We start from the raw sequence: 57,671 nt of genomic DNA, 5'->3' as shown, positions 1-57,671 counted from the left end.
GTCCAGATAGGCAAAATTAACGGTTTTACTTCAGATTTAATTTTAAAACAATTAATGAACTCAGATGGATTTACTGCTGCGAAGGCCACATCAATAGACGGAGAAGTTTTGTCTTCATAATCTACTTCGGCTTCAGCCAAAGCAGAACCACAATCTATACACCAATGAACTGGCTTAAATCCTTGTTGCAGATGACCGTTTTTAATCATCAAGCCCAAAGCTCTGATTATGTTTGCTTCATACTGATAATCCATAGTTACATAAGGGTTATACCAATCCCCTAAAACTCCCAGGCGTTGAAATTCATCTCTTTGGATATCAATTTGACTTGCAGCATACTCGCGGCACCTGGCACGAAATTCTCTGGGAGTAATTTTCATCCCAGCCTTACCTACTTTTTTTTCAACATTTAATTCGATAGGCAATCCATGGCAATCCCAGCCAGGAACAAATGGCGCATCAAAACCACTCAGAGTCTTGGATTTGATAATAATATCTTTAAGAATTTTATTGAGTGCATGCCCACAATGGAGATGTCCATTGGCATAAGGAGGACCATCGTGCAAAATAAAACGTTTACTTCCAGATCGAGCTTTACGAATCTTATGATAAATCTCTTTCGTTTGCCAATCTGCCAGCATTTCTGGTTCTCGAACTGACAAACTTGCTTTCATTGGAAATGAAGTGTTTGGGAGGTTTAAAGTATCTTTATATTCTGCCATAGGTGCCTACTCTGCCAAATCATTAAGTTCTTGAAATTTTAACGTCCTTATTCTGTGACATTCATCATGCACAGTTATCATGAGCCTTAAATCAAAATAACTCGATTAAAGGAAAATTAAACAGTATCACTGACTACTTTGATGACATTGTTCGATAAATCTATTTCAACATCATGCCAATTCTGTTTTAAATATGCCTTCGCCTGCGTGATGTCATTATTAATCTGCACAATTAACGCATCCACAGTTGAGAATTTAACTTCATCCCGAAGTTTGTGCAAGAAGATTACTTGCAATAACTCACCATAAATAGACTCATTAAAATCAAATAAATGTACTTCCAGAATATTTTTTGTCCCGGCAACAGTCGGACGTTTTCCAATATTGGCGACACCAGAAACGGTTTTTGAATTCACATGGACTTGTACAACATACACACCTTGCAAAGGTATTGATAAACGATGCATAGCCAGATTAGCAGTCGGGATTCCCCACTGACGACCACGGCCATCACCTTTTATTACACGTCCGCACATACTATACGGTCTCCCCAGCAAATTCGCCGCCATTGACAAATCCCCTCTTTGCAGTGCTTCCCTGATTTTAGTAGAACTCACTTTTTCTTTTTCAATAAGAAAATCAGAGTATGCTTCTACTTCACAGGAATATCGGGTGCCTAAATTTTTAAGTAAATTCACATCTCCTTCCCTGTTCTTTCCAAAACGAAAATCCTGTCCGACTAGAAGATAACGTATTTTCAATGCTTCAAATAAATAAGATCGAGCAAAATTCAATGGAGTAGTTTGAGCTAACTTCGCATCAAATTTGATGCAATATATGTAATCCACCTGACACTGATGTAAAACATTCATTTTTTCCCTCAAACTGGAAAGTCGGGCGGGGGCATTATTTTTATGAAAATACTCTCTGGGCTGTGGCTCAAACAATATAATGACCAAAGGCAATTTCATTTTATCTGCTTTCGTTCTTAATTCTTTAATCAGATGCTGGTGTCCCAAATGAACGCCATCAAAATTACCAACAGTGGCAACTGCACCTTTATTAAACAACGCCAAATGATTAAAACCACGTAACAATTTCATTAATCGATTCGATCAGAAGAATAAAATTACATAGTATACTGGTTTTCCGAGTTATTGAGAAATATCTAAAGTGTTGCCCGTACTAATGGAAATAATACGGGACTTTTGAATAAAGGTTGCTATCAATGATTTACTTTGGGTCTTACAATTAAAACATCACATTCTGCGCCATGTAGAATAGCATTAGCTGTTGAACCTAATAATAAAGAAAGTCCATGCTTTCCATGACTTCCGGTAACAATCAAATCAATTTTATGCTCTTTTGCCACTCTTAAGATTTCATTTTTGGTTGAACCAAACTCTATAAAACGATGCTTCTCATCCACACCTAGTTTATCTGCCAACATACCTAATTCTTTTTCAGCTTGTTCGCGTATAGACATTTCTACTTCAGCAAATCCTGCAAACCCAGGGTAAGCATAAGCTGGAATTGGCTCAACAACATGAACTAAAATTAAATCAGCACCGTTTTCGTCTGCAATTTTTTTGGCCTTCTCAGCTGCCCGCACCCCAACCTCGTCAAAGTCAGTAGCAAACAATACCCTTTTATACATCATTTTCTCCTTAAAATTCTGATAGCTAAGTTAAGATTAGCAGATTTAAGCCTATTTTCCCAGAATCACTAAACAATCAATCAGAGCAAAATCATATTTTGAAGATTATTATTGACCAAAATGATGAGCTTACCCTGAACGATTATTTTGCTCTAGCCAATATTTGAAAGACCCTCCACAGAACGTATCCATGGATTTAATTTAGCCAGGTCGCTGGGTAGCTTTTTTATATTCAACTGAGCTTGTGATCTGTTATCGAATTCACCGAAAGTCAAGATGTACCAAACACCCTTTGCATTTGTGAAATGTCTTACCTTCGCCTTAGCCAGCAATTTATTTTTTTTCTTAAAGCTATTTATATCTTCGATCCTGTGACTTGCAACCAATTGGATAGTGAATATCTTAACGTTGGTTTTTTTACTCGCTGGTTTCTCGGTTACTAATTTTTCATGTACTGGATGAGGAATGGCGGGCAATTTTGATTCGTTAACTTGTGTTTGCAAAACTTGTTCGCTGAAGTTTTTACTCTTCACCTTCGGTATGACAACAACTTTATCCAGAACAGCAACAGTATCAATATTTTCTTCTTCATCCATAAAATCATCTAAAATCTGCTTCTTAGGTAATCCAAAATGCACTAATTGCCTTGTGGAAGAATCTTCCCAAGAAGCAATATAGCTTGCATTATTTTCCTTGATAAGTTCTTTAATTGGAGGAGGAGTAGTTATAGCCGTTAGGTCTGGTAATTTAGGGACTTTATGCAGGGTATCAAAATAAAAATAGGAGAATCCTGCAACAATCGCAACACTAACAGCCAAACTAGCACTTTTTAAAATGGTTGACTTATTACTTCGTCTTTCATTTAAACATTTTAATATGAATGACTCCAAATCTGCATTAATTTTTGCTAAATTTCCTTTGGTTAATTGATAAAACTGTTTAAATTGGGCATCCGTTAGAGGCCTGGTGATTAAGTGAGAACTCATAGCGCGTTGCAGAACATAAGTTCTGGTTTCACTCTCATTCAATATTCCCAGCTCTATTGTATGTATTAAATTATTAAATTGATCGACAACCAAATTATTTAAGGCTGCAACAATAGAATAATCAGAAATAAGGCACAGATGAAAAAAACCAAAATTCCCCTGATTTTTTATAATATGCATTACTTCTTTAATAAAATTTTCGGGTAAATGTTGAGCGTCATCAATAACTAGTAAAACATGAGCTTTTCGTTCATTGATTTGCGCCGCAAGAGAGCTAATATTTGTTTCCTTACTATTATGAAGGTGTAACTGCCTGGCCAGTTCATCTATAATATTCTGACTATCAATCGGTGGTTTTGCCTTAATCGATACTGATTTAATTTGTTGATTCAGATTATTTTCCAATAGAGCGCTGAAACAAGTTTTCCCACCCTCTTTTTCTGACAAAACGGTTATTAATACATTATTGAAAAGAATTAAATGATTAATGAAATCAATTTTTGCAAGCCAAGATCCTGGTTTAAACAAAGTCCTGGGTTGATATACAGCTCCTTCATCAAGATGAACTTTTCCATCTATCATTTTTATTCTCCTTCTACCGCATTTATCAGGGTGCTATGTAAACAATCTTCAGTAACCGAATCATCAAGATAACAAACGCCTGGTTTTTTAATCACTACAAAACGTAAACAATTATTTTTAATTTTCTTATCCAGACTCATTAAATCCCTTAATTTACTTAAATCTATAGTACCTGGAATTTTATGAGGCAAACCTGCATCAATGAGCATTTGCTCAACTTGGCCCACCACTGATTTATCAAGCAAACCCATTTTTTCCGATAATACAGACACACAATATAAGCCTATGGCAACAGCTTCTCCATGCAGCCATCTTTGATAATTGGTATAAGTTTCCAATGCATGGGCAAAGGTATGTCCAAGATTAAGTAAAGCACGTTGGCCTGATTCCTTTTCATCTTGTTCGACAATTTTTGCTTTAATTCGACAACATTCTGCTATCAATAGTGGTAATTGAGGATTATCAACTGTTAATCCCTGCCGAAGCGCCTCTTGAATCAGTTTTAAAAAGTTGCCTCCAACCAATAATGCATATTTTATCATCTCCGCAACACCAGAACGAAACTCTCGTTCAGGTAATGTTCGCAAGGTATTTAAATCCATTATAACAGCCTGAGGTTGGTAAAAACTGCCAATCATATTTTTACCTGCAGGGTGATTTATCGCTGTTTTACCTCCTACTGAAGCATCAACCTGAGCCAGTAACGTAGTAGGAATTTGAATAAATGGCACTCCTCGCTGGTAAGTAGAGGCAGCAAAGCCAGTTATATCACCAATCACACCTCCACCTAAAGCAATTATGGAAGTGTCTCTATGATGCTTGTTCTGAATTAAAGAATCATAAATAGCAAATAAACTGCTTTGATTTTTATGTTCTTCTCCATCTTCCAATAAGATTACATCACATTGCCTTGATGATAAAGTGGATTGCAAAAAGCTTAAATACAAAGGTGCTATCGTCCGATTGCTAACAATAAGTACCTGCTTTGAAGTTATAAAACGGTTGATTACATCAGCATTAATTAACCCATTACGGCAAATAATTATTGGATATTGATGTCCTGATATAGAAACATCAACCTCAGCATAAAGTTCAAACTTCGCCATATAAATATTTTATTATATTGTTTGCTACCGCTTTTACAGTTAATTTATCTGTTTCAAAACTCACATCTGCCAATTCATCATAAAAAGGCTCTCGTTCATCTCTTAACAGCTCCAATCTCCCCTCAAGATCCTCAGTCTGTAATAAAGGGCGTTTGGTATCACGTTTTGTTCTTTCAAATTGCTGTTGTAGAGATGTTTTCAGATATATTACTGTTCCACGTCCCGCCAGGGCATTCCTGTTTTCAGGGGTAATAACTACTCCACCACCAGTTGCCAACACTATATTAGTCTTTTGGGTCAATTCATCGATTACCTTTTGCTCTCGTCGTCTAAACCCTTCCTCACCCTCTATATCAAAAATCCATGAGATATCGGCGCCAGCCCGCTCTTCAATTACTTCATCTGAATCATAGAATTCCAATTTGAGCTCCTTTGCCAAAGCACGTCCTATAGTACTTTTTCCAGCACCCATGGGACCAATGAGAAAAATATTTCGTACTTTAACTATGCTCATTTTTTCTTACATACCTCTTCTACTGAATTGTCATAATTAGCCGTGCCATTATAACAACAAATTAGATACACGTCTTAGTTGGTTTCAGGATATTTACTATTCTCACTACATAGATATAGTCATACTCTACCCAGTCATTCAAGAATTTAGAGTAAATAACATAAATTTAGGAATACATCCAATTACAACTTAAAAAAATTTCTGACATTCTACAACGGATAATGATTAATTACTCATAAAATAATTATTTTTTGCTCATTCCGAGAGTATTGAATTTTTATTCTTCATTGTTCTCTAACTTATCCCTGAAAATTATTTTTTAAAATAATTTCATTTCATAACCTGTCACAGTGTAATTATAACATGTTCAACATGCCAGAGGCACTGCCATCAAGTTAATGGTTTTTGTATTATTCTGATTATAAACAATAAATAAATTTAAATTATTTATAAACTTCTTTTTCACGACCTTCTATCGTTGTAATGGATAAAGCATTCGTTATTATTCTTGGCGTAATAAAAATAAGCAATTCTTCATTTTTTAATGTGATTTGTTTATTCCTAAATAAAACACCAACTACAGGCAATTCACCAAAGAAAGGAATTCTATTTATTGCTTTGTTCTTATCTTGTTTATAAATACCTCCAAGAACAATGGTTTGCCCATTATTAACTAAAACATTCGTCTGGATTTCTTTAGTTATAATCGCTGGAACCCCAAGGAAGGTCTGGGGAGAAGGTGTGTCCTGATTTATCTGTAAATCCATCAATATCTTACCATCCGGTGTAATTTGCGGAGTTACTTTCAAACTCAGAACTGCTTTTTTAAATGCCACTGCGGTAGCCCCACTTGATGTCGCCTCCTGGTACGGAATTTCCTCACCAGACTCAATAACTGCTGCCTGTTGATTGGTGGTAATCAATCTAGGACTGGATATTAATTCCGCTCGCCCTTCGCTTTCCAAAGCAGATAACTCTAAATCAAGCAGAATATTATCGTTAAGCCTGGCTAATGCAATCCCTAATGAAGCAGGTGTGGCTCCAGTTAAAGGGGCAGCTGCCAAATCAAGATTTAACCGCCTTTCTAATGGAATCACATTAGCCGGTGCTGTTCCTCTTGCCAGCTCGTTTGCACCTTCCAAGGTACCACTTAAGTGAGTTGGTCTTGATACACCCCAGCGTATCCCAATATCCTGACTAAAATCTTTAGTGACTTCAACAATTCTCGCCTCAATTAGTACTTGTTTAACAGGTATATCCAGTTGCTTTATCAACTCCCTTACTTCTTCAATTTTAGTTCCGGTATCTTGAATCCATATCGTATTAGTTCTGGCATCAACACTTACTTTTCCTCTCTCCGATAATAAGGAATTTTGTTTATCCTTAATCAGAATGGCAATATCCGCTGCCTTTGCGTAATTAATCTGTATTAAATCGGAGCGTATAGGTTCCAGTTTCTCGATTGTCTGTTGACTTTTAAGCTGCTCTTCCTCCATTTTATCCATAGAAGACTTGGTATCAATCAACATAACATTACCTTTTCTACGCTTATCTAATCCTTGTGTTGTTAAAATAATATCCAGAGCTTGATCCCAGGGAATATCATTTAATCGGAGTGTAATATCACCCTGTACCTTGTCGCTGACAACCATATTGATCCCAGTAAAATCCGCAAGCAGTTGAAGCACAGCTCTAATACTAATATTCTGGAAATTCAAAGAAATTCTCTTACCAGTAAATACTTGCTTCTTCAGTTTTGCTTGTCGAATTTCTTCAGCAGTTAAAGGAAATACATCAACCATAAATTGTTTATTGACCTGATAAACAAAATGCCCGTAATCCCCTTTATTAAGAATGGTCATACGTACATTTTTACCTTCCTGTTGCATGGTGATTATTTGTACAGGACTGTGGAAATCAGAAACATCATATCGTTTCATTAAATTTAATGGGATTCTTGTATTTAGGAAATTAACCGTTATTTCTTTACCAACCTGTGTCACATCAATAGGAATACCCGTGTCAGACACATCAATTAAAACTCTACCACCTTGTTTTTCTATGCCACGAAAATCAATTCTTTTAATTTCGTGTTTTGCATTCACGACCTGGTTAGTTATAAATACTTCTTTGGTATTTTCAAACAGATCATTGCTTTTACCATTCAGTACTAGACTATAAACAGAACCAGCAGTACTGCCCGAATAGGATACTGAACGATCCAAGTCCAATATAGCTCTTACTCTATCCCCAACAGAAACAATGTTATAACTATGCAATGAACCTAATTGAATGGTTTTCATTTTCTGATCAGAAGGAATTTGCATGTCTGTACTAATAAAGTCTAAAACCAAGCGCGGAGGTTTCTGGGTAATAAAACTGGCGGGAAGCTGCTTTAAAGGTTTAGCAAATTGAAAATCAATACGTACTCTGTTCTCAGGCAATGGTAATACTTTCACTGAAATCAGAGAATTATCCTTAGAATAGGCCATACTAAAACTGGCACTAATTAATACCAAAATAGCGATAATTTTTCGCACGCCTCACTCCTGCTTGCCAGTATCCAAATTAATTGTGGTAACCTGTTTTTCCCAAGTCCCTGAGTTTTGAACAGTTTCTTCCAATTTAATTAGTTCATTTTTAATTAAAATGATACGTCCATAATGTTGCCCCATATAATCTCCAACCTTCACACGAGTCACCTGACCGTCAGGCTGTTTAATAAGAGCCCAAATTTCATTGTCCTTTTTTAAAGTACCTACGAATTTTAAAGCATCTAATGGAAATGCTTCCAAAGGCTGCTTTGGTCTCTTTTTATCTGGAGCATAAATATCATTTCTCTTTTTTTGATCAATAGGCTTGAATGGATTGCGCCTATTATCATTTTCTGGAAATCTAAAAACAGGCAAAGGAGCAAACTTGGGTATGGGCTCAATCGGTTTGCCAGGCCTTGCTTTCACGTCATTGATGTACCTAACCAGATCACTGTTATCACCAGAGCATGAACTAAGCAATAAAGCCAGTAGTCCAGTCAATAGACCTCTTCGGAAACTCGCCGTGGTGAGTGAAGTGCGGGAAGAAGCGGAGCGCAGAACCGGAATGTACACCCCGGTACATCGGGATTCGAGCTCCGCATCGACAAAGCAATTCGTCACCGCAGTAGAGTTTCCGAAAAAATCTAATATAGGAATCTGCTTGTTTTTAATTATCATTGTGCCCGATATCTATATATTTTAGCGGTGATGCCCATCACCAATTCATCCTGGGAGATCGTTTTACCATCTCCAGAGGATACCCCCTCAACGCCAAACTCATGCAATGTCACTATTCTGTTCATTTCTGCCACGCGACTTAAAAACATTGCTAACTGCATATAGGATCCCACTACTGTAATTTTAATAGGTAACTCAATATAAAAATCATGCACTACTTCAGGTTGCGGAGCAAATAATTCAAATTTCAAACCTGATGCAACTCCTGTTTTGGATATTTCTTCCAAAAGTCCAGGCATTTCATTTTTTGCGGGTAGCTGTTTTAGCATAGCGCCAAAACGTTCGTTCATTAACTGCAATTGATTACGATAGGCCTGGAGATTTGCTGCTTGATGTTGCTTGGTTTCAAATTCAGTTTTCAAAGCCACTTCTTGAGCTTGTAGTGTATCAAATTGCTCAAAATTGGGTTTAATAATAAGCCAATAACCTAGTCCAATCACCAACAGACTAATGCCTACAATCACCCCAATCTTTACTGGTATTGGCCATTGTCCTACATTCTCCAGTGTTAATTCATTTAAATTGACTGTATCCATAATTTTTATCAGCCTAATATTTTGGTTTAAGTACAAAACTTAATTTAAATTCATTGTCCGGAGCCTGTTTCTTTTCATCATTTTTTTTAATTTCAGTAAGAACTGGATTCTGAATCCATGCATTCGCTTCTATATTTCTCATTAAAGTTGAAATACTTGTATTAGACTCGGAATATCCCCAAAGTGTTACTACATCATGCTCTCTTTTTAACTTGGTAATATAAATCCCTGGCGGAGTAACCTTTATAAGTTCATCAAACAAATGGACCATTAAAGTTCTTGTTGACTGCAGATTTTGTACAATAGACATTCTCGAAATCAAACCTTCTCTGATTTGTTTTAATGCCCTTATCTCCTTAATCTGATCATCTAAAGCGGTAATTTCTTTCTGCAAAGTTTGGTTCCGTTCGATCTGATTACTTACTAAATGAGAAGCATAAGAATTAATTAGAAATACGATAACTGCTGCAACGACAATTCCAATCAATAACATAGTCGTAAATAATTTCTTTTCTTGTTCCCGTTTTTGTTCACGCCACGGTAATAAATTAATTTCAGTCATTTTCTTACTCTATATGTCGCAAAGCCAACCCACAAGCCACCATTAGAGTAGGAGCATCTTTGTTGATCGTATCCAAATTAACTTGCTTATTAAAAGACATATAAGATAGTGGGTTTGCCACTGTAGTTGTCACTCCTAGTTGTTCCTGAATAAGTGCTGCCAATCCAGATTGTCTTGCCATACCACCAGCCAATAAGATGTGATCCACAAATCCATGTTGACTGGTAGAATAAAAAAACTGCAAAGTACGTTTGATCTGCAAAAGAATCATATCTTTAAAAGGCTCTAATACTGCTGTTTCATAGTCTTCAGGTAATTTATCCTCATTTTTCGCAGCAATAGCTTGTTCAATATTCATTTTATAGTGTTCTGCTATAGCTTCTATAAGTTGCATACATCCAAATTTTTCTTCCCTTGAAAATATTAACCTCATCCCATGTAAAACAAATAAATGAGTATAATTTGCTCCAATATCTACTATTGCTACAATTTTATCTTGCCCGCTTGCTGGTAGCTCTTGTGCGATTTGTTGTACTGATCGCTCTACCGCATAAGATTCTACATCAACAATCTTGGGCTCTAGCCCTGCTCTATGTGCTGCTTCAACTCGACTATTCACATTCTCTGCTCTTGAAGCAACAATTAGCACATCAAGAAGGGCTGAATTTTTGGCGGAATGTCCCAACACTTCAAAATCAAGATTAATTTCATCAATTGGGTAAGGAATATATTTATCTGCCTCAATAACAACCAGCTCCTCCATTTCCTGGTCAGTCAAACCCTCATTAATTTGAACTACTTTACTGATAACTGAGGAATCCGGCACAGCTAATGCTACATTTTTAGAGGTGAATCTCAACCTGTCTACCAATTTTTTGATGCAATTTCCTACCACATCAACATCTTTGATCACATTCCCTTCCAGAGCAGCAGAAGGTATTTCTTCGCGACCATATCCTTCAACACATAGTTGCTCTCCGGAACCTGAAATTTCCAATATTTTCACAGCCGAAGAGCTAATGTCGATTCCAAGAATTGAACGATGCTTAGGTTTAAGCAGTTTGAGCACGTATATTATCTCCCTGTATTTCCCTGCAGCCCAACAGCGCCCCTATATTAAAACTTATCCTAACTTATTAGTAATGTTAACGTAAGCTACTGTAAATTGGAATCATTTTGCTGGCGTTAAAAAAGCTTATATTAAATAATCATAATTTCAAAATATTAACTAAAAATTTTTCAATCCTAATAACATTGATTTAAGAATTTTTTTATTTCAGGTTGTTACTGGGAGAAAATGGGCGTCCTTCGTGAAATAGTTCTCAGAAACTCTGAGAGTTATACTCTATGCGTTACAATATTTTTCCACTATAACTGTTAAACAAGCTTTCTACTTGTATGATTTTTCCAAATAATGTTCTAGTTAACAGGCACTTGCACTTCAGCAAAACATTCAATATAGTGAAATACCAAGTTGTAAGGGATTTTCACATCTAGATTTCAGAATTTATGCTTTAAAAGGAGCCTTATAATATGACCAGGTTAGAAGAGTTACTCTATGCACTAACGTCTGTGATAATACGATATCATGACAGTCAACCTAAAGTATTAAACAAATTGGTAGTTGAAAAAAATCCGATTCTCTTAGGAAAAAAAGTGCTTGCTTATGCTAAAGAGATTATTCATGATGAAAACGAGGGATTTAAAGCAAGACTTGAAGAAATAATACAAGATTGTACCAGCAAAGGATATACTGAAAGAAATCCATTTCTACGTTTTATATTAAATGAAATTGTTTTTCTAAAATCCATGCAGGATAGGAAAAAATCATTTGATCCATCTCAACTCGAAGAATATAAAAAACAAACAGCACAGATTTTACTCGATCTTAAACAATTAATGATTACCCCAAAAAGTAAAACTTGTAGAGTAACGTACACTACAACGAGTGAAGATTCTGAGCCCAACATTTCCCTTTCAGGATTAAAAAATGATGGGTATTACGGTGGTGAGTTTTGCAACTCCGGTAATCTTATCAACGAAGAAGTTTTACTGACTTTTAATATTCATATTAATTCTAATGATGTCTCTGAATGTTCTTCCGATGAAGAACTTAAAGAGATCGCTTCCGACTTGTGCCTGGAACATCAAAACCGTCTTCTGGTTCCCGAACTTTCTGAACTCGTTCATGAACTAACTGATCACAATAAGGAACTTAGAAAAACAATTAAAACTCAAGCAGAAGAATCTGAAAGAGATAAGAAAAAAATACTAGAACAAGAAACTGCAATACAAGGGAAGGACAAAGAAATAGAAAAACTGAAAGCTGGTAGTATAACCCACCCGGTTTTCAATCCAGTCCTGACTTTGCCATATGGAACTTTATTTGGCAAAACTGCATTAGGTCAACAAAAAAAATCATTCGGTGTTACTAATTCACCGACGGAATCATCCGAACCTCCATCCACTGGATTTAATCCCTCACCCTCTATGGGCAATAATGAAGTTGTTGATTAAAATCCAATCGCGCTTCGTTGATTGGCCATGAATTAAAAATAATGAAGCGCACAATTTTTTTTAATACAGCTTTTTTCCTGTCAAATCTCGCAATATTATATGGATTCACTGTATAATATTGCACTATTCACATTTAACGAAAACAGAATTCTATGAAAAAAATGGCATACTTCTGGCGTAAGGGTCTTTGGGCGCTGATGAGCCTGTTTTTTCTTTTATTAGTCGTGGGCAGCCTTCTCTATCTTTATCTTGAGAGTCAACTTCCCAATGTCGATTCATTGAAAACAGTCCAATTACAAGTACCACTGCAGATTTTCAGTAAAGAAGGTTTACTGATTCAGGAGTACGGCGAAAAAAAACGTATTCCCGTGACCTATGATGAAATCCCGCCTACTCTGGTTCATGCGTTAATCGCTACAGAAGATCAACGTTTTTTTGAACATCCTGGCGTAGACGTTATGGGATTAGGTCGTGCTGCTGTAAGTATGCTTAAAACCGGAACAAAATCCCAAGGCGGTAGTACTATCACTATGCAAGTAGCTCGTAATTTCTTCTTAAGCCGTAAAAAAACATTTTTACGGAAATTCAATGAAATTATGCTCGCCATCAAAATTGACAGAGAATTAAGCAAAGAAAAAATCCTGGAGCTCTATTTAAACAGAGTCTATCTGGGTAACAGGGCTTACGGTGTCGGCGCTGCAGCCATGGTTTATTTTGGAAAACCACTTAAAGACTTAAATCTGGCGGAATTGGCCATGATAGCAGGGCTTCCGCAAGCCCCATCAACCCAAAATCCTATCGCTAACCCGCTTGCCGCAAAAAAACGTCGTGACCATGTATTAGAGCGATTACTGGAAGAACATTACATTAGTGAAGAACAATATCAAAATGCAGTAAACCAGCCAATTACTGCAAAATATCATGGAACCAACATCGAGGTGAAAGCTCCTTACGTTGCTGAAATGATTCGCCAGTCTTTATATGATAATTTCGGACCAGAAGCTTATACTAAAGGCTATAAAGTATACACTACTATCGATGGCAAATTACAAAATACAGCCAACGAAGTAGTAGAAAAGAATTTGATTGCCTACGATCACCGACATGGCTATCGAGGCCCAATAGCAAACATAGGTGAAAAGGACAGCCAGTCTGTAAAGATAAGACAAAAATATTTACGTCAATATCCAGAGCTTAATAATTTAGTTCCCGCGGTAGTTACTGAAGTAGGAGAAAAAGAAGCTACTGCTTCGTTACAAAATGGACAAATAATTATTATTCCTTGGGAGGGCTTATCCTGGGCCAGACCAGCACTTAAAAAAGGCTGGGTTGGAAAATCGCCAACCAAAGCACAACAAGTAGTCGCTGTAGGTGATGTGATTTACGTACACTCAACAGAAACCTATTGGCAACTCGCCCAGATTCCTGAAGCAGAATCCGCCATGGTTGCAATGAACCCTAAAAATGGAGCGATTGAAGTTTTGGTCGGGGGATTCAACTTCTCGAAAAGTAAATTCAACCGAGCCACTCAATCAAGCAGACAACCAGGATCCAGTTTCAAACCATTTGTTTATGCTGCCGCTTTAAATAATGGATACAATCTGGCTACCCTGATTAATGATGCACCGATCGTTGTGGACGACCCTAGCCAACCCAATTTATGGCGACCACATAATGTGAATCTAAAATTCAATGGCCCTACACGCTTGAAACAAGCATTAGTTCAATCCAAAAACTTGGTATCTATAAGAATTCTTGATGATATAGGCATTGACTATACGATAGATTTCTTAACTCGTTTTGGTTTTAATAAAAAATCATTACCTAAAGCTTTATCACTGGCTCTAGGAAGCTTGTCCATTAGCCCTATGGATCTGACCACAGCTTATGCAGTCTTTGCCAATGGCGGCTATAAAGTAGAACCTTATCTTATTGACCACATAACAGATGCTGATGGTAAAATTCTGCTGCAAGCCAAGCCGACTGTTGTATGTGACTCTTGTGATAATACCAAAATTGATGTTTCAACTCTTGCGCCGCGGGTTATTCCTGCAGATATTGCCTTTTTAATGAATACTGTATTACGAGATGTAATTCAGCATGGTACAGGACGTGCTGCTCGCGTATTAAATCGCCAGGATATAGCTGGTAAAACAGGAACTACCAACGACCAGGTAGATGCATGGTTTTCAGGCTTTAATTCTGATTTGGTAGTAACTGCATGGATTGGCTTTGATAACCCTAAATCATTACATGAATATGCTGCAAGTCTTGCTCTTCCGTTATGGATAGATTTTATGAAAGTGGCATTAAAAGACAAACCTGAAATTGAATTAAAACAACCCGAAAATGTCGTAGCAGTTCGAATAGATCCTGCTAGTGGCCTGCTGGCTAAACCCAATCAGGAAAATGGTATTATTGAATATTTTAGAGAAAATGAAGTTCCAGCAGAAGAAGATCATAATCCAGTGTATAACGCACAAAATAATCAACAGGAAGAGCAACTAGCGCCAGTAGAGGAAAACCTGTTTTAGGTTCTTGAGAAATTACCGTTCAGGGTGTGTATCTTGAACCCTGGCGGAATGCCAGAGTTATATACAAGTTGAACGATTCACTGGATTCTGGAAGTTATTATACATCCGCTCCCTTACGGTCGCGGCTCGGTATTGCGTCAGTATAATCATTCTAATCCGAAACCGTAAGGGAGCAGATATAGTTGACACGTAGAATAACCAGTTATTCTGCACAATATATGAACTCTATTTTTAAGCACGGTCTGTCAACGATTGCCAAGAGTGATACAACCTGCCAGTGACCTTTTGAGAGCTATGATTGATAGGATTGTTGAGGCTACCCACATTAACTTGTGCTAATATGGGTAAATGCATGTAAAATTATTTACCTGCTAAAGCAGCAGCTGCAGGGGTATATTCATATCCCAAATCACGGGCTACTGCTTCATAAGTAATCTTACCTTGATGAACGTTTAACCCATTAAGTAAATGATGATCATTTAATAAAGCTAATTTAACCCCTTTGGTTACAATGCTTAATATAAAAGGTAATGTAGCATTATTTAAAGCAAATGTAGATGTTCTAGGTACAGCACCAGGCATGTTTGCCACACAATAATGCACCACATTATCAACTACATAAGTAGGTTCTTGGTGAGTTGTAGCACGGCTAGTTTCAAAGCAACCTCCTTGATCGATGGCAACATCCACCAAAACAGAACCAGGACGCATAGAACTCAGCATAGAACGGGTAACTAATCTTGGTGCTGCAGCCCCTGGCACTAATACTGCACCAATAACTAAATCAGCACTGGATACATACTTTTCTATGGAATCTGCTGTGGAATAGACTGTATTCAGCTTGGAACCAAACTGAAAATCCAGCTCATTTAAGCGTTGTAAAGAGCGATCAAGTACTATGACTCGAGCTTCCATCCCCATAGCCATACGAACAGCGTTCGTGCCTACAACTCCACCTCCAATGACTACAACATTTGCAGCAGCGACACCTGGAACGCCACCTAGCAATATGCCACTGCCCCCTTGAGCCATCTCTAAACAATGAGCTCCTGCTTGAATCGACATACGACCTGCAACCTGGGACATAGGAGTAAGTAAAGGCAACCCACCCCCATCTTGAGTCACTGTCTCATAAGCTATGGCTGTGACACCAGATTCTTTTAGCAAACGGGTTTGTTGAGGATCTGGTGCCAAGTGTAAATAAGTAAACAAAGTTTGACCTTCACGCAATCGTTTACACTCAATCGGTTGAGGCTCTTTTACTTTGACTATCAATTCGGATTTGGCAAATACTTCATCAGCAGTATCAACAACTTCAGCCCCTGCATTTCTATAATCATCATCGGAGATACCAATACCCAGTCCAGCTCCCCTTTCAACTAAAACATCGCTTCCTGCTCTAATAATTTCTCTGACACTTGAAGGAACAAGCCCTACTCGATTTTCTTGCGATTTTATTTCTTTTGGTACACCGACTAACATATTGTTACCTCTTATCTATTCTTTAATTGTTCTATTAATTGCGGAACTAATTCAAACAGATCACCTACTAACCCATAATTCGCAATTTGAAAAATAGGTGCATCTTCGTCTTTATTAATTGCAACAATAACCTTAGAATCTTTCATCCCTGCTAAATGCTGAACTGCTCCTGAAATACCTACCGCAATATAAAGCATAGGAGCAACTACTTTACCAGTTTGGCCAACTTGATAATCATTAGGAACAAATCCCGCATCTACCGCCGCTCTGGATGCACCTACTGCAGCGCCCAATACATCAGCCAACTCTTCAATTAACTTGAATTTTTCTGCACTTTGTAAACCTCTGCCCCCAGAAACAATTATTTTAGCGCTACTTAAATCTGGTCTCTCGGATTTACTCAATTCATGCCGGACGAATTGACTCCCTTTGGTTTGAAATTCCTTACTAATACTTTCAATACAACACGATTCTTGACCGGACATTATAGGATTAAATGCTGTTGTCCTAATAGTCATTACTTTTAATGAATCTAAAACACGTACTGTTTCTATTGCATTACCAGCATAAATAGGATGCTCAAATGTATCTACATCAATTATCTTACTAACGTCAGAAAGCTGGGTTACGTCCAGCTGCGCAGCAACACGCGGTAGTATATTTTTTCCAAAGGTACTGGAAGGAGCTAAAATAGCGCCGAATGAATTTGCTAAAGACACGACTAAGTCACTGATCGATTCCGCCAATTGATATTCATAACCAGGGCTATCCACATGCAAAACAGCATGCACCCCTTCGATTTTAGCTGCTTCTTCAGCTACTGCACGACATTGATAACCAGCAACAAGTAAAGTAATTTTATTACCGAGTTCCAAAGCAGCTGACAGAGTATTACGAGTTGCAGAGTGTAACTGCCGATTATTATGTTCAACCAAAACTAAAGTGCCCATCTCTTCTCCTTTTAAAGCACTTTGGCTTCATGTTGTAATTTACCCAACAATGCAGCCACAGAATCAAGTATTTCACCACCACTTCGAGTCGCGGGCGCATTAACCTTTAATATTTCAACATGCTGTTTAAGTGATAAGTTAAGCGATTCCAACTCAAGAATATCAAGAGGCTTGCGTTTTGCTTTCATAATATTCGGCAAACTGGCATATCTGGGTTCATTTAAACGAAGATCGGTACTGATTACTGCTGGCAACTGCACCCTGATCGTTTCCAAACCACCATCAATTTCTCTCACGACTTCAAGTTGATTATGATTGGCAATGATCTTTGACGCATAAGTCGCTTGCGGCCAATTCAACAATGCCGCTAACATTTGAGGAGTTTGATTATTATCGCCATCTATTGATTGTTTACCCATCAACACCAAATCAGGTTTTTCATTGTCCACTATTTTATTTAAAATTTTAGCTATATTAAGACTCTCGAATGTTTTTTCTGTCCGAACCAAAATAGCCCTATCAGCACCCAAAGCCAATGCATGTCTTAACGTTTCTTGAGAACTGTCAGCACCAATGCTCACAGCAATTACTTCTGTTGCCCAATTTTTTTCTCTCAAACGTAATGCTTCTTCAATGGCTATTTCATCAAAAGGATTCATTGCCATTTTGATATTTTGGGTTTCAACACCTGAATTGTCCGATTTAACCCGAATTTTAACATAAGGGTCTATCACACGCTTTACAGCCACGAGTATTTTCATGGTTCCTCACTGGAGTATCAAATTAGTCAGCATCTTGCCAGAGATAGAGGTATAAATTCAAGAGGTTGTTTTTAATTAGAACACAAAGATAAAGTATTAAAATTAAAAGAACGTTAAGCGAATGGTTTTTATTTTCTTATATCCATCCTTTAAGCATAAATGAGCTCTGCTCACGAAAGCCAACTTAGGCCTGAAACAAATAAGCAGGAAAATAGAAATTTATAAAAGACTAGTTAGGTCCTTTATAAACTACTAATTGCATAGAATCTGATTCTTGTAACATGGAGATGACCTGTTCAGCTTCCTGCACTGCTTTTGCTGTATTGCTCGTAAAAACCTTAGTATCCTTTTTTATTTTATCCAGTTCTTTTTGAGCTTCTGTCAACTTGTCTTCTAAAGGACCAGGAAGTGAATCTAACACTCTCATTCTGAATAAAAATTCTTCTACTCTCAACCGTTTTTCTCGACCTATTCGCCAATCGCCAAAAAATTGCTGTGCATTCAAACCAAGGTAAGATTCAAGAGGAGCAGAAATGACTTTTAATTCCGGCGTCTTAAATTGCATTCCTTCACTATTATTTTGGCTAGCCAAGATTAAATCTCTACATAAATTGGCTGCTACATCAGATTCTGATTTTTCCTTAGTTTCAGGTGGGGGTAGCATTGGTTTAAAAATCGCAGAACCGATCTGCAAACTCACATCAAGAAATTGGCGGGATGCCCAAAAGGTCATTTCAAGCAAACGAACCAGCAGTGTCGTTGAAGCAGTGGCAGTAATAATACTGATTTCTTGCAACGTTTGACCTATTTTTTTTAATTGATTGGACTCAGTACGCTCCAGATATTGCCCTCCTTTTAATAAGATAAAATACAGTGCGTAGATAGCAAATAACTCTTCTGCAAAAATAAAAGTTCCATAACTGGCAAATACCATTGGAATAAACCTAAGTAATACTCTGAGTCCTTTAGGTTTTAGTTGCCCAGTGTCATTAAAGAAACCACTGGATTGTTCTAATAAATCAATCAAACTGTCACAAAAACTCTGGCCAGAATAGGTAGTTGCCTTAGCCCGTAAACCTTCCAACCACTTTTTAAAATCTTCTTTGGTCTTGATATCTCCTAAACCTGTATCTTTAAATTTTTCAGGTGAAGTTAATTTTTCATAACATAATCCCAATATTTTAAAACAGGCTCCATTATTCTTGCCTAGAGATAAATTGTACTCTAGCCAAGTCACTTCCGGTAAAAATCCGGAAACATGATCTGGGTGAAAGCAGAGGGACAATCTTTTGTAGTTTTTAGCAATTTTTTCTTTCTCAGGCCCATCTATCAATAATTGCTGATTAATAAATCTTGTAAAATCTCTTTCCAATCTTAATAAAGTTGTATTATCCAATTGGGATTTATAACAATTATTAGTTGTATCCCAGTCGGCATACAATCTTACAAAGTTTTTTAATTCCTTTTCTATAGCCATAATTACTCCCTTAATAAGCTTGCCTATTTTTTATAGAGTCTAATTTACCTTATCCAGATAATGATTCCTTTTCAAATACTGAGTAAATAAACCAACCAACAACATACTAATATAAAATCCAGTCATCACATCACTTAAATAATGATGATATAAAATAACTCTGGTAGCGGCGACAAGCAATGCCAACCCAATAAATATGAAAAAATACCTGGGAAAAATATATCCTAATCCTGCAGCCAAAGCAGTGCTGGTAATAGAGTGGCCTGAAGGAAATGACCAATAGGCATCCTTTAATTGGAACCAATAAAACCCATAAGAATTATTATCAAACAATAAATCAGGCCGAGCTCGGCTAACACCTATTTTTAATACAAAAGTAAATAAATTAGGAATAAGAACACAGCCAAACAAATACCAAAATCTTACTTCACACCGTTCATTTTGCTGAATATAACGAAAATACAATGCGGCGATAAAAAATAATACAACATAAATTTTCCATTGGCCTAAAGCCGTTAAGTAATTTAGCACATGAAAATTTGTTCTAAGATTCAAACTATGAAAATAAACAGCCAATGTTCTATCTATAAAATAATACGATAGGACAGCGAGGATAATATAAGCAATTATTACCCAATATTTTTTCATTACATTAAAAGTTTTTTCAAATTGCGTCATCCAACAAACCCCTTAAAATCCTTGCGCTAGCTTGAATCATATAAGATGCTTTCGATTTAGCCAATACCAAATAGTTAAAGTACGTGCACAACCCCCCAAGCCCGAGGCAAAAAATGTTTTAATGAGGGAGTTTAGATAAACTAAACGACTGAATTAAAAACATTTTTTAACCAAGAGATTGGAGTTTTGTATATGTCCTGATTTATTAAACATGAAAAAAGTAATTCAATACGTATAAGTTTTGAACTTCTTTTACCAGGTTAAAATTGCTATCCATACTATTTATCCATCAAGCCTTGTTATTACTGAGTAGAATTCGTTAAAATCAGGAACAATTTTAAATACTGCAAAATTATTAATGCCAGAATTCACTTTAATCCAACAAATATGTATTTGGGCTTTACCAGTACTATTGGCAATTACCTTCCATGAATTAGCGCATGGTTATGTTGCTTATTATTGTGGTGATAATACGGCTAAAATGTTCGGAAGATTAACTGTAAATCCGATTAAACATATTGATCCAATTGGGACAATTCTGTTACCTCTGTTGATAGGTGCAATAACAAACTTTAATTTCGTAATTGGCTACGCAAAACCAGTTCCAGTGAATCAAAGCCAACTTCGAAAGCCACGCCGCGATATGATTTTAGTTACTCTTGCAGGTCCACTAGCTAATCTTTTAATGGCATTCCTATGGGCAGGATGTTTTAAAATAGCCACTGTTTTACACCCTGAAAGTTCAATGGCCGCCTTATTCCTACTTGTCACCGCTCGAGCTGGAATGATGATTAATTTGATTCTTGCTTTTTTAAACCTGGTTCCTATTCCACCACTCGACGGCAGCAAAGTCGTGATGAACTTATTGCCGGCAAGACAAGCGATTGCCTACGCAAGATTAGAACCATTTGGATTTTTAATACTGATTGTATTAATTTTTACTAATGTATTGGGATATGTCCTTACTCCTCTTATCTATGGTTCATTATATATTTTAAGCGCGATTTATAATTTATGAACATTCTTGCCGATGCATTATTGCCAGGATTAAACAGTGCTTTTCCTCCGCCATTTATCTTAACCTTATATCACAATCCTGATGAAGTTCCTGGTTTGCTTGACAATATGGATATTCTGCTATGTCGTTCAACACTAAAGATAAACCGTGCTTTATTAAAAGGGCATCAAATCAAATTTGTCGCAACAGCAACGAGTGGAACCGATCATATCGATTTTGATTTTCTAAAATCACAAAACATAACAATGATTGATGCCAAGGGATGTAATGCCATTTCTGTTGCAGACTATGTGGTTGCTTGTCTAGCCTATTTAGACCAGAGGCAACTTATCAAGAATAAAACTGCTGGAATTATTGGTTTAGGGCAAGTGGGCACCAAAGTTTATGAACGATTAAAAGCCGCTAATTTTCAATTATTTCTATATGATCCTCCTAAGGTAACCAGAGATGCTTCTTTCCAAAGTTGTTCTCTTGAAGATCTTTATGAATGTGATCTTTTATGTATCCATGCGGAATTACATAACAATTATCCTTATCCCAGTATTAATTTAATTAATCAGGATTTTCTTGAAAAATTAAAACCTGGTTGTATTATCATCAATGCCTCCAGGGGTGGTATTGTTAATGAAGAGGCCCTTTTGCAAATTGGTTCTTCTTTATTGTATTGCACTGATGTGTACAGCAATGAGCCCAATGTAGATAAACAGATTGTTTCAAAAGCAACACTTTGTACACCACATATTGCGGGACATAGTCTGGAAGCTAAATTCGCCGCAATAGCTATAGTAAGTCATAAATTGCATCAAATGATTGGACTCCCATCCCCTCAATTTGCAACTCCAGCGAAACCTCATAGATTAAATGAAAGCGAAGATTGGAGGGAGCTGGCTTTATCAATTTATAATCCAATCAATGAAACATTAGCGTTAAAACAAGCTGAGAACATCCCATCAACTTTCTTGAGCCTCCGCAAAAGTCATCATCATCGCCATGATTTTGCAACTTATTTTGATGCGGATTTAATAAAAAAACACCCCTTGTTGGGAAAATAGAAGAATACCAGTTTGTAACTATTCTGGAATTTTAATTATTTATTAAACGCCTAACTACTTCCTGATCGGAAAAAGCATGCTTTATATTCCCTATCTGCTGGTAGGATTCATGTCCTTTACCTGCAATTAATATAATATCATTACTATCCGCCTGACTTAAAGCGTAAGCAATTGCTTCTTCTCTATTCACCAGTTTAGAAACAAGAGTTGAGGAAGGAATACCATAAGCAATTTCATCTACAATAATTTCAGGATCTTCACTGCGTGGATTATCACTGGTAATTACAATATTATCGGCATACAAACTGGCTGCTTTCCCCATAATTGGTCGTTTGGTTTTATCTCTATCCCCACCACAACCAAATACTACCCATAAACGCCCTTTTTTCAGTTGATTTAATGTGATAAGTACATTTTCCAAAGCATCAGGAGTATGGGCATAATCAACAAGAACATAAGGAGAATAAGCAACAATTTCCATCCGACCCGGGGCTGCTTTTAATTCAGCCATAATTTGCACTACTTTTTCTGGCAAGTATCCGCTGGCCAGTAAACTACTATATACCGCCAAACTATTATAAATATTGAATTCCCCTAAAGCCTTAATCTTCAAGTGGTGTTGTCCCCAAGGAGATTGCACTTCGATTTCTGTTCCTGTGATATCCATATTCCATTTGACTGCCTTAACATCACAGCTCTGATGCATACCATAAGTGATTTTTTTCACATGAGCCTTTAATACACTGCTCATAAGATTTTGAAAATCATCATCTTGATTAATAATAGCCCATTGCAATTCTTCTCGTTCAAATAACTTGGATTTTGCGGCTCCATAAGCTTGCATAGTTCGATGATAATCCAAATGATCCAGAGTTAAATTGGTAAAGATAGCCTGGTCAAACTCTAGAGAATCAACTCTGTGCTGATTTAATGCGTGAGAAGACACTTCCATACAAATGTGTTTAATGCCATGTTCTTTATATTGATGCATCAGTCTCTGCAAGCATAGCGCATCTGGTGTGGTATTTTCCAAAGGCATTAAAGAATCAACCTCACCCTGCCCTATAGTACCTATATAAGCTGAACGTTGGCCAAGCAAATAATGGGCTTGTGCCAACTGATAAGCAATAGTCGTCTTACCATTGGTACCAGTTACCCCGGTTAGACCGAGTGACTCAGATGGATTATTAAAAAAGCGTTTGGCTAGTTCTCCTAATTTTTCTCCCAGATTGGGAATAGGGATACAGGGTATTACTGATGGCAAAATACAAGACGATGGGAAGTTATCTGGCTCATAAACCACAGCAATCGCTCCTGAGGCAACTGCTTTTTCTATGTATAACCGACCATCAGAGGCAGCTCCAGGATAGGCAATGAACAAATCATCCGCTTTTACCTGGCGACTGTCATTTTTTATATCACTAATAACACAGTCTACAAGATCTTGTTTTATCCATGGTTTTAATAATTGAGTTAATTTCACAGAGTTAGCTCCTATTATCTTTAACCAACTGGCTCATCAGTAGGTATATTGAATAATCGTAAAGCACCTGACATAACTTTTGAAAATAAGGGTGCTGCTACAGAAGCAGCATAATACCCTTTTCGTGTAGGTTCATGAATAATAACAACAACAACAAATTTTGGCTTGGAAACCGGTGCTATACCAATAAAACTAGAAGTGTATTTTCTATCTTTGTATCCATTTTTCCCAGCGACTCGTGCAGTTCCAGTTTTACCGGCTACTCTATAACCAGGAATCTTTGCACTTCTGCCGGTACCCTTACTCATAACCGCTTCCATCATTAATAATACTTGTTCAGCCGTTTTTGATTGCATGACCTGAATGCCAGAACTCGGAGTATCATTATGAATCAAAGTGATAGGTATCAATCGTCCTTTATTTGCAAAAATCAAATTGGCTTTAGCTAATTGTAATGCAGTAACAGACAAACCATAGCCAAACCCCAAGGTAGCCAAAACAAAAGGATTGGCATCCTTAGCTTTTACAATCCCTCCTTCACTTTCACCGGGATATGCTAATTCAGACCGCTGTCCAAAACCACATTTTTGCAGAAATCCTATTAATTGTTCTGCAGGGCTTGATAACACCATTTTAGTAACGCCTACATTACTTGAATGTTGCAAAATTCCAGTAACATCTAAAACACCATAATTATGGATATCCCTTACTGTCCGACTATGAACAGTCATCCACCCCGGGTTGGTATCGATAATAGTGTCTGGAGTAAATAAGCCGGTTTCTAAAGCACTGGCAATACTGAATGATTTAATGACAGATCCTGGTTCGAAAGTGTCCGTTAGTGCCCTGTTTCGATAAGTTTGTTTATCATAATGGCCTCGTGAATTAGGATTATAAGAGGGTACATTGGCTACAGCCAGAACCTCACCGTTCTCGGCATCGACTACAATGACTGAACCTGACTTAGCAGAAAACTCTTCAACCGTTTTACTTAATTCGCTATAGGCCAAATACTGTAATCGTCTATCAATACTTAAAGTTAATTCATGTCCTGGGCGCGGCTCCTTCAAAACACCTAAATCTTCAACCACTCTGCCGAGTCTATCTTTAATTACTCTCTTTTTGCCAACAATACCCATGAGCCAGTCTTGATATGCAAGCTCAATTCCTTCAATACCTTGATCGTCGACATTAGTAAACCCTATTAATGTGGAAATGCTGTCTGAATCTGGGTAATAGCGCTTAAATTCTTTTTGAAAATTAATACCCGGAATTTTTAAAGCTTCTATCTTCTTAGAGAGTGTAGGCGGTATTTGTCTCTGTAAATAGACGAATTCTCGATTTTCAGCATACACAATTTTTTTACTTAATTCCTTAGGAGTCAAATTCAGGTATTTAGCAAGTTGCATAAACTGTTCTTCGTCTGGGGAAAATTCTTTAGGGTGCACCCAGACTGATTCAACTGGTGTGCTCACAGCCAGTGGTGTGCCATTTCTATCTGTTATCATACCTCGATAAGCAGGAATATCGATCACACGAATGCTCCGTGCGTTGCCCTGGCCTTGTAAAAATTGCCTGTGCAGAACGGTAAGATCGACCATTCTCCAAATTAAAATGGCCAAAATTAGGGAGAAAAAAACAGCAACGGTTACTAATCTAGCATAATGGTGTGTTTTTTTCATAAATAACTACTCATAAATAGTATTTCTAAGTACTAAACAATAGAGTTGAATGAATATTCATTCGGATCTTTTCCAAACGACCTCTTAAGGAACAAAGAAAAATACTTAAAAATGCCTTTTAAACTTTAAAAACATTAAAAACTGTGGTTTGCCCTTGAATGTTCTTCATCAGGCTTTTCGTCATCTCTAACTCACGCCAGGAACATCCCAATGTTTAGTCTCAGGCAAAACTCTTTTAAAATACTCAGGATAACCTTTCCACAAAAAAATCTTGATGAACTTTCTCAGGGTTTGTCAGTGATCAATTAATACTTTAGCAAGCCCCAAAACTGAATGATGAACTAACCCTGGCTAATGAGTTAACAGTGTACATGAAGCTTTATAATTTTTCGAGGTGTCCATCTCCTAAATATAAATTCTCATACCTATCCTTCGCACTTCAATAAGATTTTCTATTGAGGATGCAATAAATAAGTATTTTTAGCCGTTGGCAAAGTCATTCCCAGTTTTTCTGTTGCCAACTCCTCAACTCGGGCTGGTGTAGCCAAACTTGCTTGTTCTAATAATAATTGTCCCCATTGAAGTTGCAAGAAATGGGTTTGTTGTTCTTCCTGTTGTACTTGACTAAGGGTTAATCGGTAAGAATTCGTGCTATAAATTACTGCAAAAGCACTCACTAATACGGCAGCTAACAATACAATTATCATATAGAGTGATTTTGACATTTGCATATCTGCCAATTGACCATTAAATAAATTACCTTGATTAATGACTTTCGCTGCAGCGTTCATGTTAATTTCTCCCCTATCCTAAGCACCGCACTTCGAGATCTAACATTTTCTTTTATTTCGTCACTCTGTGGCTTCACTGCTTTACCTACTTTCCTAAAATTGGTTTTGATTGCATCATGTTTGATTGGTACTTCAGCAGGTGGTCTATTTCCCTGCTCTTTATCTCTCATGAATTGCTTGACTATCCGATCTTCCAGAGAATGGAAACTAATAACTGCTAAACGCCCTTTAGGGCCTAACACATCCAAACATTGCTCTAAACAATTACTAAGGTCTGCTAATTCCTGGTTTACGTGTATACGAATCGCTTGAAATACTCGTGTTGCAGGATGTTTATGTTTTTCCCATTTAGGATTTGCTTCTTTAACAATTTCTGCTAACTGCAGAGTAGTTGTTATTGGTTTTGCCCTTCTAGCTTCAACAATTGCTTTTGCTATCCTGGCTGCGAACCGTTCTTCACCATAGGTTCTGAAGACATGTGCCAATTCATGGACTTCAGCTTCATTTACAAAATTGGCTGCGTTTATTGATTGAGATAAATCCATTCTCATATCAAGAGGGCCTTGCAACATAAAACTAAATCCTCTTTCAGGATTATCCAGTTGAGGCGAGGACACTCCAAGATCAAGTAAAATACCGTCAACAGCACCAAGTACCCCCGCTTGTGATGCAAATTCCTTGATGTTTGCGAATGAACCATGAAAAATTTGAAATCGTTTATCCAAACCAAAATGATCCTTCGCATATTGCACAGCATCGAGATCCTTATCTATTGCAAACAATCTTCCCTTATCACTTAAATGATTTAAAATTTCCCGACTATGACCACCACGGCCAAAAGTTCCATCAAAATAGGTACCTTCAGCCTTTATGGCCAGACCTTTTATTGATTCATGTAATAAAACAGATTGATGCTTTGCCATTTATTTTTCCGTTATAAAGAAAACGTTTTCATTTCCTCAGGTAGCCCATCCGCCCTAGATGCTTCTTCAGCCAACCATTGCTCACGTTTGGACTCCCATAATTCTTTATTCCAAACCTCAAATTTATTTCCTTGGCCTATCATCACGACATCTTTTTCTAACTTTGCATAATTTCTTAAGACTGTTGGTAAAAGCACTCGTCCATTAGCATCAACCTCTACATCAGTGGCATGGCCGATTAACAGACGCTGAATTCTTCGTGCTGCGGCATTGAAACTAGGTAGTTTTTGTAAATTGTCTTCAATAATTTGCCATTGTGCTGCAGTGTAAAGGAGCAAACAGGTTTCTTCGGTATCAATAGTTACCACCAAAGGAATTTTTTCCTCTGCTCCCAAAGCACTTCTGTAACGCGTCGGAATAGCTAAGCGTCCTTTAGTGTCTATGGTGATGGCATTAATCCCACGAAACATAGTTTTTCCTAAGTTAAGGAGAATTTATCTCCCACAATTCTCCACTTTTTTATTATTTTACCCCACTTTTCTACACTATAGGAACACATTTCTACATACGTCAAGCTGGAAAGGCACTTTTTTGGTAATTTTTCTATAAATGGAATGAGAAAACCCAGGATATGTCATTAATTTAATCTTATAGACAAATTAATAACCACAAAGGTACGATGCTTAGATTTTACCAAAGACACGAAAATTACTGGGAGTTTTAGAATTGAACTAAATAGAAGAAAGAGGAAGACTTACACTAGTACCTATTTTTATTAATATTTGTGCCTTGTCATTGTTTCTATTGTTTGACTTGCCTCTTGAACGCTTGTTGAAAACACTTTCAATAAGTTCATTCTGTGGGAGCTGTTGGAAAAATGATCATAGGGAATTCATTAAAGCAGCTAAACGTATGCCTTGGAGAACCAAATCTGGCACGAGATGATCATACAGCTCTTGTTTATCAAATAAAGAAGCAAATCCCCCTGTTGCTAAAATTAATGCTTTTTCACCATCAAAAACTTCACTATGTATTCTATGAATTATTTCTCTACACGCACCAAGGACACCATAGTAAACCCCGGATTGAATACTTTCTATAGTAGAACGCCCGACTGCATTTTCGATTTTGACAATTTCAACTGACGGTAGTTTCGCAGTATTTCTTGATAGAGCATCTGCCGACAATCTCACGCCAGGTAAAATGGCACCACCTAAATAAGCTTTCTTATGCGAAATAGCACAAAAAGTAGTCGCAGTTCCAAAATCGATCACAATAATGTTTTGATTAGGGTAACTATGAGTTGCAGCTATGGCATTAGCAATTCTGTCAGCTCCAACCTCAACTGGATTTCTATATTTAATATTCAATCCGGTTTTAACCCCTGCCTGTAATAAAAATGGTTCTGTTGAAAAATATTTCACACATGCTGACCGTAAGGAATAATCTAATTGAGGGACTACCGAACAAATAGCAATTTTTCTTATTGTTTCAGGAGAGCAATTATTTTCACGTAAAACGCTTTTAAGAAAAATACCTAACTCATCCGAAGTACTTACCATAGAAGTATGCCGAAACCTGAGTTTAATATCATCTCCATCAAACACTCCACCATAGATATGAGAGTTCCCTACATCAATACAAAGAATCATTATTCGGATCCGCTATAGAAAGAAAGGTATGTTAGTGATTTGCGATTATAGGTCTTAGCCATCATTTCGGCAATCCCGAAGCGCTATAGCGTTATATTAAGATTTCTCTTAGTCCTAACCTTTGTTATTGAATATCAGGCAATAAAAAAACCCCCGCTATAAGCAGGGGGAGTGGTGGAGAATCTTTGCTTATTTATTAATAAGGTTTAACGATTACCGAAGTCCCTACATCAATAAAGTTTTGATTCAACCATTTCGCAGCACTTGGTAAAACCCGGATACAACCATGGCTTGCGTTATAATTTGGAACCTCATAGGCAGCATGTATCGAATACCCGCCGTGAAAGTGCATGCAATAAGGCATTTTTGCCCCACCACCAGTTTCTATGGGGTAGATACTGGAAGTGCACTCCTCCCCTTTTTTGGAGTAAACTCTGAAGCTTCCTGTTACAGTACGACAAGGCCTGCCGACATCCTCACAAAAGTCCTTCCCTCCTGAGGCACTACCGGTTTTGATCCTATTACCTTGCGCATCATAAGCTGCCCATGCCGTTGCTTTAGGATCGAAAATAAATACTTTTTTTCCTGTGGCTTGTCTTTTATCAGGAAAATAACCGGAACCCTTTCTATCAGATTCCATGCTCATAGTGTAATGAGTATAACCGGCATCATCCACTATGGCTGTTGATCTATCCATGGATGCACAAGAGGCAGCCAAGACACAAACTGGAACTAACAGTAGTTGTTTTTTCACTTTCTATCTCCCTCTTTATCTTTTTTACTATATCGGGAGCATTTTGAATAAGTTTAGGCTTTTTTATAAAATTTTTTTACTATTTGTTCTTTTTATGATCTTCAAGATCTTTTAATAGGCTCTTTTGCCCTTGTTCCGGAACCATAAAAATAATGGCTAAAATTAGTTGATTATCGGTGCATTCAAAACATCCACCTCTAGTAGGCATAGCATTAAACCCCTCATCAGTGTGCTTAAAAAGAATGTCCAATCCTTGTTTCAATCTTGGATCCCATTCGCTTGCATTTCCAATTTTAGGAGCCCCTAAAGAAATCAATGGTTTTTGTGCATGACAATTCACGCAAAAATGATTATAAATTTTTTCTCCTTCATCTTTCGTGCCAACAATAGATTTTAGAAATTCTTGGGGATGATGACTGTCAGAGTACCCTGGAAATGTAAAAACAAATAAAATCAATAAATAAACAATCAAACAAGTTCTCATGATATACTCCTGAATATTGGCGCAATATTTGCATAGAAAACAACGCATTTCAAAAATAAAAAAATCAATATAAAGAAAGGGAGTTCATGTTGTGAAAAAGTGCATACTAAGCTTTTTCCTATTTTTTGCAAGCACGGGCTTGTTTTCAGAACCAAGCCAATCTCTTGAATTATTAAAAAATAAAGTAGAACAGTATGTCCTTAATGAATTATCCAATTATACTGAAGGTAAAATTCAAGTTACAGCAGACGCAATTGATCCTCGCCTAAGCCTAAAGATATGTGATGATAACAAACTGGAAGTATTCAACCCTTATCAAACTCCTGTGCTGAATACTAATACGATGGGCATCAAATGTTTAGAGGAAAATAATCACTGGACCTTATATATACCTATCAAAGTAACTGTATCAAAATCTGTATTAGTAGCAAAACGTGCTTTACCAAAAGGTACAAAAATTAATAACATGGACATCTATCAAACTGAACTCGATGTTCAAAAATTAAAACAAGGATATTTTACCAATAACAAAGAGATCATCGGACTTGTTTGTAAACATGATATCGCTCCAAATCACCCACTTACTCCTTACAATATCGAATTAGCAAAATTAGTTCATAAAGGTGAACAAGTATCTATAATCGCTTCTAATGATAATTTAACAATCAGCATGGATGGAATTGCAATGAATGAGGGCGCTATGGATGACACGATAAAAGTCAAAAATCTCTCTTCTAAACGAATTATTGAAGCTAGAGTAACTGGTAATAAAAAAGTTAAAGTTATTTTTTAACTCATGTTTTATAAGTACTATTTAACAAAAAAGGTTAAAAATAAACCAAAAATTACTAAAGAATTTGCAAAAGGAGCCGATAATCATGATAAATGCGATTGAGGATACTCTTATGGTTAACCAAATTAATGATTCGACTAACGTAAGACATGTGGATGCAGACAATCGCCTAAGTACTAAACAAAAAGAAGTTAGAAATCCCGTTGTTGAAAATAATAATCTCTCTGATAACGTCAATTTAAGTAGTACCTCTAAACAACTGGAAGCTCTAAAAGCCTCCCTTAAAGATTTATCAGAAATCAATGAAGCTCGTGTATTGTATTTTAAAGCTGAAATCGAATCAGGACAGTATCAAATTCATAGTGACAAGATCGCTCATAGCATGTTAAATAATGTAGAAATAGCTTAATTTTCAGGATGATGCAATGAATAACAACAATAAGGCTAAAACATTAGTAAGCCAATTAGAGCAAGAGATAAATTGGCTAGACTCGCTGAATGCTTTATTAGCCGAAGAAAAAATGATTCTTACAACTCGCCAGTTTAATCACCTCGCCGAACTGGCAGAGAAGAAACAAGAGCTATCCAGTCAATTAGAAGACAGTGCAAAACAACGTATGGAACTAATGAACGACTCCAATAACAGTGACAAACATAGTCAAGTATCATTATCTGATTTTCTCCAAAACTGCTCAACTGAAGATGGTATTCAAATCAATCGGTTGAACAGCATTCTTGTAGAGAAATTAAATTTATGTCGTGAACTAAATACTGTTAATGGACAAGTCATAGCTAATAACATGTATACCCGTCAACAAATTGTCAATGCCTTGTCAGGAAACGACTCGGATGCTGTGAGTGTTTATACCTCGAATGGAAATTTGGAAACTTCCTCTGAAAACAGCCATCATCAGGAAGCATAAGAAATATAGCGCCTTGGTGGTTTCGAAGGACTTTCTTCGGAAACTATCCAAAATATAAGCCTTTTAGAACTTATAAAATAGTAAGTGTTCGCGGGCATGTAAATTTCGTTATTGCGGGACTTGATGAAGCAAGCCAGAACAGGGATGTGATTTATGTCAATTTTGTTTAATATTTGGACAACCTGAGTTGCTCAAAATCACGAGACAGTCATTGCCGTCCCCTGCGTGTGCGCGGACTAAAGTTTTAGCATAAACAACTGAGATTTTATATCTTAATTTCTCAAAAATCGGGTTTGATTTGTTCGTCTTCTGTGTTGGTGTCGGTTCCCTCAGTTACTTCTGTCGGTTTAATTTTGCTTGGTTCAGCAATAGTTTTTTGTGAGTTTGTGTTTGTAAAAAAATGGTTATTATTAATGGATAACTCCTTTTTTTCTTTAACTGTATTCAATTTATCTTGCTCACGGATAAGCTCACGAATGGTTTTTAGGGATTTTAGGTTGCCTGCTGCATTATCCAACACTGTTTTGTCCAAATTATTTTTAATCTGAACCGCATCCAATCTACCTTGTTCAGGAATAAGCTCAAGAATGGCTTTAAATGATTCTAGGTTGTTTAGTACACTATACAACTCCGTATAACCATATTTATTTTCCACCTTAAAGGCATCCAATCTATCTTGTACAGGAATAAGCGCAAGAATGGCTTTAAGGGATTTTGGGTTGTCTATTGCGTTATGCAACACCGTTTCACCATATTTATTTTTAACCTTAACGGCATCCAATCTATCTTGTACAGGAATAAGCGCAAGAATGGCTTTAAGGGATTCTGGGTTGTCTATTGCGTTATGCAACACTGTTTCACCATGTTTATTTTTAACCTTAACTGCATCCAATCTACCTTGTTCAGGAATAAGCGCAAGAATAGCTTTAAGGAGTTCCGGGTTTCGTACAGCTTCATGCAACACTGTATTACCATAATCATCTTTAAGCTTAACCGCATCTAATCTATCTTGTTCAGGAATAAGCGCAAGAATAGCTTTAAGGAATTCCGGGTGGTTGTTTGCTACATAATGCAACACCGTATCACTATAATCACCTTTACCCCGAACGGCATCTAATCTCTGCTTCTCAGGTATGGATTCGAGTGCTTTGGTTATATACAAGGCATTGTTTGTAAGAGTTGCCCAACATAGAATATCTCCATTTGGGTTGAGTCCCTTGTAATAAGTAATGACGGCAGAGGCCAGTTCATCCACTTGTTCTGCAGTCAGCCATTTTTGTTTGATTAATTCGGTTACATCGGTTAACGCATGATCGGGTTCCGTGAGATTGATGTTTTTTAATAACTCCCCATATAAGGCGGGTGGAAAATTCATAATGAGACTGATGAATTCAAAGGAGTTCTTGGGTGCAATGCCTTGAATGGCTTTCTTAATGAGTCCTTCAGGCAATTTGCGGTAGCCTGTATCGTCTTGCAGGGTAGTAGTCCCGTGTTTGTATTTTTTTTCCAGTTGCTTCAGGCTTTCTTTAGTCATATGAGCGGGTTGATTGAATAGTGGTGTGTTTTGATTGGCTTCTACGACAGAGCGTAAATGCATAGCTGCTGTCTCAACACAAGTCCCTTTATTTATCTCATTATCGATGATGCTGCCTAAACTGCCATGATTGCCTTGAGCGTTTCTTAAATGGTCTTGTGTCTCGGAAGGCAGGCTTTTCATAAAAGAAAAAAACATTTTAATGGCTTCTTCAGCGGTTTCGCTCGCATATTCACTGCCTGTCATCCTCTCCCCGCCCAAGGTCAATCCTTTGATTAACCGCTCCAGGGCTTCCTTAGGGGTTGTCCCTTGATTCTTAAAAAGAGCGATATCGTCTTTCAAGGTTCTTAGCGCATGATTATGTTCATACAAGGCATCACAAAGCTCGGGATAGTCTTTCTTTAAGTATTCATATAATTTGACGTGACTGCGTAACGGGAGATTTTCTATATTCCGAACATCAAAAATCATCTCCCCGCTTATCACATAATGGGACAAATCCGATAGAAGTGGCTCTTTTTTTAATTTCGATGTGCTTTCCCTTGAATCCAAAACCGGCTCTATGCCTTCCAGTTTCGCTTTTTTTAATGGAACCGAAATGTCTTGTGAAAGCGTCACTTGAAGTTGTTTTTTTACATGCGGCGCTATGATAGCCAGCATGTCGGACATGGTTTGGGGTTTAAAAACAAGCTCTGCTATTTCCCAATACAGTTGATTGGTTGCAGTAGACGATATTTGGCTAAAGCCAATAGCATCAACTGTACCCTTTTCTCTTTGGGCACATCGTTCTTTAAACCCAACTTCGAATGTGTCCGGGTTTTCAAGAAGCTCGGATAAATACGCTATCTCGTTCTCTAACTCCAATTGCAGCACACGCTGCTTCACACTGGCATAATCATGGGGTTCTGAAGACTGAATATGTACTAATTGCCTCTTTTCTTCTAATAATTTTTTAATGACATCAGTATTGGGAAAAGACATTTTGAGTCCCAGTTAGAATAATAAAAAAGCGATTATATATTGCGATTAATAATAACAAACAGATTGGCATTAAATTAAACTACAGATTACCTCAAAATACGTCTAATATAACTGAACGGTCGGATTTGAGTGCAGGTTGTGAGAAAGCCTTTTTGAAAAAAGCGGAGCGTACAAGATAGTACATGAGCATTTTTTCAAAAAGGCTTTCTCGCAAGATGCGCCAAATACGGCCGTTCAGCGCATACGAAGGGCAGCATCCAGACGAATAACCTCCCCATTAATCATCCCATTTTCAATGATATGTCCTACTAATGAAGCAAATTCTTCTGGCCTGCCTAGACGTTTTGGGAAAGTTACTGTTGCTGCTAAATTATCTTGAACTTCTTGAGGCATATTTAAAAGTAATGGAGTTGCAATTAGCCCTGGTGCTATTGTATTTACTCTTATTGCAAATTGAGCTAATTCACGCGCTGCTGGTAAAGTCATTGACACGATTCCTCCTTTTGAGGCGCTATAAGCTGCCTGACCTATTTGCCCTTCAAATGCTGCGACCGAGGCGGTATTTATTATGACTCCACGTTCCTGTGATTTATTTTCCAGATCTAATGTTGACATGGCATGTGCTACTATTCGCATGACATTGAATGTGCCAATTAAATTCACATCGATAACTTGTTTGAATGTTTCCAGAGGCATTGGTCCTTCTTTTCCTACTATGCGTTTGGCTGGAGCAATTCCCGCGCAATTGACACAAACCCTTGGCACACCTATTTGAGAAACAGTTTGTTGCATTGCTTTTTCTACAGACTCGTCGCTAGTGACATCACAGGTAATAAATAACTCAGCATCACTTGATGAGTCAGATTGTTTATCCCAGACCACCACTTTCATGCCATGTTGTTGCAAATATTGCACACAAGCTTTACCCATTCCTGAAGCGCCGCCAGTTACTAACGCGATCTGATTATCAAAATTCATTTTTTCTCCAAAATTTTTAGTGTTGCAATATCCAGTTCTTGTATCGCAGGTAAAATATATGGGCTGTTTATTGTAAAAATTCTTTACTAATCGTTTTAAATTCTGGTGTAGCTGCTTGCCTCAACCATTCGAATAACACCATTTCAGCAGTTATCAAATGGATCCCATCCTGTTTCATCCGTTTTAAACCATATTTTAAATCGAGCTCTGATCGGCTACTAACGGCGTCTACTACTACGTAGACATCAAATCCTTGGTCTTTCATTTCCAAAGCAGTCTGAAGCACACAAACATGCGCCTCAATCCCAATGATAATCAGTTGTTTTCTATTATATTTTTTTAGAAGATTAATGTATTTTGGCTCTTGCATGCATGAAAAATGTACTTTTTCAATGAGCTCTTCTTTATTAATGTACAAGCTTAAAGGAGGTATTGTTGACCCTAATCCTTTAGGATACTGCTCACTAGCTAAAACCGGGACGTTCAGTCTTTCTGCTAATTTTAGCAACCATTCACACCGCTCAACAAAGGCATCAAGATTTAATATTGCTGGAGTTAATTTTTCTTGTATATCAACTAAAACTAAGATGGAGTCAGTTCTATTAAGTAACATCCTTATAACCTCATTATTTTTATCATTCTATATCATATAGCATTAAGATTATAAACTAAATGGAGTATTCCAATTTACACTGACTTATAACAGTATCAAGCCCGGATTAGACGAAGTCATAATCCGGGAAAGTGAAGAGAATTAAAGCGCTGCAATATCAATTGTTTTCATTTTAACATCCATTTTCTTATGACCTCTTTGTATCGAAAGAGTAATTTGCTCTCCGACTTTAATCTCTGTGAGTAAATTATATAAAGCATCATAATTTGGCACTGGATGCGCATTAACTGCCACAATAACATCTCCCAATACAATGCGACCCCATTGATCTCTGTGAGTACCACGTAATTTCAATTTGTCCGCCGGTGTGCCAGGTACTACATCCGCTATTAAAATCCCTTTTTTAATTCCCAATTTTTCAGCAAGACGTGGTTCAACTCGCTGAATTCCTATGCCTGATAAAACTACTCGACCATGATTAATAATTTGAGATGCAATTTTCTGAATATCTTCTGCTGGAACAGCAAAGCCAATACCGGCAGACGAGCCTGATCGAGAGTAAATCATAGTGTTCATACCAATTAATTGGCCTGCACTGTTTAATAAGGGACCTCCTGAATTACCAGGATTAATTGGAGTATCAGTTTGGATCATTTCATGAATCGTGACCCCTCCAATACCAGGTACTTTTCTACCCAAAGCAGAGATAACTCCTTTGGATAAACTATGATCTAAACCAAAAGGATTGCCTATTGCGATCGCTTTTTGACCAACGATGAGATCATTAAGACGGACTATTTCAAATGGTTGAAATGACTTCAGGTAATCCAAAGCTTTAGGTGACTTAATTTCAAGTACAGCAATATCTTTACGAGGTTCTGATCCAATCACCTTGGCAGGCACAGTTATGTTTCCCAAGGTTATTGCCAACTCATCAGCACCCTTAATCACATGGAAATTGGTTACAACATGTCCTTTATTATCCCAAATAATACCTGAACCAGCGCCATCCGGGATATGCGTCTTTTGTAAAGCATAACGACGGTGCACAGTAGCATTTGCTAATCGATGAACATAAACGACTTTGGATGAGGCTTTTTGAAATACTTCTACTGTATTCCTTTCATCAGGAAGAAGTACATCCATATTTAAACTAAAAACAGGTCTTGCCAGGATAAAACATAAAATAAAAAGGGTAAATAATAAACTACGTTGTTGCTTCATCATCTCCGTTTAACTCCATACCTGCACGATTTGCAAATCTCTTGCGAAAAGCTTGTCGTGCTAACAATTTGTCGATTACTGATTGAGGAAAATCGGTAATAGTAATGATATTTTTATCTATCAAAATCTCAATTAAATCTTCAAGCACACGAATCAATTGCAAATCGGATTGTAGAAACTTTAATTTTTCTTCACTTTCGCAACGCAACAAAAATTCTACAAATTCAGCATCATTAATGTCAATTTGTTCCGTTACGCCTGAAGTCTTTTGACTGTATACAGCACAAATTTGACCATCCTTATCACGTTTTATGTAGACCACTGGGGTTAATTCCTTCTTTTAGCCAATGCTAAACCTGGAAAAACAGTCGCAAACTACCAGATCCGCTTTTTCCAGGTTCAAGTCTTGTGGTTTATTATAAATAGTAAACCAAAAAATTAAATAAAAGACTTTAATGTTTACCCATGCCATATCATTTCATGGGCATCACATTGTAATATATACTGGCATAAATGTCATCAGTTAACTCAAAAGAATAATTTTTAAGCAAACATTAATCTTGAATCATTTTCTGAATCAGATCCTTCTTGAGAGTCATCCTTATCTGAACGATTGGATTCATCGTCAGAATTTACATCGGTATCACTATAAACATCATCACTATTTTCAGAATCATTGATATCACTTTCAGTTTTATCGACATCATCTCTCGAATCATTTTCTTGTTTTGATTGATCAAAATTAATGCCCGATGAAATATTAAAATACTGCAATAAAAATTGTATGGGTGCCAAAATCATCGCCTTAAATGAAGCAGTTCCAGCATCAATACTCTGTTTAGCAATATTTTCGCTATCATCAATATGGCGAATATATATTTTTTCTAAAAGTGACGTGTGTTGCTTATAAATGTGATCCAAACTTTCATTGCGAGACTTTTCCTGCCCCAACAAATACTCCTGCAAATCGGTATGAGTATCCCATAAAGAGGTTCTTCTTTGTTGAAGATGAAGCAATTCACTATCATAAAATTTTATTTCCTCATCTATCTCATTCTTCAGCTTGTCACAAGTTTCCTTGCGTTCTAGTGAAATCCCTCCCTCAACTATAGCTCCCGATTCTTTAAGAGAAACTTGCGCATAACGCTCTACTAATTGCGCTTTTTTTCGCAAAATATCTTCAATTTTGGTATCTAAATAAATAATGGCATCTTTATTGGCTCCGAGAACCTTATAATGAGAATCAAATCGCTTATTACTCTGCATTTGCTCTCTCATTTTTTCCAGCTCACCAGCCTCTAGATTTATTGCTCTTCTTTGAGCTTCATCATTTAAATTTTTATCCCTACTTAATAATAGCTGTCTGATAAATGCGGATAATGCTACAACTGCTCCAAACGCCGCCGCACAAATGAGGGCTATAGCCACTGGTTCCATAGTCGACTCCTTAATGGTGCAAATGTATCAATTGAGTATGTATTTCAACTGCAAAATACTGGCTGAACGACTGAAATGAATTGACTTGAGGCCATTGTTTTGACTGACCACTCATCCGACTCATAGCAGTTTCAAATATTGGCTTATAATACTGCTTTAGGAAGGGCTTTACTTCTTTTATGGTTGGAAAGTTTTTAACAATTACAGTTGAGTTTTCTGTTATTTGAGACAAGCTTACTTGACTCAAAACATTGGATAACTCATCTTGTTCTTCAACAGCAGATTTCATCCAATCCAAAAGAGCAGAACGAGGTTTGATATTTAACATCTGATGCCCTGCTGCTATAGAAGACTCCATCAAGATAATATGTGAATGTAACTCAAATTTAAAACAGCATAGAAAATCGAGGAAACTCGTTTCAATTTCGTTATGAGCCGAACTTCCCAGCCAACGAGAAATTTCATGTCTGAACATCGTAGGAAAATGTTTTTCGATCTCGTCAAGAGTAGCATCATCAGAATCTTGCTTGGGAATAACATAAGCCGTATTGTCAGTATGTAATAATTTCAAACTAGGTAAATTTGCTTCAGGTAATTGCGACGCTAGAAAAGCTAAAAATAAATTAGTAGGTTTTAACACTACTATCTCGGATTGTCTTTGATGCATGACGCTCTCCTTGATTTAATTAACTCATCCTGAGTACATCTTGAATAGAAAATAAACGTCTCATCTTAACTTAAGATCTTAGTCATCATTTTGAACTCAGAGGGCTTTTACAAACACGTATGAAGTCATCGTTGACATTCAAAGGCTTGAAAATTATCTGATATTGCTAAATTAAAGACCAAGATTAAACGCAAAAACAAAAAACTGGTAACACATTAACTTAAAAGTCCAAAAAAAAATCTCTCTTACTCAGTCTAAATTGAGCACACAAGAGTTTCAATACCTAAACAGAATTTTTTATGAATATTTTCTTGATTTGTTCATTCTTTGCTTGACAGGGCGTCCTTTATCTATATGCTTTTGCTTTTAAACTCTGGTTCTATCCCATGAAATTGCTAGGAAAAATTCTGTTGGCTTTTATTGCCTTAATGATCTTCACATCGATTACCCTATGGGTATTAGCAAAAAATATAAACCCTGAAACCATTAAACAATTCGTCAGTAACCAAATCACAGCGATTACCCACAAACAAAGCCATATTGATGGGACTATCTCCTGGCAAATATTCCCAAGGCCTGGGCTCAAATTCAGTAAAATATATGTGGGCGATGAAAAGTTAAAGGACAACTATTCACTAAGTATAGATACTCTGTTATTAAACTTAAAAATCACACCTTTACTAAAGGGAAATTTTGTATTTAGCGAAATTAATATTGATGGCCTAAAATTCCATATAAATCAAGAAAATACTGAAAAAAACCCATCTTTTGATAAGAACACAAGTCAAAAGATCATGGAAGGACATGCTAACGAGCAATTTGCCATCCAAAAATTATTATTAAGTCATGGTCAAATTTCTATTAACAGCAATGGACGCACTACAGTCTTCAAAAATATTCAAATCGGCGCAGAACAATTTAACTTAAAAAATTCTCCTTTTGCGGTACAAATTAAAGCCAAATTAACTGACGCGGCCTCATTACAAATAGCAAAAGCAAATATCAATTTTAAAGGGAGACTCAGCCTTGCTCCTTCCATTATCGATGAGTTAAGTAATGGGATTAGTAAATCTTCTATAGAAGGGCAACTACAGATACAAAATATTTTATTAAATCAATTGACTATCAAAAAAATCAGCACCACATTGAAAACCCATAAAAAAGACATAGTATTTAATCCCTTTACGATATCACTCTATAATGGAGAATCCATAGGCGATCTGGAATATGTGATCGCTTCACAACAATTATTGCTTAATCAAACGGCTACAAATCTAGATGGAAAACAATTAATCACTTCATTATTAGGATATCAAGCCATTAGCGGAAATTTGGATTACTCAATCCACGCTGTAATACCTTTAAAAACATCAAGCATTGAGCAAATTGTTAGCAAAGGCACCATTACCCTTAAAGATGGAGAAATCTACAATATTAATCTGGATCAATTACTCAATAATTTAAAAACAAAATTTAACTCACTTGCTACGGAACCCCAAGCTAATCTAAAAAAAATCATTCAATCAGCAGATTGGGATCAAAGTAAGAATATACAAGGTAATACAGTATTTAAGCTGGCTAATTTTAAATACCAGTTACAAAAGGGAATAATTAGTAGCGATTCATTTCTTCTACAAACTGACAAACTTCAAGTAAATGGAGAAGGCCGAATTAATATATTAAATCAGCAATTAAATTCTACTATTAAAGCCGCCTTAAATGATAATAGCACTGATAATGTTCTACAGAAGATTCAACAGGCATTGGGAGGATATTTTCCCTTTGTAGTTTCAGGAACAGTGGAACATCCCTTGGTTTTACCTGATTTTAAAACGATTAACCCCTTGCTGAACTCATTAGCTATAAAATCAGCACTGACAAAACCTTTAAAAGTAATTGGAAAGCCGCTTAAAGAGCTATTAACCCAGTGAGCAATAACTCTATAAGTTATCAATTCAGTCAACTTTTGCTTGATTGGTATGACTTGCATGGACGCAAAGATTTGCCCTGGCAGCTACCCCGCTCTCCCTATAGAGTTTGGGTTTCGGAAATCATGCTCCAGCAAACTCAAGTGCAAACCGTTATCCCATACTTTAATCGCTTTATAGAGCATTTCCCTGACGTTTTTATGCTTGCCAAGGCCGCAGAGGATGAGGTGCTCTCCCTATGGTCAGGATTAGGTTACTATAGTCGCGCCAGAAACCTTCACAGCACGGCCAAAATAATTAGCAAACAATACCATGGCTTTTTTCCTGAAGATCAGCATGTCTTGGCTCAACTGCCAGGAATAGGACCATCAACAGCTGCAGCCATATTGTCACAAGCTTTTAATAAACCAACTGCTATTTTGGATGGAAATGTCAAAAGAGTTTTATCTCGCTTTTTTTTAATCCAAGGTTGGCCAGAACAAGCCCAGGTTAAAAAAAAACTATGGGAACTTGCGTCTTCCTGTATGCCCAATCAACGATGCGCAGATTATACCCAAGCAATTATGGATTTAGGAGCTACATGTTGTACAAACAAAAACCCTGATTGCCTACGTTGTCCTCTTAAAAGTCATTGTCTGGCCTTTCAAAATAAAGAGCAACATCTTTATCCAACAAAAAAAATAAAAAAACAACGACCGACACTCTTACAACAACTATTGGTATTGCATAATGAACAAAATCAGGTTTATTTGGAAAAAAGGCCCCCCACAGGGTTATGGGGAGGTTTATGGTGTTTACCCAGTATAGAAAGTCAAACTTGCCCCATTCAACACATTCGACTTTGCTATATGCTACAAGGAGAGAACCCAAAACTAATTACCCGATTTAAACACAGTTTTAGCCATTTTCATTTGGAAATAACGGCATTAAGTATAAGAGTACAACCTACGAGCCATTCTATCTCTGAATCCGATGGGCAATGGTTTACCAAAGAAAAATTATCTTCATTAGGTCTCGCCAAACCAACCACCTTAATATTATCCAAATTATTTAATGATACCCTCTCACTTTCAGATATAAATCTTCAATAAAATATTGTTTAATAAGGGCTGTAGAAATGTCAGCTGCCTTGAATTTTTATTTTTTTATAGCAAGGGTGCAGATCGAGACCCGACAGACCTTATAAAAGATGGTATGTATGCCTATGTAACATAACAAGGCAAAGAATTTGAATTAGAAAAAGAAGGTTTCCGTGCCGTTAAACACCAAAGTTTTGTTGGAGCCGGATATTTTGATGCGGTTCAAAACATTATCACTCAGGGTGAACAGAGCTAAGTGCCAGGAGGGTAGTACCGAGGAAGATCAGATTTAGAACCACTAAAGGGTTTATAAACCGCCAAATCCAGATAAAACAATACAATGTAACAAGATCTTTACAAAAATTTACGCATTAATTATTTGATAAATAGTAAAATTACTATTAATTTACATTTTTTTGTAAAGAAATATTTCAATATTGATATTTGCTTAATGTTTACTTAATGTTCACTCCTTATTATGTATTTGCATTTAATAAACGAGGTAACCATTATGTCTATATTATCTACATTTTCGCGTGCCATTAGAAACTTTTCGACTGATATTAAAAACAGAGTTGTTCAAGTTGGAAGTAACTTAAAGAAATCAACAGAAGCCTTTATTGGCGAAGTAGTCATAAAAGCTGCTTTTAATCGTTTGAAAGAAGGACTGTTGAATGCTTTGCCTTCCAATGACACAGAAAAAGATAATGGTAACGATTCATCAACAAAGAACCCAGAAATTGGAGATGTATCTGATCCTACTCAAAATTTAAAGAAAAAATCAGAGACAGAAAGTCCATTGTCTGGCAGTACTGGTTTAATGCAAAAAATGATGGGTACTCTTGGCATCAATTCTGAGCAAAGTATGGAAATGTTGTCCAAGCATTTTAATGGTGCTGTCGAGCGTTTCACCCAGGATGTTTCAAAAGCTGCAAATGAAGCAGTGCGTGAAAAGGTCAAAAGTATCCAGCCGGAAGATGTTATAAAGGGTATTGGCAGCCTAATCGGCAGTACCGTCAAAATAGACCCAGAGTCCAGCGACACCAGTTCATCATTCAAGCTTGAGAGTGCTGTACAAATCCTAGGCCTCATTCTTGCGACCATGGGTATGCTGATGGTTGCATCTCAAACCAAATTACCTGAACCTAAAACCCTAGAGATAGACCATCTGCCAACTGAAGAAATTCAACCGCCTTCATTGACTATTCATTAGGAACTGTTACAACTTGTCCTCCATGCTACGTGCTGGGAATGATTCGTGGCACGTAACATGGCAGGCATTGGCAACACATTCAATAAATTCTTAAGTACTTGTTTTGGCCACTGAGTTTTTCTTGTTTCTTGATAATGCACCACTTTTTTATCGGGACGGTGTTTACGGTAGACCCACATATAACTAGTACTGGTAAGGCTCAATTAGATAATTGGTTATACACCTCCGTGCCTTGATAAAATTTGCACGATTGCTTCTTATCTGTTGGCCGATCTATTTAATTGCAGCAGACCTTACCACGTTTTTCAAGCGTTGTTCTTACCTGATTAACATCACGACGATTATTCCTTGCCAAAGGTCTAATATCGTAGCGGAGCATACATAGCAGTATCTGAGTAAAGGCGCGCAAGAAATCTGGTTTTTTCAGCCAATATAGTGGAAATGCCAACAGAACCTAATATTAAGTTAAACTTAATACCAAAAGTTATATCCTATAAACCATTCTCGTATTATTATCACTTAAAAAACATTGAGTACGAAAATGAACCCCATACTGAATTTGATTATCAGTTTTGTTGCTCTACTTTGGGCTGCCAATCATTTAGTTGCTGGTGCCTCAGGCTTGGCCCTTCGCTTTCAATTGCCACCGCTTATTGTTGGTTTAACCATAGTGGCAATTGGTACCACTGCCCCTGAATTATTCATCTCTATTATTTCTGCTTTGAAAGATAAAGATGATTTCGCGATTGGGAATGCTATCGGTTCAAACATCGCAAATATTGGCTTAATTTTAGGAATCACAATTCTTATAAAACCCACATCGTTTCACTACAATAAACTAAAAAAAATATTCCCTATATTAATCATTGCGATGTTATTTGCATACAGTTTAATTCTTGATGGCTACTTAGGTAAAATTGATGGTTGTCTTTTTTTGATTGGATGTATCGCAGTGATCTGTTATTTCATTTATTTAGTTAATCACACTCGTAAAAGTGATTTGGCGACGAATGAATTTAGGTCAGCTGTAATTTCCTACCGTTCGACCGCTGCAAATTTATTTAGTATAGCATTGGGTCTTTTGATTCTGCCGATTACCTCGAAATACATAGTCTATAATGCATCTGAAATTGCTAAATGGGCTGGTATGAGTGAACTCACCATTGGCTTAACAATTATTGCTATAGGTACTTCTTTACCCGAGCTCAGTACTGCTCTTGTTGCTGCTATCAAAGGAGAGGAGTCTATAGCAATTGGTACGATACTTGGTTCAAATATTTATAATCTATTATTAATTTTAGCTTTTCCTGGATTACTAAATCCTACTAAAATTAGTAGTGTCGTGTTATGGCGTGATATGCCAGTCATGATCTCAATGACATTACTTTTATTGTTTTTATTGAATTACTACCAAAAAAAAACATCATCATGGCCAGGCGGGATACTCTTACTCGTCTATTTTTGTTATCTGACTTCGTTGGTTATTAAAGCCCACAGCTAACCAGATTGAAGAAAAAACTTACTAAAGTGTATCGGAATGAGAGGATTTCGTTTCAAATAATCTCATGACAACACACTCTAATCATTATCAACGGGATAATGTTGCAAGTTATTACTCTTGAACAGCCTTCTGTCTTCCCTATCAAGATGCTTAAGAACTTTAACAGCCACAATGGCATCTGGCTGACCAGCCCTTGCTGCGCATGTTATCCAGAAACGTGCTTTTTTTCTATCTTCTACTACTCCCTTACCATAATAATACATATAACCCACAGCATACTGGGCATCGGGGTTTCCTTTTTCAGCTTCTGGTTTCAAACGAATGAACGCTCGCCTGTACTCCTGAGCTTTAAAACATTGAATTCCTTCACGTAAATTTAATGTATTAGTGACACAGGCCGCCATCATAGGAATAAAAATTATCAGAATGAATAACTTAAAAGTGCGTTGCATGCAATTTATTCCTCTTTTAAAGGCTTAGCTACTGGTTCAAAGGTTAAATCATTTTTAGGAAGACTTAAACTCTCTAAAGTGCCGTCTCTTTCAACTAACACTCCTCCTGGCATAATGCGTTTAATTGTTGCTCCACCCGGAATCTTATCTCCTACATTATAAGTTTTTTCTTCGCCACTGGCAGAACGTATTATAACTTGAGATTCTTCTATATTATCTGCAAAAAGAATACCGACTAAAGTAACATTTAACATCGATTGTTTTACATTACCTTCATTCAAATCAGGAGGAACATAAACACCAAATAAAGAGGACTTTAAAATATAATTAAAATTTTCTTCCTTTATTCCATTCATAGACTTCGCGTCTAAAACATGGGCAGCCTTGGTTGTGGTAGCAGGATAAAATAATGTAGTCAATTCAAAAATAATCAAGATACTAAACAGGGAAATTAAACTAATGATAATCCATTTAGCGTAGCTTGCTGAAAACAAAAAATGAATATCAAATTTCATATATCCTGAATCCCGGTTAAACAATCAAAACCAATTTATTCTATGTAAAAATTAATAGATATTCCCATCCTATCACAAAATAGATCTTAGTCATCGTTACAGCAAGGCGACTAATTAAAATATATCTTTATCTAATCGGAATTCATACCATCTTTTCACACGTTTTGGTTAATTTAAACGAATGAATCAAAATTTTGATTCATTCGGAATTTACAAAAAACTATAAGGTAGAAACCAAACGACTTTTTTACAAAAGATCAGGTATTCTTCATAAGTTCTGATTTTAAGATTGAGATTAAACACCTCTTGGTTTTCTGGCCTAAATGGATATTGTTGATGATTATTAGTATAATCTTACTACTAAATTTGCTGCCTTTGTTTGAAAGGATGCCGATCGAAACTACAAAGGGATCTTGTCATGAAACCATTAGCTACCCGCATTTACGCCTTATTATTTTTGTTTAATTTTAATGTCATTGTCTTTGCTCACCCCGATAATAAAAACCTTAACAATAAGACCTTCAGTGCTAATTATGAAGCGGAACATAGTAATTCAAATAATAGTTATTCGACACCCCAAGCCTTCTGGGATTTATATTATGATTACACTGGCAATGGTGATTCAGGATACCCTAAAGGTAAAATCAATATTTCTCAAACTTTGTACCAATCAGAAGCGAAAAAAAATAGTAGTTTGACGCAACAAAAAGCCGGCTCCTTGATCATGTTCATCAACTCCACACTGTATATTTATAATAGTAATCGTGAACTGGAGTTAAAACAATTGATGCGTACCGCACCAAACTCTGGTTTCACAGAAATGACTGCAATCTCACATATTGGTCCAGCCTTGATGTATCTCGCAAAGATTAAAGAAAATGGCGATAGTGACTGGAAATCGCAAATGGAGATTTTGCTTAAAGATGTTAAGGCTGTGAAAGCAATTAATGCTCAACCACAAAATAATTGGCTAGATCAAGTGAATTCACCTGCTTGGAAACCGTATTTAACGACCATTCATAACATGGTTGATTATGCTTGTTCTATGGCAGGCAACTATATAAGTGATGTCTTAAGCGAAAAACAAACATTTGACATGACCTCTTTACAAAATAACTTTCTTAGTGGTAATAAAACTTACCCAATTCCTTATAATAATGTAATGGTCGGAACATTTATGTTAACAGCGCTACAAAGCATGGATGCTCTTCATAGTAAAATATCCAAATTAAATATTGATTGGCCAAATGCCAAAATCATTATTCGTTTTGTAGCAGGATCTAATGTTTCAGCTGGCGTGACTAAAGGTAGCAATTGGTTAGTACCATTTGTTGAAGCTCTATCCAATAATACTTTACCCCCAGATAGAATTTATATAACCCCATACGCCGCAGTTAAGTCATCATTAGATGAAAAACAATTATCCCAGGACGATTACGATTATTACAACAATACAGTGTGGCAAGCGAGGCATAACCGAACAATGATCGCTAATGCAGTATTTACTAATATTACAAGTATCTTTTTACCAGATCGCCCTTCCATTCCCGGTGATTATATTTATTCTAAACAACCTAAAATTGAGGATTTCTTAATGCGTTTAAAATTTTCATTGGCTGAGCCTACTGAAATGCTGTCAAATACTGTTGGCTTTTGGATGGCCGGCGAGCTTGCTGCGAAAAAGTGGGATTATAATAAAATTAGCATTCCCGGTGTTACCACTGGATTTCCACAAGGCATATCCACTTATCCTGATAATAACCCGATAATTCAATAATAATGCAGAAATTTCTTATAAGTATTACCTTATTCCTTATATTTCCAATTTGGGTGCAGGCAAAAACGGAACTGGTCCCGTACCAATACTTAAAAACATCAGGTGCAAGGGATATTACACCGTTTACTATCAATGGTTCTCAATACATTGCGATACCTCAGTTGTCTAAAGATGTACCTGATACTCCTCCTGATATCAATGGTGGGAATGCTGATGTCGATATACTTATTTTCAAGTGGATTAACAACAAGTTTCGCTTATATCAAAAAATCCCGGGGCATGGTAATGAAGGCACAACATTCTTTCGAATAGGAAATCAAGCCTATCTCGCTACATCTTCAATCCACTCTGGAACAACTCCTCCTTATAATTTACATACTATTGCAAAATTATATCGCTGGGATGGCCATTATTTTTATCCAATTCAGCAATTTTTTACCTATGCAGCCAAGAGTGTTTATGCTTTTTCAATAGATAATCGGCACTTTTTAGCATCAGCCAACGGGATTGTTTTGCCTAACAGTAAAATAGAAACTAACTCGGAATCCATCGTTTATGAATGGAATGGGCAAGAATTCATTCGTTTTCAAACGTTTCCTACCAAGTGGGGTTATGGCTGGGATTCTTTTACAATCAATAGTACTCATTACTTAGCTCTCACTGATCATGCTCAAGCATCAAATATTTATCGTTGGAATGGTAAAGAGTTTGTTTTATTCCAAAGCATTCCAAAGACCGGAGGGCGTGCATTTAAGCACTTTACTATTGATAGAAAATTTTACCTGGCCTATGCCAATATCCTAAATCCTTCCATCATTTACCAATGGAATGGTAAACGATTCATAGAATATCAATCTTTAAAAGGTGTGGGTGGACGAAATTTTGTCTATTTCTCTAATCAAGGTAAACATTATCTATTTCGAATTAATTTTATTACTGGCCCCCGAACAAATCCGAAAACAAAATTATTATCACAGTTATATCAATGGAGAGATGGAAAATTTCAGGTTATCCAAAATGTCACAACATATGGAGGTGTGAGTGCCGCTGTTTTCACTGTTAATAATCAACAATATTTAAGTATAGCGAACAGCTTGAGTGAGCAGTTACGATTTCGCACAGACAGTATTACCTATAAAATAAATAATTCAATGTATACAAAAAAATAACCAATGAAGGGAGTAGATCATTTCATGTTGACGACTCATAATAATTCTTCAGCACAATTGTTATATAACTTATCAACCCAAAGCGCCCGGTTATGCCAAAGTCAATCCGAAGAAGGATAAAATTATGAATATAATTATCACTCTTACTATGGCTCTCTTCATTACAATGACATCAGCCTATGCTGATATGCATATGTATATACAACAACCATCGCAAGAAAAGTCATTAAATGATGATAATCTCCATATTTATTTTTGTGGTACCGGCGATCCTGAAATTGCTATGCAAAATATCCGTAAGCCTTCTTGCCTGGCTGTTATGGGTGATAATGAGTTTTTTGTTATTGATACTGGCGAAGGAGCATCACAGAATTTAGGAGCATTAGGTTTGCCTTTAGAAAAGCTAAAGCACATTTTCGTAACGCATTGGCATTCTGATCACATGTCAGGGATTGGTTATCTAAACAATGGATCCTGGCTTGCAGGTCGTCCATCACCACTTATTTTACACGGGCCATATGGAATCGAAACGATTACTAGCGCTCTCAATAAACTTTATAGTCTAGATACTTTATTTCGCGGGATTAACCGTCAAGGATTATTAGATGTCAATAATAGCGTCATTCACTCGCAATTAATTAAAGTTCCTAATACAGGAGCAGGAAATCCGGTGTTAAAGACCCATAATATAACCTTATCTCCCTTTATGGTGAACCATAACCCGGTTTATCCTGCCTTAGGTTATGTTATTCAATATAAAACCTGTAAAATTGTCATCAGCGGCGATACAAAAATCGATAGCAATTTAGAGGATGTTTCAAAAAATGCCGACCTACTAATTAATGAAGCATTCAGTAATCATCTTGGGCAAGTCATTCAAAAAAATATTGAAACCCAACCCAATTCAAAAATTATGATAGAGTATTACAAGCAAACTAAGCAGTATCATTCCGATACTTTAGAATTAGCAAAAATGGCCCAAGCCAGCAGTGTAAAGAACTTAATAATTACTCACCTTGTCCCTGCAATACCAACAACACAATCTGCAAAAGATGATTTTATTAAAGGAATGAATAAAATTTATTCTGGGCCAATCAAGGTTGCCGATGATCGTGATGAAGTGGTTATTAACGTTCTAGATGGTAAATGTACCATCAATTATAATCCAGCGCAGCAACCTAATATAAACATCATTCAAAAGATAAAAAGTTAATCTATTGAAATATAAAGCAAACTATATACTTATGATTTAAAAGATTAATATTGTTGATGGTGTTTCCTTTGGGCAGAGACTCTTCTAATTTTATACTTTCGAAGATCCTTTACTATTTCATAATAAAGAGATAGTTGTGACCTTTATGTTTGATGTAACATTGAAGACAAAATACCTGTTGGGTCGTATTGTTTTTTTAAATCCATCCAGGGTCCGTATTGTTCACCAAAATGAGTTAACCAATAGTTCTCGGGTAACTCTTTACCTAAGAATCCTGATAAATATCGCTTGCCTCCGTTTTTTATTAAGCGCTGATCAAGACGCTCAATCGCTTTTAAACAACTGTCTTCTAAAGGATAAGGTACTCCCGGATTTAAAATCATGAACTCACTAATTGAATCACTATCAGGTAACATCATAAATCCTGCCTTTCTGGGCGCAATTGGAACTACGTGAACCAAACTGGCATAATGGAGTGGCAACTCTTCTAATAACTCAGCAAGTACCTCCTTTAAAAAGGAAGTCGGAACAAAACATTCATACCATGGATGTAACAAGTCCCACTGTCCTATCAGTTTCATCATATCAAACCGAGAGTTATGCCTTAAAAAATAAGACAGAATATTTTCTTCCTGTATATTTATGACACTCCATGGTTTTAATCGCCCTAAAATATCTTCCACATGTTGATTATATTCAACAGAAAGATGCAATCCATACAACCAATGAGCCATAGGAACACGCTTACCATCCTTCAATCTGGTTCCCTGAATTGAAGGGGAACAAAACAACTCCATATAATCTACTTTGCTCTGAATCTTATAAACATCTTCAAACCATTGATTCTGATCAGCATAAACCAGAAAGAACGTTTTAACAGAGGGTTGAACTGTACGTAACTGAATACAGGCTTTGGTAATAACACCAAATCTGCCTTGCCCAGAAAGACAGGCTTGGAACAGTGGTGAATTTTTTTCGACAATTTGCTTATGACCCAGACCATCAATCACTTCCAATGCTGAAACATAAGCATTAATAACGCCATATTTAAATGAAGAGGCGCCTATTCCTCCTGCTGATAAAACACCACCCACTGATAAATTGCAGTTATAAGGTAGGACATAGGGCGCTTTATTTTGTGATAACGATTTTTCAAGCAAACTCTTCCAACTGGTATTCGCTTCAACCCAAATCATATCTTCACTCAAATCCAATGGCTTATTGAAGGACTGCATAGAAATTGTTAATCCTCCAGGAACAGGTAATGATTGGCCACCTTGGCTTAAGCCATTTCCACGAATGGTAATTGGTAATTGATATTGATTTGCAAATAAAATTAATGATTGTAAAGAGTCTATATTTGGTGGAACAGATACTGCTGCAGGTTGTGATTGAATTAATTTGCCAAAATCCTTACTAAATAAAACAAGCGATTGCTCATCTCTGAGCAACGCTTGTCCTGTTATCTCTTTACACTGCTTGATTTTCTCTGAATTCCACTGATTTAGCGACATGTTGATTCCTTTCTTTTGCCAGTTCTAATCGTTTATTGCAAGCAAGAATTAATCCATCGAACATCTTGCTAAATGCATCATAGCAACGATCTATCATCCTTAATGCTTCTCGACGAGTGCTAATTGGCAATCTTCGAGAATATATTTTTCGTTCCATCTCTTCTTCAAATAAAGCATGTGCCATTTCTACTTCAAGATGAGAACTTGAGAAGTATTTCAGATTTTTATCTTCACCAGTTTTTTTAACTTGTTTTACAACTTTCTCAAAAAATACATGTCCTGATGATTCTAAAGTCAAAAGTAAGACAATATTTAGATTTTCATCATCTATTTTATAAATTTCAGACATGATGGAATAAGCAGCATCACGTACTAATTGAGAATCCTTACTGTATAGCCAGGCCACATCATCCCGATCACAAGCTTTATTATCACATACTTCACTCAGGTATTTTTTATCACTCAAAAACCATTTATCATGTCCTGCGTCTTCTAATCTATGATGTCGTGCTACTTTCTTTAAATAAGGATCTGTTACTCTTTCTTCATTAATTCGTAGTATGTCTTGAAATGTCATTGCCCAAAATGTTAATTCTGGAACAAAATAACTGATTTCTTCTATACTATTTAATTCTTCTAATATGCTGAAGAAAGGATGATTCATAAACTCACTTTGTTTTGAATCAATATAGGCTTGAATAGTTTTCATAACTGACTCCATATAAACTTTATTTTGACAAGTTTATATTTGCAGAAATTATGCCAATTTTTTATTCAAAAAGACCAAAAATTGAACTATTTTGTGTGGATTTTTTATTATTTGCGCTAACAATTCTCAGGTAGCGACAAAAAAAAGTCCCCGAATCCACACAAAACGACAAAACTTTGACTCTTAATTCCATTCAAAATGAATGACCTATATCAAATCAAATAATTTTCGCCAATTTTTTGTCATATTCACGCATTAATCTTTCTACTTCTTGCCAATTTAACTCCCTAGTATCGCTTATCGGAAAACAAATTTGCTCTAACAGCCTGGATTGTAACTCACCAATCGCCATCGCTTTGGAATATGGGGTATTAGTAAACATAACCAGGACATGTTTGGAAATATAAAGCTCTGGATATCGCAACATGAGTTCTCTCTCAACCTGCTTTTGTAAAATAAATTTTGGATTTCTGATATCCGAATGAATTTCATGGTAATTATCCATCGACATTTTTGCTATTGCATCAGTATTTCCTTTTCTATGTTCATAAAAAACAGGTATCACTCGTGACCAATCGTCCTCGTATTCATCCAACAATTCATCAAGAATGCGACAATCCTCAAATGCGCTATTCATCCCTTGTCCGAAGAATGGAATTATCCCATGCGCTGCATCGCCTATTAATAAGCACTCATCGTTATAGTACCAAGGAGAGCATTTTATAGTGCTCAAATGACCTGTAGGGTTGCCGAAAAATTCTTGAACCAAATTTGGCATCGCAGTATAGGCATCTGGAAATTGCTTTTGAAAAAATAAAAGTAATTTCTCTTCATTATTCAATTCAGCAAAACTATTTCTCCCTTCATTCGCCAAAAACAAAGAACCAGTAATCGAATCATCTGGATTTGGGTTCCCTAATAGCATGAACGAATCGCGTGGCCATAAATGCAAATGCTCTCTGGCCATACCTATTGTATGTTTCTTACTAATTGAAAGTTCTTTGTATCCATGAGACAAAAAATCTCTGCTTGCATTAACAACTCTTTCATTTTTCAATATTTCTCTTACATGAGATGGCGCACCATCAGCACCAATTAACCTGTGATAGGGGATTTCAACAAGATCACCATTTTTGTTTTCAAATGTAATCTTTTTATGATGAATATCAAGAGAGGTTAATTTCATATTAAAATGTAATTTAATACTTGGGGATGATTCTGCCTTATTTAAAAGCAAAGAATTCAGATCAGAACGAGAAATAGCATTAATATATTCGTCATTGTGGCGACCAAATGGTTGATAATGAACCTCACCATTCGCTTCATGAATAGCTCTCGCTCGCATTGGAACCATAATTTTATTCACTTCATTCATTAGATCCATGGCTTTTAAACCTGTGATCCCTCTGCAGGATAAAGCAAGATTAATTGAACGGCCATAATCAGTCGGACTATTGCGAATATCTGGTCTTGATTCAAACAATTCAACCTGATATCCCCGCCTAGCCAGATACAAAGCACATAAAGTTCCTGCTAACCCAGCTCCAATTATGGTGATGTGTTTCATGTATCCTCCCAAAACCCGCTCTATCGCTCCACTACACCACTTCTCCGCTCTCCACACAAAATCTCAATTAATCCAATAAGTATATATATCACTCAATAATAATCCTCAGGAACAACTTATAATTTTTAGTTGTCCAATTTAATTGTCTCTCATAAAAACAACCTAAGAGAGAATATAAATGCATCAAGTAAAATCTATTTGATTCATTTACTTTACTGCAAAAACCATACCGATTTAAGGCGGGATATGAAACGATTTGAACTTTGATATTCTATTCTGATAGATCACCACTCATTCTATCAGTCAAAAAAGACTATAAAATCACTTGACAATTTTTTATGTGATAGATGTCTTAATTTTTTGGACTATATGAGATTTTAACCAAGATCAGGATAAAAATCAGGGAGATTATCAGGGTGTGTCAACACGCCCTGAATTTATTTAATTTTCGACTCGGATAAGTTTTTTAAAAATTCTAATATATTTTCAGGTGTGTCTGGGGCTTTATAAAAATATCCTTGGGCATAGTCGCATCCATGAGAAGTAACAAAATCTCTTTGAAATTCATTTTCAACACCCTCAGCCAAGACCTGAAGATTTAGACTATGTCCCAGGTTAATAATCGCTTTGGCAATAGCAGCGTCATTTTGATTGGATGCCATTTCACTAATAAATGAACGGTCAATCTTTAATTTGTCAACGGGAAATTGCTTCAAATAAGACAAGCTGGAATATCCAGTACCAAAATCATCTATAACCAGCTTTGTTCCCATGTCCTTTAAGGCATACATAGTATCCACAACATGATCTATGTCTTCAATCAACAAACTTTCAGTTAATTCAAGTTCCAAAAACTTCGATTGCAAACCAGTACTCTTTAATGCTCGTGAAACGACCTCAGGCAAGTTCTTTTGCCGAAATTGTCTTCCAGAAATATTTACTGCAATACTCAGATTTTTAAAACCAGCTTTATGCCATTGTCTTATTTGCGAGCAGGCTTCTTTCATCGCCCACTCACCCATTTCCAGAATCATACCATTTTCCTCTGCCATCGGTATAAAATCTGCCGGGCTAACCAGTCCTAATATCTTGCTATGCCAACGCATTAAAGCTTCAAATCCAATTACTCTTGAGCATTTTAAGTCGATCAATGGCTGATAAACTAAAAATAATTCATCATTTTTTAAAGCATCTCGTAACGCATTATCTAATTGCATATGATTAATAACTCGCCTATTCATTTCGGGCTCATAGACTCGATAGTTGTTTCTTCCCGTATCCTTTGCATGATACATAGACAGATCGGCACTTTTCATCAAGGATTCATAATCATCACCATCGCGTGGATAAAAGCTGATACCCAAACTACCTGTGATTTTCAAACTATGTTGATCGATTTGTATCGGTTTTTCTATAGATTTCAAAATATTCTGTGCTATTGTCTCAGCTTCGAGCATGTTATCTATATCAGTGAGTAATATAACAAACTCATCACCCCCTAATCTGGCTACAGTATCAAAATCTTCTGTAACAATTAACAATCTATTTGCAATTGCTTGTAATAACTTGTCCCCCATACTATGACCCAAGGTATCATTGGTCAGTTTAAATCGATCCAAATCTAAAAATAAAAAAGCCAAAATAGTCTTGTTTTTTCTCGCTTGTAAAATAGCTTGCTCAACCCTATCTATTAATAGAACGCGATTTGGTAAATTGGTCAGTGAATCATAAGTTGCTTGCAACAGTAATTGATTTTCCATATCACGACGTTGGGTGATGTCATTCAAAATACAGATATAATGTTTCACATAACCAAAAGAATCTTTAACGGGTGCAACACTTATTTCACACCAAAATACCTCCCCATTACGCTTCACACTTTCCATTTCAATGGTTTCTTCTTTGCTTTCCCTAATAGCAAGCTCAATTCGCTTGTGGTTCACTTCCTCTAAATTTGAGCCTAATAACGTAAACAAGCCTTTACCTAAAGCATATTGCTCTAGATATCCAGTAATTCTTTCAAAAGCCCTATTCACATAAATTACTTTGTTCTCATTTTTTGTCACATCGATAATCACAACACCGTGCGTGCTAGCCTCAATCGCTCGCTCACGTATTCGTAACTCATCCAAGGCCATCCTTTTTTGAGTGACATCACGGAAACTATATACACGGCCTACAATTTGTGAACCAACACGCTGTGGTTGAGTAAAACGCTCATAAATCCGACCATCTTTAAAATGAAGCTCAGGCAATTCGCCTTGCCATTCCGGATTTTGATAAAGATATTGCACATCTGCAATTAAAGATTGGGGGTCTGTGAGTTGCTCAAGTATATATTCAAAACTAATGCTCTCTTTACCTGATTCCATCATATAAGAAGGAATTCGCCACATTTCAACAAATTTTTGATTCCAATCCACTACTGCTCCATGGCCATTCACCATCATAATACCGTCTGCAGTGGATTCCAGCGTTGCTCGTAACAGAGAAATTGATTTTTCAAGTTCTATATTCTTTTCAAGTATTTCATCCGTATTTAAATTGATATTCTCAGTCAAAGGCGTGTTGCTTTTCCGTTTAAATTCTGGTTGATTGTGATACCACTCTTCTAACAAAATTGATAATTGGGGATGATTTCCCATTAGTCCAAGTTCATCACGGATTTCATTTACGGATGGTTCTATGCCTCTTTTTCTTATTTTTTCTGCGGCCCTGGCAACTTTTTCATAATTGATTTCTTGCCTACGCATGCATCCCTCTCTAGAATGACCCTATAAAAATATCGGCAGGTATACTATGAACTTTAGCAAAAAAAGAGCCAAAAGTATAATTTTTAAACTATTTTCCGGTCGTATATTTCTATTTCATTGAATTTAAATATTTTTATGGGAAAAAAAATGAATAAGACTCATTTCGATACACGCGCCATCCATGCAGGTCAAGAACCATGTCAAAGTACTGGAGCGGTTATGACACCTATTTATGCCACCTCCACTTATAAACAAATTGCTCCTGGTGAACATCTTGGCTATGAATACTCACGTACTCAAAACCCTACCAGAAAGGCTTATGAAGATTGCATAGCAAGCCTTGAGTCTGGTCAAAAAGGATTTGCTTTTGCTTCGGGAATGGCAGCTATCAATACGGTCATTGATTTGTTAAATTCGGGGGATCATGTACTTGCTATGGATGATCTGTACGGTGGCACTTTTCGGCTCTTTGATAAGGTAAAAACACGAACGTCTAATTTGTCTTTTTCTTTTATTGATATGTCTGATCCTGCAAATATTGAGGCAGCAATCACTACCAAAACAAAACTATTGTGGTTAGAAACACCTTCTAATCCTATGTTAAAACTAGCCAATTTACGTGAAATTGCCGCTATTGCAAAACGGCATAATTTAATTACGGTTGCGGATAACACTTTTGCCACTCCCTGGATTCAACGCCCTCTTGAGCTTGGATTTGACATAGTTCTTCATTCAGCAACAAAGTATTTAAATGGGCACTCTGACGTAGTAAGTGGTGTTGTTGTTGTCGGTGATAACCCGGCATTATCTGATAAAATCGCCTTCTTACAAAATTCATGCGGCGCCATTGCTGGTCCTTTCGACAGTTTCCTGGTATTAAGAAGTCTAAAAACATTATCCCTGCGCATGCAAAGGCACTGCGAAAACGCTAATCATCTAGCCAATTGGCTGAGCAC

General features: G+C 36.6%; 52 protein-coding genes (2 of these 52 cut by a window edge). 15 read left to right on the top strand and 37 right to left on the bottom strand.

Translation table 11 applies throughout. The annotated features are described in order from the left end of the window. The 11 genes from ileS to pilM form a co-directional block, all read right to left on the bottom strand. Positions 1-722 carry the 5' portion of an isoleucine--tRNA ligase gene (gene ileS / locus ACZ5EK_RS04940; protein WP_464431708.1) on the bottom strand. It extends 2,074 nt beyond the left edge of the window, so only the first 722 of its 2,796 coding nucleotides appear in the window; the start codon lies at positions 720-722; its stop codon lies off the left edge, out of view. A gap of 116 nt (positions 723-838) precedes the next feature. Further along, positions 839-1,825 carry a bifunctional riboflavin kinase/FAD synthetase gene (gene ribF / locus ACZ5EK_RS04935; protein WP_464431706.1) on the bottom strand — a complete coding sequence of 329 codons (987 nt, stop codon included), beginning with the start codon at positions 1,823-1,825 and terminating at the stop codon, positions 839-841. 122 nt (positions 1,826-1,947) lie between these two features. Next, the gene (locus tag ACZ5EK_RS04930) at positions 1,948-2,379 is read right to left on the bottom strand and encodes a universal stress protein (protein ID WP_464427681.1); all 432 of its coding nucleotides are present in this window, start codon (positions 2,377-2,379) and stop codon (positions 1,948-1,950) included. Positions 2,380-2,531: 152 nt separating this feature from the next. After that, the gene (locus ACZ5EK_RS04925) at positions 2,532-3,947 is read right to left on the bottom strand and encodes an AAA family ATPase (RefSeq protein WP_464431704.1); all 1,416 of its coding nucleotides are present in this window, start codon (positions 3,945-3,947) and stop codon (positions 2,532-2,534) included. Between the two features lie 2 nt (positions 3,948-3,949). Beyond that, entirely contained in the window at positions 3,950-5,053 is a 1,104-nt protein-coding gene (gene aroB / locus ACZ5EK_RS04920; RefSeq protein WP_464431703.1) for a 3-dehydroquinate synthase, read from the bottom strand. Beyond that, positions 5,040-5,567, bottom strand: coding sequence for a shikimate kinase AroK (aroK, locus tag ACZ5EK_RS04915; protein WP_032828804.1), 528 nt, complete (start codon positions 5,565-5,567; stop codon positions 5,040-5,042). Before aroK ends, aroB begins: the two co-directional genes overlap by 14 nt. Before the next feature lie 443 nt (positions 5,568-6,010). Further along, on the bottom strand, positions 6,011-8,107 hold the full coding sequence (gene pilQ, locus ACZ5EK_RS04910) for a type IV pilus secretin PilQ (RefSeq protein ID WP_464431701.1): 2,097 nt from the start codon (positions 8,105-8,107) through the stop codon (positions 6,011-6,013). A gap of 3 nt (positions 8,108-8,110) precedes the next feature. Beyond that, positions 8,111-8,659: a pilus assembly protein PilP gene (locus ACZ5EK_RS04905; RefSeq protein ID WP_464432459.1), complete on the bottom strand. Its 549-nt coding sequence runs from the start codon at positions 8,657-8,659 to the stop codon at positions 8,111-8,113. 116 nt (positions 8,660-8,775) lie between these two features. Further along, positions 8,776-9,375 carry a type IV pilus inner membrane component PilO gene (locus tag ACZ5EK_RS04900; RefSeq protein ID WP_464426901.1) on the bottom strand — a complete coding sequence of 200 codons (600 nt, stop codon included), beginning with the start codon at positions 9,373-9,375 and terminating at the stop codon, positions 8,776-8,778. A gap of 13 nt (positions 9,376-9,388) precedes the next feature. Further along, complete coding sequence (locus ACZ5EK_RS04895) at positions 9,389-9,937, bottom strand: PilN domain-containing protein (RefSeq protein ID WP_464431700.1); 549 nt, start codon at positions 9,935-9,937, stop codon at positions 9,389-9,391. Positions 9,938-9,941: 4 nt separating this feature from the next. Beyond that, entirely contained in the window at positions 9,942-11,006 is a 1,065-nt protein-coding gene (pilM, locus tag ACZ5EK_RS04890) for a type IV pilus assembly protein PilM (RefSeq protein WP_464431698.1), read from the bottom strand. A 464-nt stretch (positions 11,007-11,470) separates the two neighbouring features. On the opposite strand from pilM, the gene ACZ5EK_RS04885 reads away from it, so the two are divergent. Together ACZ5EK_RS04885 and ACZ5EK_RS04880 are read left to right on the top strand one after the other, a co-directional pair. Beyond that, positions 11,471-12,454 (top strand): hypothetical protein, encoded by a 984-nt coding sequence (locus tag ACZ5EK_RS04885; RefSeq protein ID WP_464431697.1) that lies wholly within the window; start codon positions 11,471-11,473, stop codon positions 12,452-12,454. A gap of 152 nt (positions 12,455-12,606) precedes the next feature. Further along, positions 12,607-14,988, top strand: coding sequence for a penicillin-binding protein 1A (locus ACZ5EK_RS04880; RefSeq protein ID WP_464431696.1), 2,382 nt, complete (start codon positions 12,607-12,609; stop codon positions 14,986-14,988). A 360-nt stretch (positions 14,989-15,348) separates the two neighbouring features. On the opposite strand, the gene ald is transcribed toward ACZ5EK_RS04880, so the two are convergent. From ald to ACZ5EK_RS04855, 5 genes are all read right to left on the bottom strand, one after another. Beyond that, on the bottom strand, positions 15,349-16,470 hold the full coding sequence (gene ald / locus ACZ5EK_RS04875; protein WP_464431694.1) for an alanine dehydrogenase: 1,122 nt from the start codon (positions 16,468-16,470) through the stop codon (positions 15,349-15,351). An 11-nt stretch (positions 16,471-16,481) separates the two neighbouring features. Continuing rightward, a complete protein-coding gene (locus ACZ5EK_RS04870; RefSeq protein WP_464431693.1) occupies positions 16,482-17,420 on the bottom strand; it encodes an electron transfer flavoprotein subunit alpha/FixB family protein in 939 nt (312 codons plus the stop codon). Between the two features lie 11 nt (positions 17,421-17,431). Then, positions 17,432-18,181 (bottom strand): electron transfer flavoprotein subunit beta/FixA family protein, encoded by a 750-nt coding sequence (locus tag ACZ5EK_RS04865; RefSeq protein ID WP_464431692.1) that lies wholly within the window; start codon positions 18,179-18,181, stop codon positions 17,432-17,434. A 229-nt stretch (positions 18,182-18,410) separates the two neighbouring features. Further along, a complete protein-coding gene (locus ACZ5EK_RS04860) occupies positions 18,411-19,658 on the bottom strand; it encodes a J domain-containing protein (RefSeq protein WP_464431691.1) in 1,248 nt (415 codons plus the stop codon). Positions 19,659-19,697: 39 nt separating this feature from the next. Continuing rightward, positions 19,698-20,336 (bottom strand): phosphatase PAP2 family protein, encoded by a 639-nt coding sequence (locus ACZ5EK_RS04855; RefSeq protein ID WP_464431690.1) that lies wholly within the window; start codon positions 20,334-20,336, stop codon positions 19,698-19,700. Between the two features lie 358 nt (positions 20,337-20,694). Here ACZ5EK_RS04855 and ACZ5EK_RS04850 point away from each other — a divergent pair, with 358 nt between their 5' ends. Further along, complete coding sequence (locus ACZ5EK_RS04850) at positions 20,695-21,354, top strand: site-2 protease family protein (protein WP_464431689.1); 660 nt, start codon at positions 20,695-20,697, stop codon at positions 21,352-21,354. Continuing rightward, on the top strand, positions 21,351-22,406 hold the full coding sequence (locus tag ACZ5EK_RS04845) for a 4-phosphoerythronate dehydrogenase (protein WP_464431688.1): 1,056 nt from the start codon (positions 21,351-21,353) through the stop codon (positions 22,404-22,406). The genes ACZ5EK_RS04850 and ACZ5EK_RS04845 overlap by 4 nt, the downstream gene beginning before the upstream one ends. A gap of 31 nt (positions 22,407-22,437) precedes the next feature. On the opposite strand, the gene ACZ5EK_RS04840 is transcribed toward ACZ5EK_RS04845, so the two are convergent. From ACZ5EK_RS04840 to ACZ5EK_RS04805, 8 genes are all read right to left on the bottom strand, one after another. Continuing rightward, positions 22,438-23,889 (bottom strand): UDP-N-acetylmuramoyl-L-alanyl-D-glutamate--2,6-diaminopimelate ligase, encoded by a 1,452-nt coding sequence (locus tag ACZ5EK_RS04840; protein WP_464431687.1) that lies wholly within the window; start codon positions 23,887-23,889, stop codon positions 22,438-22,440. Between the two features lie 20 nt (positions 23,890-23,909). Continuing rightward, positions 23,910-25,571 carry a peptidoglycan D,D-transpeptidase FtsI family protein gene (locus tag ACZ5EK_RS04835; protein ID WP_464431685.1) on the bottom strand — a complete coding sequence of 554 codons (1,662 nt, stop codon included), beginning with the start codon at positions 25,569-25,571 and terminating at the stop codon, positions 23,910-23,912. Positions 25,572-26,023: 452 nt separating this feature from the next. Continuing rightward, positions 26,024-26,362, bottom strand: coding sequence for a cell division protein FtsL (gene ftsL, locus ACZ5EK_RS04830; protein ID WP_464426881.1), 339 nt, complete (start codon positions 26,360-26,362; stop codon positions 26,024-26,026). Next, positions 26,359-27,285 carry a 16S rRNA (cytosine(1402)-N(4))-methyltransferase RsmH gene (gene rsmH / locus ACZ5EK_RS04825; RefSeq protein WP_464431684.1) on the bottom strand — a complete coding sequence of 309 codons (927 nt, stop codon included), beginning with the start codon at positions 27,283-27,285 and terminating at the stop codon, positions 26,359-26,361. The genes ftsL and rsmH overlap by 4 nt, the downstream gene beginning before the upstream one ends. A gap of 11 nt (positions 27,286-27,296) precedes the next feature. Next, a complete protein-coding gene (mraZ, locus tag ACZ5EK_RS04820) occupies positions 27,297-27,755 on the bottom strand; it encodes a division/cell wall cluster transcriptional repressor MraZ (RefSeq protein WP_464426879.1) in 459 nt (152 codons plus the stop codon). Between the two features lie 411 nt (positions 27,756-28,166). Continuing rightward, entirely contained in the window at positions 28,167-28,937 is a 771-nt protein-coding gene (locus tag ACZ5EK_RS04815) for a type III pantothenate kinase (protein WP_464431682.1), read from the bottom strand. Positions 28,938-29,133: 196 nt separating this feature from the next. After that, the gene (locus ACZ5EK_RS04810; protein WP_464431681.1) at positions 29,134-29,691 is read right to left on the bottom strand and encodes a L,D-transpeptidase; all 558 of its coding nucleotides are present in this window, start codon (positions 29,689-29,691) and stop codon (positions 29,134-29,136) included. 79 nt (positions 29,692-29,770) lie between these two features. Next, positions 29,771-30,175, bottom strand: coding sequence for a c-type cytochrome (locus tag ACZ5EK_RS04805; RefSeq protein WP_464431679.1), 405 nt, complete (start codon positions 30,173-30,175; stop codon positions 29,771-29,773). Between the two features lie 91 nt (positions 30,176-30,266). On the opposite strand from ACZ5EK_RS04805, the gene flgA reads away from it, so the two are divergent. The 3 genes from flgA to ACZ5EK_RS04790 all read left to right on the top strand — a co-directional run bounded on the left by flgA (position 30,267) and on the right by ACZ5EK_RS04790 (position 31,891). Next, positions 30,267-30,968: a flagellar basal body P-ring formation chaperone FlgA gene (gene flgA, locus ACZ5EK_RS04800; protein WP_464431678.1), complete on the top strand. Its 702-nt coding sequence runs from the start codon at positions 30,267-30,269 to the stop codon at positions 30,966-30,968. 85 nt (positions 30,969-31,053) lie between these two features. Continuing rightward, positions 31,054-31,377 (top strand): flagellar biosynthesis anti-sigma factor FlgM, encoded by a 324-nt coding sequence (gene flgM / locus ACZ5EK_RS04795; protein ID WP_464431676.1) that lies wholly within the window; start codon positions 31,054-31,056, stop codon positions 31,375-31,377. A 16-nt stretch (positions 31,378-31,393) separates the two neighbouring features. Then, positions 31,394-31,891: a flagella synthesis protein FlgN gene (locus tag ACZ5EK_RS04790; protein ID WP_464431675.1), complete on the top strand. Its 498-nt coding sequence runs from the start codon at positions 31,394-31,396 to the stop codon at positions 31,889-31,891. Positions 31,892-32,171: 280 nt separating this feature from the next. On the opposite strand, the gene ACZ5EK_RS04785 is transcribed toward ACZ5EK_RS04790, so the two are convergent. The 7 genes from ACZ5EK_RS04785 to ACZ5EK_RS04755 form a co-directional block, all read right to left on the bottom strand. Beyond that, on the bottom strand, positions 32,172-34,406 hold the full coding sequence (locus tag ACZ5EK_RS04785; protein ID WP_464431674.1) for a hypothetical protein: 2,235 nt from the start codon (positions 34,404-34,406) through the stop codon (positions 32,172-32,174). Positions 34,407-34,640: 234 nt separating this feature from the next. Continuing rightward, positions 34,641-35,384 carry an SDR family NAD(P)-dependent oxidoreductase gene (locus ACZ5EK_RS04780; protein ID WP_464431673.1) on the bottom strand — a complete coding sequence of 248 codons (744 nt, stop codon included), beginning with the start codon at positions 35,382-35,384 and terminating at the stop codon, positions 34,641-34,643. Between the two features lie 67 nt (positions 35,385-35,451). Further along, on the bottom strand, positions 35,452-35,997 hold the full coding sequence (locus ACZ5EK_RS04775) for a hydrolase (RefSeq protein ID WP_464431672.1): 546 nt from the start codon (positions 35,995-35,997) through the stop codon (positions 35,452-35,454). Positions 35,998-36,138: 141 nt separating this feature from the next. Then, positions 36,139-37,221, bottom strand: coding sequence for a S1C family serine protease (locus ACZ5EK_RS04770; protein ID WP_464432458.1), 1,083 nt, complete (start codon positions 37,219-37,221; stop codon positions 36,139-36,141). After that, on the bottom strand, positions 37,205-37,543 hold the full coding sequence (locus ACZ5EK_RS04765) for a hypothetical protein (RefSeq protein ID WP_464431670.1): 339 nt from the start codon (positions 37,541-37,543) through the stop codon (positions 37,205-37,207). The genes ACZ5EK_RS04770 and ACZ5EK_RS04765 overlap by 17 nt, the downstream gene beginning before the upstream one ends. Before the next feature lie 221 nt (positions 37,544-37,764). Then, positions 37,765-38,658 carry a hypothetical protein gene (locus ACZ5EK_RS04760; RefSeq protein ID WP_464431668.1) on the bottom strand — a complete coding sequence of 298 codons (894 nt, stop codon included), beginning with the start codon at positions 38,656-38,658 and terminating at the stop codon, positions 37,765-37,767. 10 nt (positions 38,659-38,668) lie between these two features. After that, entirely contained in the window at positions 38,669-39,325 is a 657-nt protein-coding gene (locus tag ACZ5EK_RS04755) for a hypothetical protein (RefSeq protein ID WP_464431666.1), read from the bottom strand. A gap of 386 nt (positions 39,326-39,711) precedes the next feature. Between ACZ5EK_RS04755 and ACZ5EK_RS04750 the strand changes: the two genes are divergently transcribed. The 4 genes from ACZ5EK_RS04750 (at position 39,712) to ACZ5EK_RS04735 (ending at position 45,046) form a co-directional block, all read left to right on the top strand. Then, a complete protein-coding gene (locus ACZ5EK_RS04750) occupies positions 39,712-41,256 on the top strand; it encodes an AsmA family protein (RefSeq protein WP_464431664.1) in 1,545 nt (514 codons plus the stop codon). Next, entirely contained in the window at positions 41,253-42,344 is a 1,092-nt protein-coding gene (gene mutY / locus ACZ5EK_RS04745) for an A/G-specific adenine glycosylase (RefSeq protein WP_464431663.1), read from the top strand. The genes ACZ5EK_RS04750 and mutY overlap by 4 nt, the downstream gene beginning before the upstream one ends. Positions 42,345-42,843: 499 nt before the next feature. Then, positions 42,844-43,545: a Dot/Icm T4SS effector Ceg18 gene (locus ACZ5EK_RS04740; protein ID WP_464431662.1), complete on the top strand. Its 702-nt coding sequence runs from the start codon at positions 42,844-42,846 to the stop codon at positions 43,543-43,545. 541 nt (positions 43,546-44,086) lie between these two features. Next, positions 44,087-45,046: a calcium/sodium antiporter gene (locus ACZ5EK_RS04735; protein WP_464431661.1), complete on the top strand. Its 960-nt coding sequence runs from the start codon at positions 44,087-44,089 to the stop codon at positions 45,044-45,046. Positions 45,047-45,123: 77 nt separating this feature from the next. Here the strand turns inward: ACZ5EK_RS04735 and ACZ5EK_RS04730 are convergent, their stop codons facing one another. Together ACZ5EK_RS04730 and ACZ5EK_RS04725 are read right to left on the bottom strand one after the other, a co-directional pair. Continuing rightward, a complete protein-coding gene (locus ACZ5EK_RS04730; protein ID WP_464431659.1) occupies positions 45,124-45,498 on the bottom strand; it encodes a tetratricopeptide repeat protein in 375 nt (124 codons plus the stop codon). Positions 45,499-45,503: 5 nt separating this feature from the next. Continuing rightward, positions 45,504-46,013: a type II secretion system protein N gene (locus tag ACZ5EK_RS04725; RefSeq protein ID WP_464431658.1), complete on the bottom strand. Its 510-nt coding sequence runs from the start codon at positions 46,011-46,013 to the stop codon at positions 45,504-45,506. A 418-nt stretch (positions 46,014-46,431) separates the two neighbouring features. On the opposite strand from ACZ5EK_RS04725, the gene ACZ5EK_RS04720 reads away from it, so the two are divergent. The 3 genes from ACZ5EK_RS04720 to ACZ5EK_RS04710 all read left to right on the top strand — a co-directional run bounded on the left by ACZ5EK_RS04720 (position 46,432) and on the right by ACZ5EK_RS04710 (position 50,172). After that, a complete protein-coding gene (locus tag ACZ5EK_RS04720; protein ID WP_464431656.1) occupies positions 46,432-47,790 on the top strand; it encodes a DUF5624 domain-containing protein in 1,359 nt (452 codons plus the stop codon). Positions 47,791-47,792: 2 nt separating this feature from the next. Further along, entirely contained in the window at positions 47,793-48,959 is a 1,167-nt protein-coding gene (locus ACZ5EK_RS04715) for a hypothetical protein (protein ID WP_464431655.1), read from the top strand. Between the two features lie 124 nt (positions 48,960-49,083). Continuing rightward, complete coding sequence (locus ACZ5EK_RS04710; RefSeq protein ID WP_464431653.1) at positions 49,084-50,172, top strand: MBL fold metallo-hydrolase; 1,089 nt, start codon at positions 49,084-49,086, stop codon at positions 50,170-50,172. Between the two features lie 143 nt (positions 50,173-50,315). Here the strand turns inward: ACZ5EK_RS04710 and ACZ5EK_RS04705 are convergent, their stop codons facing one another. The 4 genes from ACZ5EK_RS04705 to ACZ5EK_RS04690 form a co-directional block, all read right to left on the bottom strand. After that, positions 50,316-51,686 (bottom strand): FAD-binding protein, encoded by a 1,371-nt coding sequence (locus tag ACZ5EK_RS04705; RefSeq protein WP_464431651.1) that lies wholly within the window; start codon positions 51,684-51,686, stop codon positions 50,316-50,318. Continuing rightward, on the bottom strand, positions 51,643-52,395 hold the full coding sequence (locus ACZ5EK_RS04700) for a hypothetical protein (RefSeq protein ID WP_464431650.1): 753 nt from the start codon (positions 52,393-52,395) through the stop codon (positions 51,643-51,645). The genes ACZ5EK_RS04705 and ACZ5EK_RS04700 overlap by 44 nt, the downstream gene beginning before the upstream one ends. Before the next feature lie 217 nt (positions 52,396-52,612). After that, positions 52,613-53,962 carry an FAD-dependent oxidoreductase gene (locus tag ACZ5EK_RS04695; protein ID WP_464431648.1) on the bottom strand — a complete coding sequence of 450 codons (1,350 nt, stop codon included), beginning with the start codon at positions 53,960-53,962 and terminating at the stop codon, positions 52,613-52,615. Between the two features lie 437 nt (positions 53,963-54,399). Beyond that, a complete protein-coding gene (locus ACZ5EK_RS04690; RefSeq protein WP_464431647.1) occupies positions 54,400-56,715 on the bottom strand; it encodes a putative bifunctional diguanylate cyclase/phosphodiesterase in 2,316 nt (771 codons plus the stop codon). A gap of 147 nt (positions 56,716-56,862) precedes the next feature. Here ACZ5EK_RS04690 and ACZ5EK_RS04685 point away from each other — a divergent pair, with 147 nt between their 5' ends. Continuing rightward, positions 56,863-57,671: the 5' portion of a trans-sulfuration enzyme family protein gene (locus tag ACZ5EK_RS04685; protein WP_464431646.1), read on the top strand. 343 nt of this gene lie beyond the right edge of the window; only the first 809 of its 1,152 coding nucleotides appear in the window; its start codon is at positions 56,863-56,865; its stop codon lies off the right edge, out of view.

The organism is Legionella sp. JM-2024, from assembly GCF_055389095.1.
Note: the sequence above shows the minus strand (reverse complement) of the source record. Positions and strands in the feature narration are given on the sequence as shown.

What these genes read in the sequence shown, in the direction of transcription:
- ftsL (WP_464426881.1), bottom strand. Translation starts at nt 26,362, where the DNA reads ATGAACGCTGCAGCGAAAGTCATTAATCAAGGTAATTTATTTAATGGT.
- ACZ5EK_RS04870 (WP_464431693.1), bottom strand. Translation starts at nt 17,420, where the DNA reads ATGGGCACTTTAGTTTTGGTTGAACATAATAATCGGCAGTTACACTCT.
- ribF (WP_464431706.1), bottom strand. Translation starts at nt 1,825, where the DNA reads ATGAAATTGTTACGTGGTTTTAATCATTTGGCGTTGTTTAATAAAGGT.
- ACZ5EK_RS04925 (WP_464431704.1), bottom strand. Translation starts at nt 3,947, where the DNA reads ATGATAGATGGAAAAGTTCATCTTGATGAAGGAGCTGTATATCAACCC.
- ACZ5EK_RS04785 (WP_464431674.1), bottom strand. Translation starts at nt 34,406, where the DNA reads ATGTCTTTTCCCAATACTGATGTCATTAAAAAATTATTAGAAGAAAAG.
- ACZ5EK_RS04720 (WP_464431656.1), top strand. Translation starts at nt 46,432, where the DNA reads ATGAAACCATTAGCTACCCGCATTTACGCCTTATTATTTTTGTTTAAT.
- ald (WP_464431694.1), bottom strand. Translation starts at nt 16,470, where the DNA reads ATGTTAGTCGGTGTACCAAAAGAAATAAAATCGCAAGAAAATCGAGTA.
- ACZ5EK_RS04880 (WP_464431696.1), top strand. Translation starts at nt 12,607, where the DNA reads ATGAAAAAAATGGCATACTTCTGGCGTAAGGGTCTTTGGGCGCTGATG.
- ACZ5EK_RS04690 (WP_464431647.1), bottom strand. Translation starts at nt 56,715, where the DNA reads ATGCGTAGGCAAGAAATCAATTATGAAAAAGTTGCCAGGGCCGCAGAA.
- ACZ5EK_RS04710 (WP_464431653.1), top strand. Translation starts at nt 49,084, where the DNA reads ATGAATATAATTATCACTCTTACTATGGCTCTCTTCATTACAATGACA.
- ACZ5EK_RS04755 (WP_464431666.1), bottom strand. Translation starts at nt 39,325, where the DNA reads ATGCATCAAAGACAATCCGAGATAGTAGTGTTAAAACCTACTAATTTA.
- ACZ5EK_RS04790 (WP_464431675.1), top strand. Translation starts at nt 31,394, where the DNA reads ATGAATAACAACAATAAGGCTAAAACATTAGTAAGCCAATTAGAGCAA.
- ACZ5EK_RS04700 (WP_464431650.1), bottom strand. Translation starts at nt 52,395, where the DNA reads ATGAAAACTATTCAAGCCTATATTGATTCAAAACAAAGTGAGTTTATG.
- ACZ5EK_RS04835 (WP_464431685.1), bottom strand. Translation starts at nt 25,571, where the DNA reads ATGAAAAAAACACACCATTATGCTAGATTAGTAACCGTTGCTGTTTTT.
- ACZ5EK_RS04845 (WP_464431688.1), top strand. Translation starts at nt 21,351, where the DNA reads ATGAACATTCTTGCCGATGCATTATTGCCAGGATTAAACAGTGCTTTT.
- ACZ5EK_RS04930 (WP_464427681.1), bottom strand. Translation starts at nt 2,379, where the DNA reads ATGTATAAAAGGGTATTGTTTGCTACTGACTTTGACGAGGTTGGGGTG.
- rsmH (WP_464431684.1), bottom strand. Translation starts at nt 27,285, where the DNA reads ATGGCAAAGCATCAATCTGTTTTATTACATGAATCAATAAAAGGTCTG.
- ACZ5EK_RS04695 (WP_464431648.1), bottom strand. Translation starts at nt 53,962, where the DNA reads ATGAAACACATCACCATAATTGGAGCTGGGTTAGCAGGAACTTTATGT.
- ACZ5EK_RS04750 (WP_464431664.1), top strand. Translation starts at nt 39,712, where the DNA reads ATGAAATTGCTAGGAAAAATTCTGTTGGCTTTTATTGCCTTAATGATC.
- ACZ5EK_RS04900 (WP_464426901.1), bottom strand. Translation starts at nt 9,375, where the DNA reads ATGGATACAGTCAATTTAAATGAATTAACACTGGAGAATGTAGGACAA.
- ACZ5EK_RS04725 (WP_464431658.1), bottom strand. Translation starts at nt 46,013, where the DNA reads ATGAAATTTGATATTCATTTTTTGTTTTCAGCAAGCTACGCTAAATGG.
- ACZ5EK_RS04850 (WP_464431689.1), top strand. Translation starts at nt 20,695, where the DNA reads ATGCCAGAATTCACTTTAATCCAACAAATATGTATTTGGGCTTTACCA.
- ACZ5EK_RS04715 (WP_464431655.1), top strand. Translation starts at nt 47,793, where the DNA reads ATGCAGAAATTTCTTATAAGTATTACCTTATTCCTTATATTTCCAATT.
- ACZ5EK_RS04730 (WP_464431659.1), bottom strand. Translation starts at nt 45,498, where the DNA reads ATGCAACGCACTTTTAAGTTATTCATTCTGATAATTTTTATTCCTATG.
- ACZ5EK_RS04740 (WP_464431662.1), top strand. Translation starts at nt 42,844, where the DNA reads ATGTCTATATTATCTACATTTTCGCGTGCCATTAGAAACTTTTCGACT.
- aroB (WP_464431703.1), bottom strand. Translation starts at nt 5,053, where the DNA reads ATGGCGAAGTTTGAACTTTATGCTGAGGTTGATGTTTCTATATCAGGA.
- ACZ5EK_RS04775 (WP_464431672.1), bottom strand. Translation starts at nt 35,997, where the DNA reads ATGTTACTTAATAGAACTGACTCCATCTTAGTTTTAGTTGATATACAA.
- flgM (WP_464431676.1), top strand. Translation starts at nt 31,054, where the DNA reads ATGATAAATGCGATTGAGGATACTCTTATGGTTAACCAAATTAATGAT.
- ACZ5EK_RS04855 (WP_464431690.1), bottom strand. Translation starts at nt 20,336, where the DNA reads ATGACGCAATTTGAAAAAACTTTTAATGTAATGAAAAAATATTGGGTA.
- ACZ5EK_RS04805 (WP_464431679.1), bottom strand. Translation starts at nt 30,175, where the DNA reads ATGAGAACTTGTTTGATTGTTTATTTATTGATTTTATTTGTTTTTACA.
- ACZ5EK_RS04865 (WP_464431692.1), bottom strand. Translation starts at nt 18,181, where the DNA reads ATGAAAATACTCGTGGCTGTAAAGCGTGTGATAGACCCTTATGTTAAA.
- ACZ5EK_RS04770 (WP_464432458.1), bottom strand. Translation starts at nt 37,221, where the DNA reads ATGAAGCAACAACGTAGTTTATTATTTACCCTTTTTATTTTATGTTTT.
- ACZ5EK_RS04735 (WP_464431661.1), top strand. Translation starts at nt 44,087, where the DNA reads ATGAACCCCATACTGAATTTGATTATCAGTTTTGTTGCTCTACTTTGG.
- ACZ5EK_RS04895 (WP_464431700.1), bottom strand. Translation starts at nt 9,937, where the DNA reads ATGACTGAAATTAATTTATTACCGTGGCGTGAACAAAAACGGGAACAA.
- mraZ (WP_464426879.1), bottom strand. Translation starts at nt 27,755, where the DNA reads ATGTTTCGTGGGATTAATGCCATCACCATAGACACTAAAGGACGCTTA.
- aroK (WP_032828804.1), bottom strand. Translation starts at nt 5,567, where the DNA reads ATGAGCATAGTTAAAGTACGAAATATTTTTCTCATTGGTCCCATGGGT.
- ACZ5EK_RS04780 (WP_464431673.1), bottom strand. Translation starts at nt 35,384, where the DNA reads ATGAATTTTGATAATCAGATCGCGTTAGTAACTGGCGGCGCTTCAGGA.
- ACZ5EK_RS04705 (WP_464431651.1), bottom strand. Translation starts at nt 51,686, where the DNA reads ATGTCGCTAAATCAGTGGAATTCAGAGAAAATCAAGCAGTGTAAAGAG.
- ACZ5EK_RS04760 (WP_464431668.1), bottom strand. Translation starts at nt 38,658, where the DNA reads ATGGAACCAGTGGCTATAGCCCTCATTTGTGCGGCGGCGTTTGGAGCA.
- ACZ5EK_RS04860 (WP_464431691.1), bottom strand. Translation starts at nt 19,658, where the DNA reads ATGGCTATAGAAAAGGAATTAAAAAACTTTGTAAGATTGTATGCCGAC.
- ACZ5EK_RS04885 (WP_464431697.1), top strand. Translation starts at nt 11,471, where the DNA reads ATGACCAGGTTAGAAGAGTTACTCTATGCACTAACGTCTGTGATAATA.
- ACZ5EK_RS04815 (WP_464431682.1), bottom strand. Translation starts at nt 28,937, where the DNA reads ATGATTCTTTGTATTGATGTAGGGAACTCTCATATCTATGGTGGAGTG.